This window comes from Pedobacter sp. N36a (genome assembly GCF_014472395.1).
In the GTDB taxonomy this organism is placed as follows: domain Bacteria; phylum Bacteroidota; class Bacteroidia; order Sphingobacteriales; family Sphingobacteriaceae; genus Pedobacter.
Window position 1 is genome coordinate 288358 of sequence record NZ_JACSZW010000002.1, and the last position, 57671, is coordinate 346028.

Here is a 57671-nt window from a genome sequence, read left to right on the forward strand (position 1 = left end):
CCTGCTTTCCGTCCTGATAAAGCGATGAATGCAGATGACACGACTTTGTTAAATAAGTATATAGACCAGCTGGCTGTTTTAACCGGTTCCGCACTGGAAGACTTAGATGCTTACCTGGCAGCTCTTAAATCAAGACACGATTATTTTGCAGCGCATGGCTGTTCGGTTTCTGATCATGGTTTAGAGCAAATCTATGCTGATGATTACACAGGAGAAGAAATCAACGCCATTTACTTGAAAATAAGAAAGCAATCTGCACTGACTCCAGTAGAAATTGGACAGTTTAAATCAGCATTGCTGTTTCAATTTGCATTATGGGACCATGAAAAAGGTTGGGTGCAACAATATCATTTGGGTGCTTTAAGAAACAATAATGATCGTTTATTGAGTCAGTTGGGGCCAGATACAGGCTTTGATTCTATAGGCGATTTTTCTCAGGGGAAAGCCCTGGCTAAATTCTTAAATAGTCTGGACAGTAAAAATTGTCTGGCAAAAACCATCTTGTACAATTTGAATCCTGCGGACAACGAATTGATGGCCACTATGATTGGTAATTACAACGACGGGACTGTTGCTGGAAAAGTGCAGTGGGGCTCTGGCTGGTGGTTTTTAGATCAAAAGGACGGCATGATCAAGCAATTAAATACCTTATCAAATATGGGCTTACTGAGCCGATTTGTAGGGATGTTAACCGACAGCAGAAGCTTCCTTTCTTATCCGCGTCATGAATATTTCAGAAGGATATTATGCAATCTGTTTGGGGATGATGTGGAAAATGGGGAATTGCCTGATGATCAGGAGTGGCTTGGGAAAATAATCCAGGACATCTGCTATAATAACGCAAAAGAATACTTTAATTTTTAATAAATATGGGAAAGGTTTTAAACTTTGGTGAACTGTTATTGAGAATCTCTCCGGATTTGGATGGGAACTGGCTCAAAGAAAACAACCTGTCCTTTTATGTAGGAGGTGCGGAGGCCAATGTGGCGGCTGCGCTAGCGCTTTGGGGCGTCCCTTCGTCCTACCTTTCGGCAGTGCCAGATAATTTTATGAGCAAACAGGTGGTAAACTACCTGAATAAGCTGAACATTGATACCAGTCCGATGCAATATACTGGCGAGCGCATCGGTTTATATTACTTACCTAATGGCAAGGATTTGAAAAATGCAGGAGTGATCTATGACCGCAACCATTCTTCTTTTTCTAGCCTGAAAACAGGGGTTATTGACTGGGATAAAGTGCTGCAGGATGTTTCCTGGCTGCATTTTAGTGCGATTTGTCCGGCATTAAATGAAGGTGTTGTTGCGGTTTGTGAAGAGGCCTTAATTGCTGCTTCCGAGCGTAATATCCAAATCTCGCTAGACTTGAATTTCAGAAGTAAACTTTGGCAATACGGTAAAAAACCGATAGAGGTGATGCCTGCATTGGCTAAATATTGTAACCTGATCATGGGCAATGTCTGGGCGGCAGAGCAGATGTTAGGGATTCCGGTTAGTCCTGGATTAGCAGAGGAAAACCGTAAAGAAGCTTACCTGGAGCAATCTAAAAAAAGCGCGCAGGCCATCCTGGCTGCTTTTCCAAAGTGTACTGCGGTAGCCCATACTTTCAGGTTTGATTTTAAGGAATTCGGAGTGAAGTATTATTGTGCATTACATACCGCAGATGAGCATTTGGTTTCTAAGGAATACCGTGCGGAAAGGATTATTGGAAAAATTGGTAGTGGAGATTGTTTTATGGCCGGCTTGATTTACGGGTTTTATAAAGCGCATTCTAAAGAGGAGACGCTTGGTTTTGCAACCAGAGCAGCTTTTTCGAAGCTATTTACCCATACCGATTTTACAAAAACCAAAATGCAGGATATTCCTAAGGTAGCCAAGATGTATGAAGTGGCCATTTAAGATTATAAATAATACAGTATAAGAACCGATACAAAAGATATAGAAATGAAAACGAAAGAAAACTCTTTAAAGGCCATTACAGATCAGGGAATCCTTCCTTTATTCTACTTTGAAGATGCGCAGGTGAGCCTGGAGATCATCAGGACTTTATATAAAGCAGGAATCAGGGTATTGGAGTATACCAACCGCGGACCTGCTGCATTGTCGAATTTTAAAATCCTCATAGAGGCCTTAAAAACAGAAATGCAAGACCTATACCTGGGTATAGGAACTATTAAAACCGTAGTAGAGGCAAAAGAGTTTATTGCAGCTGGGGCTCATTTTATCGTTTCTCCGATTGTGAGTGAAGAAGTTGGTCAATTGGTTCATGAGCAAGGTATGCTGTGGGTTCCTGGCTGTTTTACGCCGACAGAGATCAACACTGCACATCAGATGGGAGCTGGATTGATTAAACTATTTCCTGCAAACATCCTTGGTACATCTTATATGGCGGCTATCAGGGATCTCTTTCCAGGGCAATTGTTCATCCCTACTGGTGGTGTTGAAATTGAGCAGAGCAACATCAGCAACTGGTTTAAATCAGGCGTATGTGCCGTTGGAATGGGCAGCAAACTCATCAGTAAAGACATTTTAGAAAACAAGGACTATAACGAACTAGCGAATCTCACCAGAAAAACGATTGAACTGGTAAAATCGGGTAGATAATACCCGTACAATCGAACCACAACCAACCAAAAACCAAATATAATGAAAGAGACTAAAATGAGTAATTACAGATGGACAATCTGTGCATTACTGTTTTTCGCAACCACAGTCAATTACCTTGACCGACAAGTGTTAAGTCTCCTGCATCCCATGCTGGAGAAAGAATTTAACTGGACAAATAGTGATTATGCCAATATAACTGCCGCATTCCAATTCGTATATGCAATCTCGATGCTCTTTGCAGGGCGTTTTGTTGATAGACTAGGTACGAAGTGGGGCTATACCGTAGCCTTGATCATCTGGTCTATTGGTGCGATTATGCATGCCGTAGCCATTCCAATTGGGGAGGGCGCAACTTCAGTCCTTACCTGGATTGGATTGGGCGCAATGCCAGTCTCTGTAGTGGGATTTATCATTGCCAGAGCGGTTCTTGCTTTTGGAGAATCGGCCAATTTCCCGGCAGCCATCAAAGCTACAGCGGAGTATTTCCCTAAGAAAGAGCGTTCATTTGCGACGGGTATATTCAATTCTGGCGCCAATGTAGGCGCTATTCTAGCACCCTTAACCGTGCCTTGGATTGCTACAGTCTGGGGCTGGGAAGCTGCTTTCTTAATCATTGGTGCTGTAGGATTTGTGTGGCTGGCATTTTGGGGCATTTTCTATGAAAAACCTGAAAATCAGAAAAGAATGTGTACGAATGAGCTGGCCTATGTGAATAGCGACCAGAACGATGAAGCACCTGTAGAAGTTATTGACGAAGGAAAAAAAGTACCATGGACCAAATTATTGGGTTATAAACAAACCTGGGCCTTTGCTTTTGGTAAATTTATGACTGATGGGGTATGGTGGTTCTTTCTGTTTTGGCTGCCTTCTTACCTTAAGGTGCAGTATAATTTACAAGGAACAGATATCATGATGCCGCTGACTGTATTGTATAGTATGACTATGATTGGCAGCGTTGGTGGTGGATGGTTTCCAATGTATTTTATCAATAAAGGATATTCTCCTTATGATGGCAGGATGCGCGCCATGTTTGTGATTGCATTATTCCCGCTATTGGTATTGCTGGCACAGCCACTTGGGCATTATAGCTATTGGATTCCGGTGGTATTGATCGGTATTGGTGCATCTGCGCATCAGGCCTGGTCGGCTAATATTTTTACGACAGTTTCAGATATGTTTCCTAAGAAAAGTATTGCTTCGGTGATTGGAATTGGCGGTATGGCAGGTGGAATGGGTGGCGTAGTGATGTCTAAACTAGGGGGTGCATTGTTTGATCATTATAAATTGCTGGGACATACTCAAACCGGTTATACCATTATGTTTGCCATTTGTGCTGTGGCCTATTTGTTGGCCTGGATCGTGATGAAATCCTTGGTTCCCAAATATGCACCGATCACTGATTTATAATTTGGAATTACTTACCTAACCAACCATATTACTATGAATTTTAATGACCAGCTCCAAGCTATTTTTGTAGAGGAGCATCAAATTCCGGAGGAATTTAAATTGGCAGTAGAGGTTCACCAGCGCGAATATCTAAGCGATGGGGAACTACGTGCATGGGATGGAGAAATACATGAAGTTTTATCACCGATTTGCATCAAAACCCCTGAGGGATTGAAGCGTAAAGTGATCGGGACTTATCCTTTGTGTAGTGAAAAGGAAGCAGCAGAAGCGCTGGCAGCAGCTGTAAAGGCGTACAACAATGGAAGAGGCGAGTGGCCGACCATGAGTGTCGCCGACAGGATCAATTGTGTGGAGAAATTCACACACCGAATTATAGAAAAAAAAGCGATTGTAGTTAAACTCCTGATGTGGGAAATCGGTAAGTCTTATGCTGATTCTGTAAAGGAGTTTGACCGTACCGTAGAATATATTCATGCGACTATTGATGCTTTGAAAGACCTGGACAGACAATCGTCCAGATTTAGCATTGAGCAAGGGATTGTGGCGCAAATCAGACGTTCTCCCTTGGGCGTTGTCTTATGTATGGGGCCGTTTAATTACCCTTTGAACGAAACTTTTACCACTTTGATACCGGCGTTGATTATGGGGAATACCCTTTTGTTTAAACCGCCTAAGCATGGTACTTTATTGCATTATCCATTGTTGGAGGCATTCCGTGATTGTTTTCCGAAAGGAGTGGTGAATACCATTTATGGCAGAGGCAACAAGATCATTCCTGACCTGATGAAGTCTGGTCAGATTAATGTGTTGACTTTAATCGGTTCTAGTAAAGTGGCCAATGAATTGAAAAAGCTCCACCCAAAAGTAAACCGTTTGCGTGCTATTTTGGGCTTAGATGCGAAGAATGCTGCAATTATTACTGCTAAAGCAGATGTTGAGCTGGCAGTTCAGGAAACCGTATTAGGCTCTTTATCGTTTAACGGACAACGTTGTACGGCTTTGAAAATCATATTTGTACACCGTAGTCTGGCAGATGAGTTTTTAAAACAGCTGGCTCTGGCTGTTGGGCAGCTAAAGTTTGGAATGCCCTGGGAAAACGGAGTTTCTTTAACGCCATTGCCAGAACCTCATAAGCCGGCTTATCTGCAGGACTGTATTTCGGATGCGATTGCCAATGGTGCAAAAGTGATCAACGAAAATGGAGGTGCGGTAAACGAATCTTTTGTGTACCCAGCAATTTTGTATCCAGTGACGAAGGACATGAAATTGTATACAGAAGAGCAATTCGGACCAGTCATCCCAGTTGTTCCTTTTGATGATTTGGAAGAAACAATTGAGTACCTGATTGAATCTACTCATGGGCAGCAGGTGAGTATTTTCAGTAATGATAATGAAGAAATCGCTTCGCTGATTGATCCGTTGGTGAATCAGGTAAGTCGCGTAAACATCAATTGTCAGTGTCAGCGTGGACCAGATGTGTTTCCATTTACGGGGAGAAAGGATAGTGCTGAAGGTACCCTTTCTGTGGTGGATGCATTGAGGTCATTTTCTATCCGTTCCCTGGTGGCAACGAAATTAAATGAAAACAATAAACACCTGATTAATGAAATTGTAGACAGCAATAGTTCCAATTTTTTAAGTACAAAATACTTGTTTTAAGAAGTTTGTTTAGGAATAATAAGTGATGCGATTGCAATAAATATCGAATCATTGGAGCCGGAATCATGGAATTTATTCCAATTTGATTCCGGCTTCTTGATAGGCTTTTAAACTGTCATCATTAGGGTCAATATCCGTGATGATGATATCAATATCACTCATGCTGGTAATGTAATACGGTTCTGTAGTCCCCAGTTTTTCTACAGTGGCTAATGCTACGATCTCTTTTGAGGTTTCCACCATCGCTTTTTTTACTTGGCAATCCTCATAATTGATTCCGGTTACACCAGAGATCAGGTCTATGCTGCAGATTCCCAGAAAACAAAGGTCTGGACGAATGCCACGAATCGTTTGAATCACTTCGAAGCCAGTGGTAGAGAAGGAGTTTTTGTTTAACCTGCCACCTAAAAATATCACTTCTATGCAAGGGTGATCTTCCAGTATAGTCACTACAGGAAAACTGTTGGTGATGACCGTGATTTGTAAGTCCCTTGGTAAAAGTGTGGCAATTGCCAATACAGATGTGCCAGCGTCAAACAATACGACCTGTCCATTTTTAATTAGTTTTACTGCCTTTTCGGCGATAATGCCTTTGTGGCTTACATCATAATGCTCACGTTCGCGAAAATGGCGGGGAATAGGAGACCTGGAAATTGCACCTCCACGAACGGCTTTCAGTAATCCCTGGTCGGAAAGCTCTTTAATATCCCGTCTTACGGTGTCTTCAGAAACTCCTAATAAGGTACTCAGATCTCCCAATAACACTTTTTTCTCTTTACGAATGTGCTCTATGATCAACTGTAATCTTTCTTCCTTTATCATATTGTTGCAAATGTAAGTAAATATTTCGAGCAACATCTTGCAATATGTTGCTATATTTTGCTATATTTGTTGCAAGATATTACAATAATATATGAATGAAATCAAAAAAACAATAGGAATTGACATGGATGGTGTTCTTGCAGATATAGAAGAGCAATTCATGGACTGGTACGAAAAAGAATACGGTGTACGAGTGCCTAGATCAGAAAGGTTAGGTGTTTTGGAACCTGAAGGTTTCCCCGAAAAAGGGGCGATCAGAAGATATGTAAATACTCCTGGTTTTTTCAGAACTATCCCATTAATGGATGGTGCAGTAGCAGCAGTGAAGAAATTGATGGAAGATTACGAGGTATACATCGTATCTGCAGCAATGGAGTTTCCTCAATGTTTATCCGAAAAACAGGAGTGGTTAGCAGAACACTTCTCTTTCATCAGCTGGAGAAACATCATTTTCTGTGGAGATAAGAGTGTGGTCGTGACAGATTACCTTATAGATGACCATTGTAAAAACCTGGATTTTTGTAAAGGAAAAGCGATTATGTTTGACGCTTCACATAATGTAAATCAACATCATCATGTAAGGGTGAAAAGCTGGACAGAAATTCTCGCCTTTTTTGAGCAAGAGAAATTAGGACAAGCGCATTTGGTAAATGCCGAAACGGCTTAATTTATCGTTTTGATTCTTAGTCAAGCAAAGACTCTTATCTCTTTTATCTATATTTCAAATTCCTAAAGGAACCACCAATATATGATAGAAGAAATAAAACAAAAGTATCCTGAGGCCTATATGGCTATCGATGAAGCGACCAAAGCTGCTGGTTTTTCTATGGCCTCAGCAATAATGACCTGCTCATTGCTGCAAACGCTGGCTGCTTCGAAACCTGGCGGGCGCTTTCTGGAATTGGGAACTGGAACAGGTCTTTCTACTTCCTGGATATTGGAAGGGATGGATCAAGAGGCCAGTCTTGTATCCATTGACAATGATGTGCAGTTTTTGGACATTGCAAAACGTTTTCTTGGTCAGGATAACCGACTGGAGCTGCAATGTATTGAAGGGGAAGACTGGGTCCTTCAAAATAAAAACCAGAAGTTTGACTATATTTTTGCCGATACCTGGCATGGAAAGTACCTGTTGTTGGACGAGGTATTGGACATGCTGAAGCCAGGTGCATTTTACCTCATTGACGATATGCTTCCTCAGGAAAACTGGCCTGAAGGGCATGAAGAGAAGGCGATTCGCTTAATAGCAACTTTAGAGCAACGCGAAGATTTGATCCTCACTAAACAATGTTGGGCAACTGGAATTGTAATTGCTACAAAAAAAGCAGTATAGGTATTTCAAAATTGGACTACCTTTAGGGCTTGGAATTGCCGGAGCAAATGGAGGTTAGAAAAGAGTACATCTTAGCAGATTTTGATTTTTCAGAATTAACAGATTTATATATACTAAAACACGTCAATGATCGTGTAGATACGGGAGTAAAGGGGTTCTATGACCTTATTCCGCAACACCTAGATATTGATGTTGTTTTTTTTACAGCTCCTGGAAGCAGCATTCCATTTCCTGGTGTGGGAATCAGCCAAAGAGACCGTAAAACGGTCATTACCTGCGGATGTACAGATGCAAATCCTAAATTATGCAGTCACCAGGCTCAAGCCCTGCACAATATTTTGAACAGACCTTCTTTACGTCTTTTCTTCGATTATAAATTGCGGCAGGAGCGGATGCTGCTGCAGGCGAAAGATTATGGATTGGAAACCGAAGCCAATCTGACTGACTTTTTTGAACTGGAATATCAGCAGGGGCAGACACAGATTAAAGCTAAAATGAGGGAGTTGTATCCCTTAACTGGTCAGAGTAAACAAGACCTTAAGAAAAAGCTGCTTCCAAAAGAAGGATTACAATTACCGGTGTCTGGAGGTTTAAAAGCCAGACATAAAATGGGTCTCGTGTTTGGTCAGCATCGTTTCTATAGTCACCTGACGTTAGAGATTATTGAGGCGCAAACCACGCTTGATGGCAAGTTTAAAAATCCCATTCAAACCATGAATCCTTCTGATCTGCTCTGGAAAACAGAAGACAATGCTGCAATAAAATTCTATAGCGGTGTATTAAAGTTTCAGAACAATTACAATGCAGAGCGTACTGATTCAGATCTGGATGCACTTAGGGCTGTGGCAAAGAATCCCATGAAAATGGAGGTCTTTTTACATGATACCAAAGTTTCGGCTAATGTGACTGCAAATGCAATCATTCCCATAAAACTAAACACACTAAGTGTAGACATGACGCTCCATGTGAGTCAGAGGCATGAATTTTATGAAGTCTCAGGAAAACTCATGCTCGATGGGACAGCTTTTTCTTTGGATCAGATTCAGCTGAAATACAATTATTTTATACAAATGGACCAATGTCTGCATTTGATTGATAACCCTAACTATTTAAGGGTGATTGATTTCTTTAAGCAGCACCATGACCGGATGTTGATCCACCATTCTAAATTTGAAGCTTTTCAGGAGGAGATTCTTTCTAAGTTAGAAAACAAAATCAAGGTGACTTACGATTACCTGAAACCTGCTACAAAAAAACAAATTGAAGAAAAAGGTTTTGACCTGGAGAATGAGCAGCTCATTTACCTTTCTGAATCTGAAGATTTTGTCCTGCTGACTCCTGTAATGCGTTATGGAAGTCTGGAAATACCGGTGTTATCGAGGAAGCAAATCCAGTCGAGGGATAGGAATGGCAATTTATTTACGTTGAAAAGGGACACGGAAACGGAACTTCAGTTTATATCCAATATCATGAGGCAGCATCCTTATTTTGAGGATCAGATGGAAAGTAACGACTGCTTTTACCTGCATAAAACCAGGCTGTTGGAAAATCAGTGGTTTCTTCATGCCTTTGAAGAGTGGCGAAATAAAAACATCAGTATTCTAGGCTTCAATAAGTTAAAAGACAACAACCTAAATCCACATAAAGCCAATATTTCAATCAATGTGATGAGTGGAATCGACTGGTTTAAAACGGCAGTGAAGCTAAAATATGGTAATCAGGTTGTCTCTTTAAGGCATTTACATAAATCTATCCGCAATAAAAGTAAGTTCGTGAAGCTGGATGATGGCACAATGGGTATTCTTCCAGACGAATGGATAGAGAAGTTCAATAAGTATTTCAATGCTGGAGAAGTAGTTGAAGAACATATTCAAACGCCAAGAATAAGCTTTACAGCTATAGAAGAGCTTTATGAAGCTCAGGTACTGGACGAATCGGTGAAAGATCAGTTGGCCATGTACAAAAGCCAGCTTTCTGGTTCTGCAGCTGCGATCACCGCTGTTAAGGTTCCGGAAGGTTTAAACGCGACACTCAGACCATACCAAAAAGAAGGGTTGAACTGGCTAAGCTTCCTAGATGAATTTAACTTTGGTGCTTGTCTGGCAGATGATATGGGTCTTGGAAAGACGATTCAGATCATTGCTTTTATTCTGGCACAAAGAGAAAAGGGACATCACAATACCAATTTGATTGTGGTACCGGCTTCCTTGATCTTCAATTGGCAACAGGAAATTCAAAAGTTTGCGCCATCTATCAAAGTAATGACGACCTATGGTGCAGACCGGATTAAAGGCCATAAAGATTTCGATCAGTATGAGGTAGTACTTACTTCTTATGGTACTTTGCTCACTGACATCCGGTTTTTAAAAGACTATAGGTTCAATTACGTCTTTTTAGATGAATCGCAAACCATTAAGAATCCAGAATCCCAGCGTTATAAAACGGTTCGTTTATTGCAATCCAGGAATAGGGTAGTGTTGACTGGTACGCCTATTGAAAACAACACTTTTGATCTGTATGGGCAATTGTCCTTTGCTTGTCCGGGATTACTGGGCAGTAAACAGCACTTTAGAGAGATTTATTCTACGCCGATTGATCAGTTTAAAGACAAAAGAGCAGCCATACAATTGCAGCAGCGAATTAGTCCTTTCTTATTGCGAAGAACCAAAGAACAGGTAGCAAAAGAATTACCAGATAAGACCGAAATGGTGATTTATTGTGAGATGGAGGCTGATCAGCGTAAAGTATACGATGGTTATGAAAAGGAAATCCGGGATTACCTGACCAATCAAACAGACGAGGAAGTGGCCAGTAATACGATGAATGTTTTAAAAGGCATTACTAAATTAAGACAAATTTGTAATTCACCTGCACTACTGAGCGAAGATGAATTTTACGGCAGTTCTTCTGCTAAAATGGAGGTGTTGCTGGAGCAGATTGAAAACAAATCTTCAGCACATAAGATCCTTGTTTTCTCTCAATTTGTGGGTATGCTGGACCTGATTAGAAAAGAATTGAGAGATCGCGGGATTAGTTTTGCTTATTTGACCGGGCAGACAAAAGACCGGGAAGCAGTGGTCGATTCTTTTCAGAATAATCCAGAAATAAGGGTGTTTCTTATTAGCTTAAAAGCAGGAGGAGTGGGATTAAATCTTACCCAGGCAGATTATGTGTATTTGGTAGATCCATGGTGGAATCCCGCAGTTGAAAATCAAGCCATCGACCGTACTTATCGAATAGGGCAGCAAAAAAATGTAATTGCCATACGTTTGATTTGTCCGGATACTATTGAAGAGAAAATTATGAAATTACAGTCTTCGAAAAAGGACCTGGTTAAAGATCTCATCAAAACAGATCATTCTATCTATAAATCATTCTCTAAAAAAGACCTAGTGGGACTGTTCAGTTAAATCGGAATGCAAACGTTTGTGTGAAATTTGATGGGTTTTTCGGCTTTATGAATTCCGATTCCTGCCTATGAAAAGAAGAGCTTTTTTGAATCGAATTACCGGGGATAAGGAGAAAAAGGCAGATAACGAGGTTAAAATGATGGGTTTTGCCAACGGTAACGTCTCCTTATTCTATTAGACACTTATTCCTTTCAGACAAAAAAAGGTTAAGGTAGTTGGCTTGAGTTTTCTATCAAGAATATTATAGTGTTCCCCCTGTAACTTTCAGCTGTTATTGAATGTCTCATTCTGAAAAATATAAGTCCTATACTTATTACATCCCTATTCAATTATACTTCAGAATGAAACTAAAAATTGTTATTGCTTTTCTAAGCATTATGTCTTTAAAAGCTGTAGCTCAGCAAGCAGCTGTTAAAGCTGACAGTCGCTTTAACGGATTAGATACTGCTTTCCAGCATGTGCTTAAAACCTGGAATGCAGCAGGTTTTGCAGTGGCTGTAGTACAGAAAAATAAAGTGATTTATGCGAAAGGTTTTGGTTACCGTGATGCGGTAAATAAGTTGCCTGTTACTCCAAATACGATTTTTCCGATAGGTTCTTGTACAAAGGCTTTTACGACTACATTGATTGGGAAATTGGAAAAAGAAGGTAAAGTTAATATAGATCAGCCTGTAAAGAATTACCTGCCTGAGTTGACATTCTATAATGAGGAAATGACCAACCATATTAATCTTCGTGACATGATGAGTCACCGCACAGGTCTGGCCAGATTTGATATGTCCTGGTATATGTTCAATACTCCTTCAGTGGATGATCTTTTAAAGCGCATTCAATATATGGTACCCACTACAGGTTTAAGAGAAAAATGGCAGTACAATAATTTTATGTATATGGCTCAGGGTGCTGTAGTCAGCAAATTAACAGGTAAAACCTGGGCGGATCAAATTAATGAAAAGATTTTTAGACCATTGGGGATGACCCATTCAAATACCAGCTTGGCTGAACTGTTAAAAAGTAAGGAGGTTTCACTTGGCTATGGTGTAAAAGATGATCAATCCTTAGACTTATTGGATTATTATGATATTTCTGGGATGGCGCCTGCCGGAGCTATTAATAGTAATGTGAATGATATGGCGAAGTGGATGATGGCCTGGGTTAATAATGGGAAATACGAAAGTAAAGAGATTATTCCTGCAGATTTTCGCAAGCAGGCGATCAGTTCACAAGCGATTATGGATGGAGGATTACCGGAGAAGAATGCCCCAGACATATATTTTGCAAATTATGGCTTAGGCTGGTTTATGGATTCTTACAGGGGGCACTATCGTGTTGAACATGGAGGTAATATTGATGGTTTTTCGGCTATTTCCACCTTTTTTCCTGCAGATAGTTTAGGCATTGTGGTACTTAGCAATCAGAATGTTTCAAATGTGCCGGAAATAGTTAAAAATATCATCAGCGACCGCTTACTTCAGCTTAAATATGAGGACTGGAATGGTAAGCTTAAAAAATCGGCAGATAGAAGGGTGGCCATGGCCAAAGCTGAGCAAAAGGAAGAAACCATCCAGACTCAGCATCATCCCGCTACACACCCTCTAGCAGATTATACCGGGACCTATAATTATCCTGCCTATGGTACTATGAAAGTTTACATGAAAAACGATTCCCTCTATGCAAAAACCAGTGTCCGTACTGTTTGGTTGAAGCCTACTAATTACGACATTTTTGAGCTATTCATTATAGACCCTAAGAAAGGCCTGAATACTGAAAAGGGATCAGCTGGTGTTAACGTACAGTTCCATATGAATTCGTCCGGCAATATTGACGGTTTTGAAACTCAGCTTGAAGGCGTATTAAAGCCGTATTTTTTTGTCAGAACGGAGGAGCTACAGGGTCTAAAGTGGTAGAACAGTAAAAAAAAAGTAGAAATCTGGGATGACCTATAGCTTAACATTAAATTTACGTATATTTAATAGAAAGCAATCCTTGGGTTATGGGCCATCTTTTAAAAATATTTGGGACTTTATCTTTACTATTTACACTGAGTACTAGTTATAGCCAGGGTAAACAAGATATTTCCTTTGAATTTTATGGGGGAATGTTCCATACCACGCTGGATACCTCTGTGGTTGTTGCGGCTCCGGAACTTTCTACGGCTTCCATAAAACAGGCTTATAACTGTTTAAGCTCTGGGGATTATCAACCTATTGTAGATTCGCTTCTGGCTTATAAAAAAAAGCTGGAGCTTAATGATTGGTTGTACTATCAATTGATCAGAAGAACTGCAGAGCAATTAAGCCCTAAACTAGTGAATTATAGCCGTTATACTTTGTATAAATGGTTCTTGTTGGCGAAATCAGGTTACGATGCCCGCTTGGCATTGAGTAAGGGTAAGATCATTTTCTACGTATTTAATGATGAAGACATTTCCGATATCCCATTTTTTATGGTGGATAAAAAGAAATACATGTGCTTGAATTATCATGACTATCCTAAAGCTGACCTGAATCTTGATCCACCTGTTCCGGTAGAGATAAAGGTTCCTGAAGCTACAAAGTCCTTTTCCTACAAAGTGACTAAACTGCCTGATTTTAAGCCGGAAAACTACCTGGAAAAGAAATTGGAGTTCGTCTATAAACATAAAGCTTACCACTTCAATGTGAAGCTCAGTACGGATGTAGAGGCTATATTTGCCAATTATCCAGGAGTAGATTTTGAAACTTATTTTAACATTCCTTTAAGCAAAGAAACCTATGGTTCTTTAATTCCCTTGCTGAAGAAAAATACAAAGGGGATGAGTCAGAAAAAAGGAGTGGATTACCTGATGCGTTTTACCCGTTACGCCTTCCTTTATCAGGATGATGAGGAAAATTATGGTGCAGAGAAACGTCTTTCGCCGGAAGAGACTTTATTTGCCAGCCATAGTGATTGTGATGACCGTGTGGCCCTATTTTTCTATCTTGTAAAAGAGATCTACAACTTGCCTATGATTGCGATGCTTTATCCTACACACATCACCATGGGCGTTCAGTTTGATCAGCCGATTGGCGATGCAATTGTTTATAAAGGAAAGTTGTATTCCGTGTGTGAGCCTACGCCACAAAAGGAGGATCTGCCGATTGGTGCAATTTCGGCCAAACTAAAAAATATTCCTTATCAGATTGTTTACCAGTATGATCCAAGCCATTAAATGGCTATCTTGATAGTTGTATAATTTCTGGAAATTTATGAACAAGGTGCTTTTGTGTTTTTACAGCAGTTTGCTGTGCAGTATAATTATGTGTTATGGGCAAGTAAAATCATTGGATGATGGCAACTATATTCAGCATAGAGCTGGTTTAATTCATGCTGTTAAAGTTTTTCAGCAAGATAAAAAAGCTAGTGTTGCCTTTTTAGGTGGATCTATTACTCACAATCCAGGCTGGCGAGATAAAGTATCGGCAGATCTGCAAAGCCGTTTTCCAGAAACCCAGTTTCATTTTATCGCGGCTGGAATCCCATCTTTAGGGAGTTTGCCTCATGCTTTTCGCTTGAAGCAGGACGTACTTGACTCTGGAAAAGTAGATTTACTATTTATTGAGGCCGCCGTAAATGATGAAGTCAATGGGACAGACAGTCTTACTCAAATTCGCGCTTTGGAAGGTATAGTTAGAAACGCTAAATTACATCAACCAAAAATGGACATCGTTCTGATATCTTTTGCAGATCCTGATAAAACGAAATCTTATTCTGAAGGAAAAATACCAGTATCGGTACATAATCATGAACTCTTGGCCGCACACTACGGTTTACCATCTATCAATCTGGCAAAAGCAGTGAGCGATAGATTGGCAAATCAGGAATTTAGCTGGGAAAAAGATTTCAAAGATTTACATCCTTCGCCATTTGGTCAAGAACTTTATTTTAAAGCGATACAACGTTTGTTAAAGGATGAAATGACTTTAAAGAAAGGCAGGGTAAGAAAATTGCCTGGTCCTTTAATCGGTGGCAGTTTTGAAAACGGTCATTATGTAGGTGTAGAAAATGCAAAACTCTCCAATGGCTGGTCGGTAAAAAAGGACTGGAAACCAGAAGATGGAGGGAATACCCGCAAAGGTTTTGTGCATATTCCTATGTTGGTTTCCACTCAGGCCGGATCGGAATTGACGCTTGACTTTGAAGGAAATACAATAGGTATTGCTGTAGTTTCAGGTGCTGACGCTGGCATCCTTAAATATACAATTGATGGTAAACCAGAACAGGAAATTGATTTATATACTAAATGGAGTAAGTCTCTTCATTTGCCTTGGTATCTTTTGTTAGGCAGCAACTTAACCAAGGGGCCCCATCAACTTAAGCTAACAGTCAGCGTAAATAAAAATGAAAACAGCAAGGGAAATTCGGCCCGCATCGCCCACTTTCTCGTGAATTAGGCGTAATTTTTAAATTAACCACCTTTTATATAAGCCTAGGAGAGTTCCAAATTTTGGATTATTTTAGCAGCACACAAATGAACTATGAACAGACGATTTGCCATTAAACAGGTATTAATATTTGCAGGGGGAATGGCATTATTGCCTTCCTGTTTGAGAGAAGAAGGGAAAGCTTCCATCCAACTCAAAAACCTCGATATTTCTGCCGCACAAGAAGGTCAGCTTGCAGAGATTGCCGAGCTGATTATTCCTAAAACTGATACTTCCGGAGCTAAAGACCTAAAACTGCATTTGTACGTACTAAAGATGCTTGACGATTGCTTTGGCCCCGAAAGGCATCAGCAATTTATTTCTGGATTGAAAGCTTTTGAAGAACTGGATCGTAAAGCACTTGCTCAATTGGTGAGGGATGCCAATAGCGCTAAAGCCGGGCTTTCAGAGGAAACCATTGAGTTTTTCAAGTTTATGAAATGGAAAACCATTGATGGCTATCTCAATTCTAAATACGTGATGAGTAATCTCGTGATCTGGGAACTTGTTCCAGGTAGGTACAATGGTTTTTTTCGGGTGAAATCAGCATAATTAATAGCAAAGAAATGTCAAACTTAAACATAGATAGTATTAAAGAACATACCTATGATGCCATTGTAATTGGCTCTGGGATTAGCGGTGGCTGGGCAGCTAAAGAATTTACAGAGAAAGGCTTGAAGACCTTAGTTCTGGAAAGAGGAAAAGACGTTAAACATATTATAGACTATCCGACGACAAATAAATACCCTTACGAATTTGAACATCGTGGAGAACCTACTTTTGCAATTCGTGAAGCAAACCCTGTGGTTAGTAAATGTTACGCCTTTAGAGAAGATGCAATGGATTTCTTTGTGAAGGATCAAGAGCATCCATATGTGCAGGAGAAACCTTTTGATTGGATTCGTGGCTATCAGGTTGGCGGTAAATCTCTGCTTTGGGCCAGACAGACGCAACGATGGAGTGACTTGGATTTTGAAGGACCATTACGTGATGATTTTGCAGTAGATTGGCCAATAAGATATAAGGATCTGGATTCCTGGTACACTTATGTGGAGCAGTTTGCAGGAATTTCTGGTAATAGGGATGGCTTGGCCTCCTTGCCAGACGGTGATTTCCTACCTGCTTTTCCACTTAATGCTGTAGAGGATTATTTCAGAAATAAGATCCGGGATAAATATACAGGCCGTCATGTGATCAGTGCCCGCTGTGCACATTTATCTCAACCTAAGCAGATTCATTTTGATCAAGGCAGGGCGAAGTGTCAAAACCGTACTTTATGTCAGCGAGGTTGTCCATTTGGCGGCTATTTCAGTAGTAACTCTTCTACCTTGCCATGGGCAGAAAAAACAGGTAACTTGACTTTAAGACCGTTTTCTGTAGTAGAGTCTATTATTTATGATGAGAAATTAGGGAAAGCATCAGGTGTTCGGGTGATTGATACCAATACTAAGGAAGTTCGGGAATATTATGCAAAAGTGATTTTTGTAAATGCAGCGGCCATCAATACCAATTTGATTTTATTGAATTCTACTTCTTCACGTTTCCCGAATGGATTAGGAAATGACAGTGGAACTTTAGGTAAATATGTTGCTTTTCACAATTACAGTGCAAGGATCGGAGCGGAATACGATGGATTAAAAGAATTTACCACTGATGGCAGAAATCCCGCAGGTGGCGGATACATTCCGAGATTTAGAAATTTGCTGAAACAAGAAACGAACTTTAAACGGGGCTATGCCGCTGGGTTTTCTGCCTATAGAAATACGGCAAGAGATACTTCCGGTTTAGGTACAGCTCTAAAAGCACAATTACTAAGTAAAAATCTGGGTCCTTGGCAAGTTGGCTCTCACATGATGGGGGAAACGATTCCTAAAGAAAGTAACTATGTGAAATTACATGCAGATAAAAAAGATGTTTGGGGAGTTCCATTGCTTCAAATTTCGGTGGACTATGACGAGAATGATGCAAAAATGAAGAAGGATTATCTGGAGCAGCTGACTGAGATGTTTACGGAAGCTGGATTCAAAAATATTCAGGTAAATGATGGTGGACAAGCACCAGGTTTAGACATTCATGAAATGGGTGGCGCCAGAATGGGGCATGATCCTAAGACGTCTGTCCTCAATAAATGGAATCAGCTACATGATTGTAAGAATGTATTCGTTACTGATGGGGCTTGTATGACCTCTACGTCAACACAAAACCCATCATTAACTTATATGGCGCTTACTGCGCGTGCGGTTGATTACGCGGTTCTTTCGATGAAGAAGGGGGAGTTGTAAGCCCTTCTTCCATCTTTAGATATTCTTTTAACAGGGTGATTTGATTTTTTGCCCTGTTAAAATTATGCCCTTCATATTTAGCACCATAATAAATGTCGTTTTGTAGGTAATCTGCCAGGAATCGAATGGCCTGCATATAGATGATGAACTTTCCTGCATAACTGAAATATTGTTTTTCAGTATCAGTCAATACATCAGCCATTTCTTCCATATAGCCTTCATAAATGGCTTTAAAAAAGTCTTTTCTGATGCTGATTTTACTCAAGTCATTTTCTTCTTCACTTGCAGCACATAAATAGGTTCTCATCATATCACCAACATCGCTGATGAAATAACCGGGCATTACTGTATCCAGGTCAATGACACAGATGCCTTTATTGTGTGCATCGAATAGTACATTGTTGATTTTCGTATCATGGTGAATTACTCTTAAAGGGACTTCCTCATTCGCTACCAGGTCCAAATAGGTGTCTACGATACTTTTGTGTTCGTTGATAAATTCCACATATTCCTTTACCTGCTCCATTCGTTTTGGATTGGCATTTGCACAAGCTGTTTTAAACTGCTCGTACCTCAAATTAAGGTTATGAAAATCGGGGATAGTGATGTTTAATTCTTCTGCATTAAAGTCTGCTAATAGAGCTGAGAATTTTCCAAATTGCTTTGCGGCTTCATAAGCTTCTTCTCTTTTCGTCAGTGCGTTCAAAGAAATTGAGCCTTCTACAAATGGTGTCATACGAAAATATCCGTCAGGTGTCTTCAATAGTGATGCACCAGATATGGCATTTATTGGTGAAACAAATAGATATTTTGGATCTTTTTTATTTAAAAAGTCTTTTAGCAGACAAAGGTTTTTATCAATATTTGAAGGCTCTTTAAATACATCGGTATTTACCTTTTGAAGGATATAGCTTTGCTTAGGGGCAGTTACTTTCCATGTATGGTTTATTAGGCCATCGCCAAATAGGTTAACAGTCGTATTATCAGAATTCAGGCCATACAATGGTAAGATATTTTCGAACATGCGTCTTTTCAAGATTGGTTACAGATTCAAACGTAATTATTTATGTGATTAAACCATTGAGCAAACGTTTGCGCAAAATTACTTAATATTTGAAATTATTAATTCTGAGTCCACAACTACGTTAAAATAAGCTTGTTCCGTTCCTGTTTCGTTTTTAGGTCTGTTGATCAGATCGATTAAAATATCTGCTGCTTTCTTTCCTTGCTTGTAAGGGAACTGTTCAACAGAGGCAATCGGTGTATAATCCATATAATTAATGATAGGCAGATTTGCATAGCTAACAAAGTCAATTCCTTCCAGTTCCAAAGAACGGGTATGTCTCATGGCAAATAAGGCCACATAATCATTGAAGGTCACGATGGCAGTTGGTTTTCGTCTATGGTTGAGCATCGTATTCATCACCTCAATAGTACCGCTTTCAGAAAGATCACAGCTAACAATTAAGGACGGGTCGAATTTTAGGCGGTTAGAAATCATGGCTTTAATATAGCCTTCTTTTCTTTCATGGCTGGCTACCAGTGTAGTAGGTCCATTGATCATTCCAATAGTACGATGTCCTTTCTTTAGCAGGAAGTTGACCGCTTCATAGGTGCCGTTTTCCAGATTTGAGGCTACATAATGGATATCTTTAATAGGGGGGATCCGATCAAAGAACACTACTGGGATGTTCAGTTTTTTAAATATCTCAAAGTGCTCGTAGGTGCTGGTTGTTTTTGAAACAGAGACCAATAATCCATCTACACGTTGAGTTTTCATTTTTTCCACTAATAGCTTCTCACGATCTGCATCATCATGTGATTGCGCAAGTAATACCGTATAGTTTCTCTTATAGGCAATATCCTCAATGCCACTAATGGCAGTAGAAAAGAAAGATTCAGATAATTCCGGTAAAATCACCCCTATAATATGTGATTTTCCCTGTAGAAATTGTATCGCCTTCTGATTTGGCTCATAATTTAGCTCTGTAGCTAGCTTCTTGACCCTCATCTTTGTTGTTAAACCGATACTGGAATGATCATTTAAAGCCCTTGAAACGGTAGAAACCGAGATCTTAAGTATTTTGGCTATTTCTTTTATCGTGGTTGGTTTATCAGACATGATGTTCAAATATTGGTATAAACTTTCAATAACCTTCAATTATTTTGAAAAAACAATTCCTATAAAACTCAATTGTTTGACGCTTAGGTCTAAAATGTGCGCAAACGTTTGTTTGAAAATACACGCCTATATTTAGGTTTCAACGTGTGTTTTTTTTTGGTCAATCTCGTTTTTTGGAACGCAACAGTCGTATTTTAGCAAATAATGTAAGGTTTGTATCGTAAAATGATCATGAAATTGTTACAAATAGTGTAATGAGAGTTGTTTTTCATGAATTCTAGTTTTTAATATATATAATATTAAAATATCAAACGTTTGCGTGTATTTTATGAAGGGTAATTTGCATGGGTTTTGGATATAGTCTATACCTTGTAAACTAATAATCGTGTATGGCTACCATAAAACGATACGTTTGAACCGAACACATATAATGAACTGAATATTATGAATAGAAGACAATTTGTTAGAAATAGCGGTATTACTGCCGCAGCTATAACTGTTTTACCTGAGCAATCTATTTTTGCAAGCACCAAGGGTGAAAAGATTAAGGTAGCAATGATTGGAGTGGGAATGAGGGGCCAAAATCACCTTGATCTTTTATTGAAAAGAGATGATGTGGATTTAGTAGCGATCTGTGATGTAGACGACAGAATGTTAAATTCTGCTAAAGCACTGATTGCAAAATCAGGCAAACCAATGCCAAAGATTTTTACTGGTGATGAGCATGCCTGGAAGAAACTTTTGGAAACAAAGGGATTAAAAGCGATTGTAATTTCTACACCATGGGAATTACACAAGCCAATGATCATCAAATCTATGGAGGCTGGTCTTAAATATATAGCGACCGAAGTGATGTTAGGTATTACCCTTCAAGATCACTGGGATGTAGTCCAAGCTGCAGAAAAACATGATGCTCATGTCATGATGTTAGAAAACGTTTGTTACAGAAGAGATGTATTGGCTGCATTAAATATGGTACGTCAAGGTGTATTTGGTGAAATTATGCATTTGCAAGGCGGATACCAGCATGACCTTAGAGAGGTTAAATTTAACGATGGTAAAGGTCCTTATGGTGGCGGCGTAGAATTTAATGAGAAAGGTTTCTCTGAAGCAAAATGGAGAACCAATCACTCGGTACACCGTAATGGAGATTTATACCCAACTCATGGAATTGGCCCTGTGGCACAATGTATCAACATTAATAGAGGTAACAAATTCTTAAAATTGAACTCTTTTGCCACGAAAGCAAGAGGTCTACATAATTATATAGTGGAGAAAGGTGGCGAGAGTCATCCAAATGCGAAAGTAAATTTCCGTTTAGGAGACATTGTAACTACTACTATCGACTGTGCCAATGGCGAGACCATTATCTTACAGCATGATACGAACCTTCCTAGGCCATATTCACTGGGTTTTAGAGTTCAGGGAACTAAAGGTTTATGGATGGATGTAAACAAAAGTGTCTATGTAGAAGGAGTAAGCAAGCCTCATCAATGGGATCCTGCTGCAGCATGGTTAGATAAATATGACCATCCACTTTGGAAAAAATATGGTAATGATGCACAAGGAGCAGGGCACGGTGGAATGGACTTCTTTGTTATTCATGCTTTCATTGAAGCCGCAAAAAGAAACGAGCCAACACCAATGGACGTTTATGATGCAGCTGCCTGGAGTGCAATTACGCCATTAAGTGAGCAGTCTATAGAATTAGGAAATGAAACAATTGACTTCCCTGATTTTACTAGTGGCAGCTGGATGACTAGAAAACCAATTTTCGCCTTAAACGACGATTATTAATCTTATTGAACTTTGCGACTCATTTTCAAGTATTTTTAAGCTGAATTAATTTAGTGTCAAAATTCTCTGAAATTACCAGATCTTCAATCCTCATATTTTCATAAAAGGAGCAATTTGATTTTCCATCTTTGCTCCTTTTTTGTGATAAAAAAAATGAAGGAAAACGTTTTTCTTAACGTTAACTTAACATTGAAAGCGCATCTTTGTATATGTTTTTAACCATTCTTGCTTTAACCTTTTTATTGTTCGCTTTGATTGCAGCTTTCAAAATGGAGTCTTTTTTACAAGGATTTCTATTTATTATTGCTTTAGCCGTCGTTGCTGGAATATTATATTTATTTATTCTTTTTCCAGGTTTTTCAGGCTTAGCAGTAGCCTTAATGTTGGGCGCTTTTATCTTTAGGCAGACTAAAAAATAATTAGGTTATCTATCTATTCTGCAGTGATTTACCTTTGGTTTTTCCAGGGTTTTCTGACGTTTTTTTAGCTTTTGAGGCGTAAAAAAACACCGGGAATTTTACGCTTTTTAGTGTGATTATTTTACTAAAAAAATTAGTTACGTAAAGCTGCTTCCATTATTAATTTCAAAATTTTGTAATAATATGATAATATTATATTTAATATTTCTTAAATTTATTTCAATTAGGGGTTATTAAAAAATAATAATATTCATTATGAAAACATTAGGGGAGAAATTTAGAATTTTACGTCAAAAAAAAGGGGTCAACCAAAAAGCGATGGCCGATCTGTTGGACATCTCAATTCCAGCATACTCAAAGCTAGAAACCAGCATTACAGATCCTAACTTTAGCCGCATCAATCAGATTGCTGAAGTACACGGATTGAGCTTGAGAGAGTTTCTAGATGTAGGAGAAGAAGGCGTAAGTGAGCACATCCAGATTATCGAACAATTGAAAGAAAAGATCAGTCAATTAGAGAGTTCTGTGATTCGTTTGCAAAGTAAACTGATTGATTTATATGATAAAGAAGATCAGCGTAACAAAAACGCTTAATCTTTAGCGAATCTGTAAGTATCGGTGTCTTTGTTTTGTTGGTAAGCGATTGATTGTCATTAACTTATTTTGGTGATATTTGATTCTTTAAGATGTTTTAGGGACACTGATACTTTTGAAATTTATCTACAGTTTTACTACAGAATAGGGGCTTACATTTGACCATATTTATATGGTTTTATGAGCTTTTCTTTTCTGTTTAAATCAAGGTACAGTTTACTTTTTTCTTATGTAGCAACCTTCATTGCTGGGTCGTTCCTGATTCGTCTTGGATTGATGGCTGTTACATTGGAAAAAACTGACTTTTCTTTCCTTTCTATCCTGCGCATTTTTGCTGAAGGCTTCATTTACGACTTTGGTGTGGCCATGTTCCTGGTTTTGTTTTACGCCATTTATCTCTGTTTTCTTCCTCAGCGATTTTTAAAGTCCCGGTTCAATGTGTTTCTTAGCTATTCGGTTTTATTTTTAATCATATTGATTGCAATGTTTTCTTTTTTCGCAGAATTTACTTTCTGGCAGGAATTTGAAAGCCGTTTTAATTTTATTGCGGTTGATTACCTGGTTTATACTTATGAAGTCGTCCATAATATAAATGAATCTTATCCTTTACCTTTGCTGATTGGTGGGGTGATGTTGATTAGCTTGCTGGTGTTGCTTGGTATAGTGAAAATCGGTGCTTTTAGTCGTCATTTTCATTCAGACACCTCATTTAGGAAACGTGGAGCAATTTCTGGTGTGATCTTGCTGATTTGCATGATTTATAGTTTTTTTATTCCAAATTCATGGGCCGAGACAGGTTCTAATCGCTACCACAATGAATTGGCTAAAGCCGGAATTTACGCTATCTTTTCGGCCTTTAAAAACAATGAACTAAATTATAATCATTTTTATAAAATGCTGGATGAGCAGGAAGCTTTCTGCGTGATCAGGTCTGCTCTTCAGGAAAGTAACAGCCGGTATTTACAGGATGGTAATGGCATAAAAAGGGAGATTACAGGAAGGGTGGATACTGCTTATAAACCGAATGTAATTATGATTACTGTGGAGAGTTTAAGTGCAGATTTTATGGCTCACTTTGGAAATAAGGAAGGTTTAACACCTACATTGGACTCCTTGGCCTCCACAAATTTGTTGTTTACTAATATGTATGCGACGGGAACAAGGACGGTAAGGGGGATGGAAGCCCTTTCACTGGCTATTCCTCCAACGCCTGGTAGTAGTATTGTGAGGCGTCCTGACAATGACAGTCTAAGCACCATAGGAGATATCTTTAAAAAAGCAGGTTACCGTCGCAGTTTTTATTACGGCGGTGATGGCTATTTCGATAATATGAATCAATATTTTGGTAGTAATGGTTACGACATTACCGACCGTGGCAGAAAGGTGATGGCAGGTGATCATTATCTAACCAAACGAACCATCATTACCGATGATCAGGTGCGTTTTGAAAATGCCTGGGGAATTAGTGATGAAGATCTTTACAGCGCAGTAATCAGGGGATCCGATCATCAATTTGAAGAAGGAAAGCCATTTTATAGCTTCGTGATGACCACCTCTAACCATCGTCCATTCACTTATCCGGCAGGAGAAATTGACATTCCTTCGGGAACAGGCAGAAATGGAGCTGTGAGGTATACAGACTATGCCATTAGTAAATTTTTGCGTGAAGCCAGTAGCAAACCCTGGTTCAAAAACACGGTTGTGATTATTGTGGCGGACCATTGTGCCAGTAGTGCAGGTAAAAATGAAATCGACATCAGCAAATACCATATTCCCTGTATAGTATTGAATCTGCCAGCTGCTAAAAGAAGGGAAATTACTCCCTTGTGTTCTCAAATAGATCTTTATCCAACTTTATTCAATTTATTGGGCTGGAGTTATGAAAGTAATATATTTGGCAAGGATGTATTAGCCAAGTCTTATGTGCCCAGGACTTTTTTAGGCACTTATCAGAAACTCGCCTACCTTAAAAATGATAGTTTGGTCATACTGAGCCCTCAGCAAAAAGTGGAAACCTATTTATACAATCTGAAGAAAAATGAACAGCTTCCTCGAAAATTCTCTGGAGAAGTGGTAAGAGAAGCCATTGCAAATTACCAAACTGCCTATGATCTTTTCAAGAATGGAGGTCTTCACCAATAATAATTATTAAGTTAAAAGCCATCTAGCCGAGTTTATTTGATGAAATTACTATTAATTGAGGATGAGCAATCGCTCCGCGAAAGTATATTTACCTATTTTAGCGCAGAGGATAACATCTGTGAATTGGCCGTTGATTTCCAATCTGCAATGGAGAAAATTAGCCTTTACCCATATGATTGCATCCTGTGAGACCTTACTTTACCCGATGGTGAGGGGATGGAAATTCTGCGTGCACTAAAAAAAATGAATAAGAAAGATGAAGTGTTGATCATTTCCGCCAGGCACTCATTGGATGATTTCTAGATCAGATGAAAGTTTTCATGAAATGATGACACCATTAGCAGTGATCAATTCGAATCTGGATACATTACTGCAAACCGCAGGTTTTAGTGATCAGCAAGGAGAATTGATCGAAGATATTTACTTCGCAGTTGGCCGGCTATCCCGCTTGAATCACTCTTTACTGCTACTGGCTAAAATTGAAAACAATATAATCAAAAATGAAGAGCAAATTTCTCTTAGACCTTTCATCGAGCGAAAACTGAGACAGTTTCAGGAATTGCTGCAATCTGCAGAGATTGAAGTTAGCATAGACTTAAAGGATAAAGAGTTGCTAATGAGTAAGTATCTTGCTGATATTTTGCTGAACAATTTGATTAGTAATGCTATACGACATAACGTGAAGCCTGGAAGAATTGAGGTTTTACTGACAGTCAGCCAGTTAATCTTTAAAAATACCGGAATAGCCATGTCATTAGATGGAACTAGAACTTTTGAACGCTTCAATAAAACAACTAGTTCTGAAGGGATGGGTTTAGGCCTAGCGATATCCAGACAAATATGTCAGCAATATGGATTTACAATAACCTATACCTATGCAGATCATCTGCATGTTTTTTCCGTTGTTTTTTAGAATTTAATTGCAGCTCAGCAAGATCGATCCGATATTTTGGTCAGAAGGTGTAAAAACGCAATCGTTATCGTAAATATTTAAGACCATTCGCCGGTATACAAGGCTAAATTTCCTTAACATTGGTTGAAGTATTTAACCTATATAATCATAAACTATGAAGGGCAAAGATCTGTTTTCGTTAGAAAACAAGGTGATTGTAATTACCGGAGCCACCGGTGTATTAGGCGAGTCATTTGCACTGGCTGTTGCTGCTGCAGGGGCCAAAGTTGCAATTTTAGGCAGGAACGAAGAGAAGGCAAATGAACGCGTCAAAGCGATCACTATAATTGGTGGTGAGGCCATGGCTGTTATCACAGATGTGCTGGATGAAAAAGCATTGATTGCAGCAAGAACACAGATCTTAAATGCCTGGGGAACCATCGATGGGTTGGTAAATGCTGCTGGAGGTAATATTCCAGGCGCAACCATCGGTCCAGATCAGAATATATTTGACATTAATATCGCAGATACTCAGAAAGCTGTAGAACTTAACCTTTTTGGTACCATATTACCTACACACATATTCGGTCGGGTAATCGCCGAAAAAGGAAAAGGGTCAATTGTCAATATTTCTTCCCTGGCTGCACAGCGTCCGTTAACCAGAGTTTTGGGCTACACCTTAGGGAAAAATGCAATAGAAGGCTATACAAAATGGATGGCAGTAGAGTTGGCACAGCGTTACGGCGACAGGGTTAGAGTTAATGCGCTTGCACCAGGTGTATTTTTGACCGAGCAAAACCGTTCATTGCTGACCAATCCAGATGGATCTTACACAGATCGCGCACAACGCTTTGTAAATCATACTCCTTTTGGTAGATTAGGGAAACCCGAAGAATTGAATGGAACATTGATCTATTTATTGAGTGACGCTTCGTCTTTTGTAAATGGAGAAACAATATTAGTAGATGGTGGATTTAATGCCTATAGCGGCGTATAAAATTATGGATAAAAGGAATCATAAATTATTACAAACATGGCGCTGGTATGGGCCATCAGATCCGGTGAGCCTATCAGATGTAAAACAAGCAGGTGCCACAGGAATCGTTACCGCTTTACATCACATTCCTCATGGGGAAGTATGGCCGGTGGCAGATATTTTGGAAAGAAAGTCAATCATTGAAGCCTCTGGATTACACTGGGCAGTTGTAGAAAGTGTACCTGTTCATGAGTCGATCAAAACCAGACGTAATGATGCAGCTGTATACCTGGATAATTACAATCAAAGTTTAAAAAATCTAGCTTCTTGTGGGATTAATACTGTTTGTTATAATTTCATGCCGGTATTGGACTGGACACGCACACAATTAGATCTGACGATGACTGACGGATCAAAAGCGCTTTATTTCAACTGGACAGACTTAGCTGTTTTTGATCTTTTCATTTTAAAAAGAGAAGGAGCCGCTGCAGATTATCCTGAGAAAATTAGAGAAAGCGCTAAATTGAGGCATTCGGAAATGACTGCTGCAGAACTTGATTTGCTTAGGATCAATGTGTTAATGGGGATTCCTAATGAGAAAGAGATCGAGCTGGAAGTTTTGCGCAACAGTATAAATGAATATAAAGAGATCGGAACTTCTGGTCTGAAAGAAAACCTCATCTGGTTCCTAAACGGAATTTCTGATGTATGTGAGTCGGAAGGAATTAAAATGACCATTCATCCTGATGATCCTCCATATCCGATTTTGGGCCTTCCACGTATTGCCAGTACGAAGGAAGATTTACTTTATATTATTAATAGTGTCAATCTGGACTTTAATGGTATTTGTTTTTGTACAGGTTCATTGGGTGCTGGCTTAAATAACAATCTTACGGAGATCTTTGAAGCAGTAAAATCAAGGGTTAACTTTTTACACCTTAGAAATGTAACAAAGGATGAGGAAGGTAATTTCTACGAAGCAGATCATTTGGGTGGTGATGTAAATATGTATGAGGTGATGAAGGCTATTGTGGCGGAAAATGTCTCCAGAGCACTGCCAATTCCTTTCCGGCCTGACCATGGTCACCAGATGCTAGATGACCTTGCCAAGCATACAAATCCGGGTTATTCCGCAATAGGCCGGTTACGTGGACTGGCAGAATTACGCGGATTGGAGCTAGGAATTAGTGGGAACTACTAGTTTTTTGAGTAGAAGCCCTGAACATGATTTGAGTATCCATTTTTATGGTTTCGAAATCTACTTCCTGCTGCTTTCCTTCAATTAACGAGATTAGCTTTTCGGCAGCAAGTTGTCCGATTTCAAAGGCTGGCTGATGTATGGTACTCAAAGTAGGGTTCATTGCATCTGCCAGTTCTGTGTTGGTAAAACCAATCAATGCCAGATCTTTAGGTATGCTATAACCTAGCTTATTTAATAAAGAAAGGCAGCGGGTGGTAATCTGGTCTGTTGCAGTAAAAATAGCGTCTGGCGGTTCGGGTAAGGCCATATAATACCGAATTGCTTCTTCCAGATCTTTATTTAATTTATGGGTATCCGTATAATCACAAGAACGGAGGTAAGCAGGATTGAAGGTAATCTTTAGATCCGAAAGCGCTTGTTCATAACCGTTTAGTCGATCCGTGGAGATGCTTAATTTTGTGTTGGTAGTCAGGTGAGCAATGCGAGTAAAACCATTGTTTATCAGATGCGAAGTCGCATCATATGCCCCTTTAAAATTATCAGCCCCCACTTTATGAGTATTGATTTGGTCAGTTAGCCGGTCAAACAAGACCATAGGCAGTCCGGATTCCTGCAGGTTCTGTAGATAGCTGAAGTCGGTGGTTTCACAAGCGGGGGAGATCAGCAAGCCGTCAATACCGCCTGAATATAGCAGGTCTATGCAGGCGATTTCTTGTTTTTGTGATTCCTTACTTTGCATGATGATGATCTGGTAGGACTTTTCTGTGCTAATTTTATAGATACCATCTAACATCTGCGCCACAAAATTGTTGTCTAATGAACATACCACGACACCAATTGAACGGCTCTTTCCTTGCTTTAAGCCTTTAGCCATACGATTCGGTACATAATGATGCTCTGTTGCATAGGCAATCACCTTCTTTTTTGTCTCTTCACCAATTTCATAGCTGTCATTTAAAGCCTTTGAAATTGTAGAGGTAGACAAGTTGAGGGCCTTTGCAATATCCTTCAATGTGATACTGTTGTTCATACCAGTTTTATATTTAGGGGCTAAAATGCAATTATTAGGGGAGATAGAAGGAATCTTTTTTTATTTATCCAAGCTCAGGGGCATTATTTTGTAAGGTATTTGTGATCTCTTTTGTTTTCAGTGGATCTTTGATATCTTTAGGAAAAGAAGCTTCCCATTCCAAACAAATGAAAATAACACTCGGTTTAATTACAGTAGTCTTATTTTTGGGTTCCCAGAAAAATGATGATCTGAAAACTGAAGATTCGAATGCTAAAAATCAGCAGTTTGCTGAACAGCAAATTGTGGCCCAGAAAAAGGTAGTCATCGGTTATGTCGGCGGTTTCAGAGGGCTGTTGAATCCAGATAAGATCTCTCCGGAAAAGCTTACTCATATCAATTATGCTTTTGTCGATGTTCAGGGAAACCGGGCTTTTCTGACTAATGAAAAAACGGACACTGTAAATTTTAGAAAATTGTTATTGCTAAAAAAGAAAAACCCTGCGCTTAAAATTTTGATTTCAATTGGAGGATGGGCATGGAGTAAAAACTTTTCAGATGCGATGTTAATGGATACTTCCAGAGCTGCTTTTGCGACTAGTGCTGTAAATATCATTAGGAAATATAATTTGGATGGGGTAGATATTGATTGGGAATATCCAGGACGTCCAGGGGAGGTTGGCCATATTTATCGTCCGGAAGATGGACGTAATTTCACTCTAATGTTTGAAGCACTCAGGAAGGAATTGGATATTTTGGAAAAGGAAACTGCTCATAACAAATTACTGACAACCGCTGTTGGTGGCTTTTCAGACTTCCTGCTCCATACAGAAATGGATAAAGCTGCCCAATATCTGGATTATGTAAATTTGATGACGTATGATTATTATTCTGGTAAAACCGCAGGACACCACACCAATTTATATCCTTCTGCACTTTATTCATCTGAGCATTCTGCAGATAAGGCAATCAAAGCTTATGTCATGGCAGGTGTACCAATTTCGAAATTAGTTATGGGTATCGCATTTTATGGTAGAAATAGCAAAGTAGAGGTGGGAACGGCAACAGGATTGGGAGCTAATTACGTTAAGGGAGAATTTGGGAGTGGTTATACTCAGATAAAAGATAGTCTGCTTAACAAGAGAGGCTTTAAAGAATTTAAGGATGAAGCCGCAAAAGCCTCCTATTTGTATAATGCAAGTACCCAAACGCTCATCACTTATGACGATGAATGGTCAGTAAGAGAAAAGTGCAAATATGTTATGGACCATCATATGGGAGGGGTTATGTTTTGGGAATATGCCTCAGATCCAAAGGAATACCTGCTAAATGAGGTGGCGAAATCTTTCAAATAAATAAGAATTAAAAAGACATTTATTTCATTTGCTGATCAGGTGATCATGTAATTATCCCAATTATTAATAGTAAATTATATCTTTGGGAAATTATATAATTAATTATGGTTATAGGGAACATGTTTAGGGGAAACGCGCGATACTTTTTGTTAATACTGGTTTTATGTGTTTTTTCCTCCTGTTTTCAGATTATAGAAGAGATTAATATGGCCGCTGATGGTTCTGGTACTGTTAATTTAACCCTTAATTTAAGTGCGAGCAAAACTAAGGTGGCTTCTTTAATGCTGTTAGACAGTGTAAATGGCTATAAGGTTCCAAGCAAGCAGCAGATTCAGAAAGAAATGGAGGAGGCCGTTGCTTATCTGAGAAAATCTCATGGGATTAGCAATGTTAAAAAAACTATGGATTTTGAGAATTACATCGCTACGGTCAGCTTTGCTTTCAAAAACGTCTCAAACATCAATCATGTCAACCAAAACGTATTGAAGAAGTTAAAAATCAGAGCTATCAACAATTCTTCTTATAGCTTTAGTCCGGAAACCGGGATTTTTCAACGTAAATACTTGCCTGCAAAAGAAGCTTTGGTGGAATATAATAAACTGAAACCGGAGGTTAAAAATGTATTTAAAGAAGCGAGCTATACGAGTATTTATCGCTTTGAAAGACCAGTTGCTGTAAATACAAATCCTTTATCGAAAATATCAAAAACGAAGAAAGCGGTCATGCTAAACGCGGGTATCATGGGATTGATTAATGGGAAAACCAATATTTCTAATCAAATTACACTTGCAAAGTAACTATCTTTTATATCTACTATCTATTTAAAACACCTATACAAAACATGAATTATTATTTTAAATCTGCAATTGCTGGATCATTTTTATTGGGCACGCTTGCAGTAAATGCCCAGGATCTTTCCCGTAAAATCCCCGCAGATGCGTTAGCGGTTGCTACTATCAAAGGTGGAAATTTAACACAGTTGATGTCTGTAACTGAATTAAATCAAAGTTTTTTTGGGAAAAAGCTAATGGAAGAATTAGCTAAAGATCAACAAGCTGATTTTCGAGGAATAGCCGATTTCGGATTTAACCTTTCTTCCGATTTCTATTATTATAATCAAAGCAACGACAGTGTAAGTTATAATTGTTTCCTGCTCCCAGTTAAAGACGCAGCCAAAATTGACCTGTTATTTTCGAAACGAGGAAAGAAGTTTACACTTAAAGACCAAGTAAGATCTTACTTTAATATAGATTCTACAGAGATGGTTCATTGGAATGGCGAGATGTTATTTTCTGTAATTCCTACTGAAAAAACAGCTTATTTCAACCGTCCGGAAGTTAGAGAGCGATTTGGTTTATCAAAAATTGATGAAGTTAGCTTGTATCCAGCTACTGCTGATTCTACGGTGGTCATGGATGCTGCAACTGCAACCGCAGCTGTGGAGGAGCAAGAGGAAATCGTAACTCCGGAACCAGTCAAGAAAAAACATTCTATTCCGGCTAAGAATCGCTCAAAAAAGTCCAAGCTTAAAGGAAAAAAAACCGCGGCAAAAAACTATAAGAAGAAGCCAATACGAAAGAAAGTCGTAGCAGAGCAGGAAGAAACAGAGGAAATGGGCGCAGCAATCGATATGGTTGCCGTTGATTCTGCTTATACTGAAAATGATGGTGTAGAGGATAATTCTTTCTTTTATGATATCAAATTGAAAAAAGGGGTACTTGCGAAATGGACAGCAAAAATGAGCGATGATTTTTTTGCAGGTAAGAGTCAGGGTTCAATTTTAAGCAATGCAGATTTTACTAAAAGTGTAGACCATAATGCTGAAGTTACCATCTGGATTTCTGGAGTAGAGAAGCTGAGTAATGCTTATTTGCCTTTAGATTATTTTAAAGGAGTTAATTTTATGGGTGGTTATGGTACCGCCAATGCTAAATTATTCCTTGAAGATCAGTTGATCAAGATGAGTTCTGCGATGACATTTAATGATGATATGGGTAGCGTTTTGAGAAAAGTGCATCAAAGAAAGTTGAACAAGAAATTTTTGAAATATGTAAATGAAGATCAAATGATCGGGTATATGGCTTATGCTATGGATACTAAAGCCTATTTGCAAGAATATCCTAAATTGATTTCTAAAATTTACGGCTCAGTGTATGCTGATGAAATTGGGATGGCTACCGACTTATTTTCTTTATTGCTGGATGAAGAAGCAATAGGGAAAGTAATCAAAGGAGATGGTATTTTCATTTTCAATGGCTTGTCGCAAAAAGAGGTTTCTTATAAGTCTTATGACTATAATGAAGATAACTTTGAGACGACAGAGGTGATGAAAACAAAGAAAGAAACTTTGCCTGACTTCCTGATGATGATTTCTACAGAAGATACACGTTTGATAGACAAATTGATCGCTTATGGCGTGAAAAAAGAATTGGTAAAAAATAACAATAGCTACTACGAGATTTCTATTCCTAAAAGTCCGATGGCATTGTATTTTACGATCAAAGATGGGGTGATTTTTTTGAGCACGAACGGACAGGAGATGCAGCAGATTGTGAACAATACTTTTATCGCAAAACTGAATGCTAAGCATAAAAAGGCATTATTGGGTAATAATTACGCCGCCTATTTCAGTCCTAAAAAGCTAGCAGGTAAAATACCTGCCGAAGAATTGGGCAAATTAGCAAAAGTGGAGAAGACCAATAAAACACTAAATGCAATGGGTGATATTTATATCAGATCTTTTCCTATGAAAGGGAATACGTTTTCTGCAGAAGTTAGTATGGATCTTCCTGCCGGTCATAAAAATGCTTTGAAATACCTGTTCTCGATTAGTGAGGATCTTCAAAAATAACCGCATACGAATGAAATTGACATTAAAAATATCAGCAACAATACTTCTATTGTTGCTGATTTCTGTTTTTGGATATTTGCAATTTCGGGAATCCCGTTCTTATCAGCTGCAAGTGGCTAAAGACGCTAGTATGGTTTATAAGTTAAGTGTGGATGGTTTATTAAAAACCATGGCTGCAGATTTTGTTGGAAATCCAAGTTACTATTTGAAAGGTAATGAAAAAGTAAACGTCAGACCTGACTTTTCTTTACCGGCTAATATATTTGCTTATTCACTGAAAAAAATGGCCCCGAGCACTCTTTTTTCTAGGGTAGCCTTATCTGATACGACTGGATTATCCGCTTATTTAAAGCGGACTTTAAAGATTAAAGATTTTACTGTTAGCGCTTCAAAAGATCAAATGATTAGTTCAAATGCAGCAGGTAGAACTGTAGGTACTTCTTCAGATCGTAAATTAACGGTTTTATATAATGGAGAAGTCTTGGCCATTGCGTTTTCTTTTGAAAGAGAAGCAGTATTAGAAGAGTTGAATAACATTCTTGATCAGAAAGATAGGATGGTAGACACAGCTACAATAATGCTTGCTTTGAAAAAAGCAAAGGGTCATCTGAGCTGGACGGCCACAGGATATGGGGGCGAGATTAACTTCAAAGATGGGCGAGCGGAAATTAAAGGTAGCTTCCCCATAGAAGGATTGGTTGTCCCTGATCAGCCATCCTGCAGCGTTCAATTTGCCGAGAGTGCCCTCGTCAAAGTTTGGGTAAATGCAAGTCTCCAAACAGCTCAGTTACCGAAATCGCTGACTATAAATGAAATTACTCTTTCAGCTGATACATTGTTGAAATCATACCTGGGGTTTTCAGCATTCGAAATGGGGCCTGCTGTTACACAAAGGGATTCGATTATAACTTATGAATATAATGATGATTTTGAAAAAGTGGCAACCGTTCAACTGAAAACGGTAACCGTGCCCTATTTAAAGTTAAGCATGGCAGCTAGGACTAGGGATTTACAAGGTTACCTTGAAGAAAGTCAAATCATCGGTACCTTTGATAGGCAGGTTCAAGCTAATTCAGTGAAAACGGAGGATCTATTGAATAAGGATTTATTTCCTCTATATCAGGTATTCAGTAAACAACAAGAGAATACTTGGCAGTTGAGTACGCTAAAAAATGATCCAATAAAAGTTGTGTCAGGGAGGAATGCAGCGTTTTTTTCTGCAACAGTTGATTTTAGTGGCATTAAAACGCAGAACCTGTTCCCACTATTAAATGATTGGATTAAGCATTATACCCATTTAAAAATTACGGCGTCCAAGCTGGACGATAAGACGGCCAGATTAACTGGAAAGCTAGAGTTTCAAGACCAAAACATCAATGCTTTTACACAGTTGTTTCGCTAAAATTTTCCTCATTATTTAAGGGGATTATTCAATTGTCTAAAAAACAGGCTTTTAATCTATATTAAATCCTGTTTTTTAGTATTTGACAAATTAATGATGCGATTATCAAGACATCTATTTACATTTGCTTAACAGTGTTAAATTATTTACACTATTTTATTTTCTAAAACATGGGCAGTAAAGAACGCATACAACGATTAAAAGAGGATACAAGACTCAATATATTGGATGCTGCGCTAGAAATCGTGAAAGAAGATGGCTGGCAATCGCTCAGCATGAGAAAGATTGCTGATAAAATTGAGTATACCGCACCTATTATTTATGAGTATTTCACTAATAAAGAGGGGATTTTACTGGAATTAACCAGAAAAGGATATGTGATTCTATTGCAGGAATTGAAAGCAGCGAAGGCGCAACACGAATTACCACAGGACCAATTAGAAGGCATGTGGATGGCCTATTGGGACTTTGCTTTTAAATACAAAGAGTTGTATCAATTGATGTATGGTGTAGACATGAGCTGCTGCGAGGTAATGAAAGCCTTTCCAGAAGCAGAAGCTACTACAAATATCATTTGTGACACCATAAAAGAACTCATGGTTGCTGATCCAGTAGATGATGATTTAGTTTGTAGGAAATACTTCACTTTTTGGTCTGTAGTTCATGGATTAATTTCTATTAACTTTGTACGTAAAGGAACAGATAATATGACAAATCAACACATCCTTAGAGATGCACTCAAGGGAATTATAAAATATGTTAACGATTAAAGTCTCGGTTCAAAAATTAATATTCAAATGGTACGAGGCTGTTAGAGGCCTTCCTATTAAAAGGATTTAAATAATAGACATCCTATTTAAAAAACCTTTAGATAAAAAAACGGATTTAATTTAATCCGTTTTTTTATCTAAAGGTACTTAACACTGTTAAATTACTTAAACCTGTTATTTGCCTTTCAAAAAGGGCATTGTGGGACAATTGAATAAAATTATTAATGGATTAACGCTGTTAAATCACTTAAGTCTGTTAGTTGAAATCTAAATTAAATATATCATGCAAAATAACCCTCCATCTATTAGCAATCCCGGATCCAGCGATTGGTCCCCAATTAATAAACCTTTTAACAACATTATGAAATCTATACTTTTACTCTCAACAGCGGCATTTTTATTCGGATGTGCCGCTGAGCCAGCAACGGAAATTGCTGCTCCAGCACCTTCATTACCAGTGGTTTCTATCAGCCAATCTGCGGAAACCACTTACTCGGAGTACCCAGCATCCTTACAAGGTGTGGTAGATCTTGAAATTCGTCCTCAGGTAGGAGGAGCATTGGAGCAGATTTATGTAAATGAAGGCGCTCTGGTTCATGCTGGACAACCTTTATTTAAAATCAATGCACTTCCATTTTTAGAACAGTTAAACAATGCTAAAGCAAATCAACGTGCAGCAGCAGCAGCAGTATTAAATACGCAGTTAGAAATTGATAAGCTGATACCTTTGGTACAAAATAAAGTAGTTTCTGATTTTCAATTGAGAACCGCTAAAACTGCCCATCAAATTGCACTGGCAAACGTTGCACAGGCAAAAGCCAGTGTTGGAACTGCACAAATTAATATGGGATACACTTTGATTAAAGCTCCAGTTAGTGGTTACATTGGTCGTTTGCCTAAAAAGCAAGGAAGTTTAGTTTCGCCAACAGACCCACTGCCTTTAACTAATTTGTCGGATGTGCATGAAATACGTGTTTATTTTTCTTTAGGTGAAGCTGATTTTATGAACTTTAAAGCGAAATTTCCATCGGCCGCTGCCAATGGAAACCTTAAAAATCTAGCTCCGGTATCGTTGATTTTATCGGATAACACAGTTTATGCTCAGCAAGGTAAAATCGATATGGTTGACGGGCAGTTTGATAAAAACACAGGCTCTATTACGCTGAGGGCTAGCTTTCCTAATGCATCTGGACTATTGAGATCTGGGAATACCGGAAAAGTAAGGTTGAGTCTGGAACACAACGATGCCATGTTAGTTCCACAATCTGCGACGGTAGAAGTGCAGGATAAAGTGTTCGTTTATACAGTTGATCAGCACAACAAAGTGGCCAAACAACCGATTAAAGTGGTTGGAACCAGTGGCACGAATTACCTCATTAAAGAAGGATTGAAATCAGGCGACCGTATTGTTTCTAAAGGATTTGAAATCCTGAAAGATGGAGACGCGATTGTTCCTGAAGCATCTAATGAAAAAACACCAAAAATTGCCGCTAACTAACAATAGTCATGTTTAAGATATTCATACAAAGACCGGTCCTAGCCACAGTAATCTCGATTCTATTAGTGATTTTCGGGCTACTTGGACTTTCAAAATTACCACTACAACAGTTCCCTGATATTGCACCGCCCGCGGTTCAGGTAACCGCCCTATATCCGGGGGCAAATGCGGAGACTGTATTGAGAGCTGTCGCACCATCATTGGAAGAGTCGATCAATGGAGTAGAAGGCATGAGTTACCTGAGTTCTACCGCTAGTAATGATGGATCATTAGTGATTACTGTTTACTTTAAATTGGGAACAAATCCAGATCAGGCCGCAGTAAATGTGCAGAACAGGGTGGCTCAAGCAACTAGTCAGCTTCCTACAGAGGTTGTTCAGGCGGGTGTTTCTACCGCTAAGCAACAGAACAGTTTGATCATGGTTCTCGATATGTATACTGACAATGAAACTGAGTACGATCAGACCTTCTTGGCCAATTATGCTCAGATCAACCTGATTCCAGAAATCAAAAGGATTCCTGGTGTAGGTTCTGCCAGTATTTTCGGTGGAAATAAAGATTACTCGATGCGTATTTGGTTGAATCCTTCACAAATGGCGAGTTACAACCTGATGCCGAATGAAGTGATGGCTGCCATCCAGAATAAAAACGTAGAAGCTGCTCCGGGGAAATTTGGAGAAAGCAGCAAAAATGCATTTGAATACGTTATTAAGTATAAAGGAAAGCTGAATCAGCCAAAAGATTATGAGAATATGGTGATCCGTTCTAATGCGGACGGTTCTATTTTGAGGCTGAAAGATGTAGCAAGGGTTGAGTTTGGCGCTTATACCTACGGAAGTTTAACCCGTATTAATGGTAAACCCGGAATTGATGTTGGTATTTTACAATTGGCAGGTTCTAATGCCAATGAAATTCAGATCAAAATTCAGGATTTCATGAAAAAAGCAGAGAGGGATTTTCCAAAAGGAGTGAAATATGATGTGTTGTATAGTACCAAAGTATCTTTAGACCAGTCCATTGATCAGGTAAAACACACGTTGATTGAAGCCTTCATCTTGGTATTCATTGTAGTGTTTATCTTCCTTCAGGATTTCCGTTCGACATTGATTCCTGCTATTGCAGTTCCGGTGGCGATTATTGGGACGTTTTTCTTCATGCAGTTATTCGGTTTCTCGATCAATTTACTGACTTTATTTGCATTAGTATTGGCCATTGGTATTGTTGTGGATGACGCGATTGTAGTTGTAGAGGCAGTTCATGCGAAGATGGAACAACAGCATTTGCCTCCAAAAGAAGCAACAGCCTCAGCGATGCAGGAAATTACAGGTGCCATCATTTCAATTACCTTGGTGATGTCGGCCGTATTTTTACCTGTAGGTTTCATGGAAGGCTCAACAGGCGTGTTTTACAGACAGTTTGCTTTTACCCTGGCTATTGCCATTGTCATTTCAGCAGTAAATGCCCTGACATTAAGTCCAGCTTTATGTGCTTTGTTCTTAAAAGATAACCACTCCAATAAAATAGAAGGAACTAAGCGTACATTTTCAGAACGTTTCTTTTTAGGATTCAACACAGGTTTTAATAGCTTGACTAGTAAATACATTAGGAGTCTTAGGTTCCTTATTCGCTTTAAGTGGATTGGCTTAGTTGGACTTTTGCTGATTACGCTTTCTACCGTATGGATGGTAAAGAAAACGCCAACAGGATTTATTCCTTCTGAAGATCAGGGATTTATTGCTATCGCGTTATCGATGCCAGCAGGCGCTTCTTTAGAGCGTACTACAGAAGCACTTAAATCTGCAGAGAAAATCTTAATGCCATTAGAATCCAACCGCTTGCTGAATGTGCTTTCTGGTTTTAACATTATGACCCAAAGTACCAGCCCTTCGGCAGGTGTAGCCTTCGTATTGTTAAAACCAACAGAAGAACGCGGTAAATTGAAAGACATCAATGATATCATGAATGACATTAGAACCAAATTAGCCAGCGTGAAAGGTGCCAGCTTTTTTGTTTTCACTTTTCCAACGGTTCCAGGTTTCAGTAACGTAGATGGATTAGACTTGGTGTTACAGGATAAAACTGGAGGTAAACTGGATAAATTCAGCGGTATCGGCTATAACTTCATCGGACAATTGATGAAACGTAAGGAGATTGCAGTGGCATTTACCACCTTTAAGGCGGATTATCCCCAGTTAGAATTGAAAATAGATGAGGAGAAAGCGGAACAACTTGGCATCAATGTAAAAGATATCCTGCAAACGATGCAGGCTTATTTTGGTAGTGCACAGGCTTCAGATTTCAATCGCTTTGGTAAATATTATCGTGTAATGGTACAGGCAGATATTGCAGATCGCGCGGATGCTTCAGCAATGGACGCTGTATATGTTAAAAATAAGCAAGGGGAGATGGTACCGATTAATACAGTGGCCACCTTATCCAGGGTATATGGTGCGGAAACAGCATCCCGATATAATTTGTTTAATTCAATTGGTGTAAATGCCATTGCTAAACCTGGTTATAGTTCTGGAGATGCTATTAAAGCAGTGGAAGAAGTGGCGAAAAAACACCTTCCTTCAGGGTATTCATTTGAGTTCTCAGGATTGACAAAAGAAGAAATTTCTTCGGGTGGACAGTCTACTGTCATTTTCATGTTATGTTTGATCTTTGTTTACTTCTTATTAGCTGCTCAATATGAGAGTTATATCCTGCCGTTAGCAGTGGTGCTTTCTATACCAGCAGGCGTATTCGGCGTATTTGTAGCCATTGGGGTTACTGGAATTGAAAACAACATTTACGTGCAGGTAGCCTTGGTCATGCTGATTGGTTTGCTGGCGAAGAATGCGATTCTGATTGTAGAATACGCTGTTCAACGTAGAAAAGCTGGAAAAACATTGGTCTCTGCAGCTTTAGAGGCAGCTAAGTTACGTTTGCGTCCGATCATTATGACTTCGTTGGCATTTATTGTAGGATTGATTCCGATGATGAGTGCTACTGGTCCATCTGCTATGGGTAATCACTCGATCAGTATCGGCGCTGCCGGAGGAATGGTATCTGGAGTAGTACTGGGCTTATTCATCATTCCAGTATTGTTTGTCATCTTCCAGTATTTACAAGAAAAAGTAAGTGGCAAACCTCAATTGGCAGAAGAAATAAAAAATGGTGTAAGTATTAAGCCTGATGCAACAATTATTTATTCTTAAGCCATCTTTAACATCACCAGTTCAGTGGTCGATTAAAACGCTAACTGTAAAAGACAAATCAAAATGAAGACACCAATATATAAACTAACAGCACTGATGCTCCTGGTATTTTTGGGAGGCTGTAAAGTTTCAAAAGACATCATTCTATCCCCTGCAAGCATTCCTGAATCTTTCAGGAATGCGCCTGTAGGCGTTGAAAATAGTATTGCCAAATTAGCTATAAAACAGTTTTTTACAGATGTCACCTTAGGTAGGCTTCTTGATACTGCTTTGTTGAGAAATTATGATTTGCAAATTGCTATGAAAAATATGGATGCTGCTCAATTGTTGTTTAGACAATCGAAATTGGGGAATTTACCCCAATTAAACTTAAACATCACCGCAAATAGCAGCAGACCTTCAGATAACAGTTTAAACGGTCTGAGTGCAGGTCAGTTTCTGAATACCAAACATATCGAAGATTACAATGCAAATCTGGTGCTCAGCTGGGAAGCGGATATCTGGGGAAAGATTGGAAGTCAAAAAAAAGCAGCATTGGCGACTTATTTACAGAGTGCTGAAGCAAGAAAGGCGGTTCAAATGCGTTTGATTGCCAATGTCGCTCAAGGGTATTATCGATTATTGATGCTGGATACACAGATGTCTGTAGCTAAAAGGAATTTAGCCTTAAATGACAGCACGTTAACGATCATTAAAATGCAGTTTGATGCCGGACAAGTGAGTTCTTTGGCCATTCAACAGGCAGAAGCGCAGCAATTGGTCGCTGCGCAATTGATTCCTTCTTTGCAACAGGATATCAGTATTCAGGAAAATGCATTGAGCATTCTGGCAGGTCAGCTTCCTGCGGCAGTTATCCGTCAAGGAAGTCTAGATGAGGTTGTTTTTCCTGCACAATTGTCGGCAGGAATTCCTTCCGCCATATTGGCGCAAAGACCGGATGTACGATCTGCTGAGCTTGCGATGGACCTTGCAAATGCACAGGTTGGTGTAGCGAAAGCAAGTATGTATCCTAATTTGAACATAACGGCAACTGCCGGATTAAATGCTTTTAAGGCAAGTAACTGGTTCAATCTACCTGCTTCATTGTTCGGAATGGTTGTTGGTGGAGTAACTCAACCACTGTTTCAGCGTAAACAGTTGAAAACTCAATTTGAAGTAGCAAAGATAGAAAGGGAAGAAGCCGTATTACAATTCCGACAATCAGTATTGATTGCAGTAGGAGAAGTTTCTGATGAACTTTCTAATATCGAACAGCTTAAACAGCAGCATGCGATTGCCCAGCGGAGGGTAAACACACTAAAAGATGCGGTTAAAAACGCAGGTTTGCTATTTAATAATGGAATGGCAACTTATCTCGAGGTCATTACTGCTCAAAGTAATGCTTTGCAAAGTGAATTGGCACTGGCTAGCATAAAAACTGCCGAACTACATGCTACAGTGGCACTTTATCGTGCATTGGGAGGTGGGTTTTAAGTAATGAAATTGATGAGTATGTAATTTTTATAGCTTCTCATGATAAAAATAATGTTTTAATTATTTAACATTGGCCCTTATTCTTTTTTTTTATAAAGGCTATGTTTTCTAACAGACCCACAGGGTTTACCGAACAGGAATTGCTGGAAGAAGTTGCAGGGGGCAATGAATCCGCGTTTAAACTGCTATATGAAAAGTATGCAGGGAAGGTGTTTACCATGGGCATGAAATATCTTAAATCCCCATTTTTGGCCCAGGATGCTGTCCAGGAGGTTTTTGTGAAGGTTTGGAAGAACCGGCAGCAATTGACTAACCTGAACAGCTTTCCTGCATGGCTAACCATTATCACTAGGAATCAATTGATAAATGACCTTCAGCGTCAAATTCCTATGGAGTCCCTCACCGGGATTCATCCGGATGTAATAGATCATCAACAGCTGAATTCAGGAAATGAAGTCGATTTTCGTGAACTAGAAAAAGTAATTAAACTCGGTATTGACACTTTTTCTCCTCGACAACAACAAATTTATAAGTTGAGCAGGGAAGAGGGACTGAGCCATAAACAAATTGCTGCTCAACTCAATATTTCTTACGATATGGTGAGAGAGCACATGAGCAATGCTCTTAAAAATCTCCGTAAGTTTCTTGAGAATCATTATATCCATTTGCTATTCCTATGGCTGTTTTCGCGGTATAATTAAAAAAATAAAATAACACCCCCACAATATTTCATTTTCACTGTCTATATTATTGTAATGACACCAGAAACATTTAAATCACTTCTAGCAGGTTATCGTTTGGGCACTTTAAGTCCCGAGGAGCAACAGCAGATACAGGTTTTGCTGCATGATCCGGCCTATCGTGAACAACTGGAAAATTTATTTACAGAAGACCTGTCTAGTCCAGATTTTCCGGTGAATGCCGGAAAAGAAACGTTGGACATGGTGTTTGAACAAGTTAAACTACAGACTCAGGAAGCTAAAGTAATCACTTTCAGGCCGGTGCGATGGGTAGCGGCAGCAGTTGCAGTCCTGGCCATAGGAATTGGAGGTTATTACTTGGGCTCTATGCCTAAACCGCATGGCAATGTGATCAGCAGTGTAGGCGAAAAAGGCGAAAATATTCTTCCTGGTCGAAATAAAGCAGTACTGACTTTGTCTGATGGTTCCAAAATTTCATTGGATGATATGGCTAATGGCGAGATCGCCAAAGAGTCAGGTGTAAAGATTACAAAAACTGCTGATGGTAGAATATTATATAGTGTTCGTGAAGGTTTATCACATGTAAAACCAGCTTTTAATACCATTTCAACACCTAATGGCGGACAATATCAGATTGCTCTTCCCGATGGCACTATGGTTTGGCTGAATGCCGCTTCTTCTTTGAAATATCCTTCTTCCTTTACTGGAAAAGACAGATTCGTCACCCTGACCGGGGAAGCATATTTTGAAGTGGCCAAGGATAAAAAGAAACCTTTTAGAGTGAAAACACTACAGCAAGAGGTGGAAGTTTTAGGTACTCACTTCAACATTAATGCTTATGGTGATGAAGAAGTGGTAAAAACAACTTTAATTGAAGGCAGTGTGAAAGTAAAATTACCTTCGGATAAATCGGCTGTGCTAAAACCCGGGGAGCAATCTTCGGTATTGAATGACATTAAGATAAATCAGGTCGATGCAAATTCGGCAATAGACTGGAAACAAGGATTGTTCTGGTTTAATGATGAAAGTATATATAGTATTATGCGACAGTTTTCTAGATGGTATAATATAGAGGTAGAATATAGAGGGAATGTGAGCAATATCCGTTTCGGCGGGCAAGTTTCCCGGATGAAGAATTTATCGCAGGTGCTCAGGATTATGGAACTCACGAAATCCATTCAGTTTAAAGTGGAGGGTAATAAGATCATAGTCATGCCTTATGCGATGTCAACTCAAAACCAGACAAATTAAACAATTAATGACAACAACAGAATTAACAACCGACCGCTGTTTATCTAACGACCTTGCTAGTAAATTTAAGCATTTATGGCATCTAGTGGGTAATACACCTATGTTAGAACTGCATTATCAGTATAAAGGTAAGGCGGCTAAGATTTACGTGAAATGTGAACATTATAACCTAACTGGTAGCATAAAGGACAGAATGGCGCTAAATATCATGTATGAAGCGTATAATTCTTGTGCAATTAAACCAGGCGATACAATTATTGAGGCCACCAGTGGCAATACAGGAATTGCATTTGCAGCCATTGGGCGTGCTTTAGGTCATCCGGTAAAAATCATTATGCCTAACTGGTTGAGTAAGGAACGCATCGATATCATTAAGAGTATGGGTGCAGAAGTTATTTTAGTAAGTAAAGAAGAAGGCGGGTTTCTAGGGAGTATCAAGATGTGTGAAGAGCTGGCTAAAAATGGCAATATATTCCTACCAAGGCAATTTGAGAACCGTTACAACGAAGAAGCACATGAGAAAACAACAGGAATGGAAATCTGGGAGCAATTAAAATCTAATGGATTAATACCAGATGCTTTTATTGCAGGAGTAGGAACGGGAGGTACTGTTATGGGTGTTGGAAAATGCCTGAAAATAAAACAACCGGCGATTAAAATTCATCCTTTGGAGCCAGCCGAAAGTCCAACGTTAACCACGGGATACAAAGTTGGAAGCCATAGGATTCAGGGTATTTCCGATGAATTTATTCCTGAAATTGTACGCTTAAATGAGTTAGATGAAGTGATCCAGGCAAATGATGGGGATTCCATTATTATGGCGCAAAAGTTGGCTAAAGAATTGGGACTTGCCGTAGGAATTTCTTCTGGAGCCAATGTAATAGGTGCAATTAAACTGAAAGAGAAGATGGGGGATGATGCAGTGGTGGTGACTTTACTTTGTGATAGCAACAAGAAGTACTTGAGTACAGACCTAGTGAAAGAAGAACCTATTAAAGCTTCTTTTATTTCTACTGATGTAGAATTTACTGGTTATCATCCAATATGTCGCCTTTAAATACCTTTAAGTTAAATCGTATACCTATAACATAAGTTCGTACACACATAAAAAAAACAATATGAAAAACCTATTCTTATTTGCAGTTGCTTTGCTTTTCAGTATGACAGCGAGCAGCCAGATTTTAAAACCAGTAAAATGGAGTTATGCCGCAAAAAGAACTTCTAAGACGGAAGCTATCTTATATATAAAGGCAACAATTGATGAAGGGTGGCACCTATATTCTCAAAATATCCCAGATGGTGGGCCAGTAAAAACTTCTTTTACTTTTACGCCGGCAAATACTTATAAGCTAAACGGAAAAACGACAGAACCAAAACCGATCGTTAAATTTGAGAAGGCTTTTGATATGAATGTTGGGTATTTCGAAAACTCAGCAATTTTTCAACAAAAAATTAAGTTAGCTGGAGCAAATGCAATAGTTAAAGGAACTTTGGAATTTATGGTTTGTGATGATTCACAATGCCTTCCTCCAGAAACAGTTCAATTCTCCATTCCAGTAAAGTAAGCTAAATATGACTATTAAATTTGATCAGACGAGCGTTAAAATGCTTGTCTTAGGATTCTTATTGCTTTTTTGTTCGGTCACTGCGGCATTTTCGCAGGAAACAGATAGTACAATAGATGATCTGGAATTCACTGAAATTAAAGATGGTACAGTAGTTAAAGATAGTATTACAGCAACCATTGTTGCTGTACCCCAAAAGGATGGTGCAGCTGTAGATGTTAAGTTGGTATCTCCGGAAAAAGAAGAACAAGGACTAACGGGGATATTTATCGCGGGTTTTATAGGTGGATTAGCCGCTTTGCTAATGCCTTGTATTTTCCCTATGCTGCCGTTGACAGTTAGTTTTTTTACCAAGGGGAGCCAGACTAAAGCAAAGGCGGTAAGCCGTGCTTTATTTTATGGCCTGTCTATCATCGTAATTTATGTGGTGCTGGGCTTGTTGGTAACGGTCATATTTGGTGCCGATGCCCTGAACAGTTTGTCAACCAATGGTATCTTTAATTTCTTGTTTTTTATTTTACTATTGATTTTTGCTGTTTCCTTCTTAGGCGCATTTGAAATTACCCTGCCATCCTCGTGGGTAAATAAAATGGATGCGAACTCGGATAAAGGTGGTTTGGCAGGTTTGTTCTTTATGGCTGGGACACTAGCATTGGTTTCCTTTTCTTGTACAGGGCCAATTATTGGAACTTTATTGGTCCAGGCGGCTACAAGTGGTGCTTTATTAGGACCAGCGATTGGCATGTTTGGTTTTTCTTTCGCTTTGGCAATTCCTTTTGCCTTATTTGCTTTGTTTCCATCTTGGTTGAGCGCTTTACCTAAATCGGGTGGCTGGCTAAACAGTGTGAAGGTTGTGTTAGGCTTTCTTGAATTGGCTTTAGCCATGAAATTCCTTAGCAACGTAGACCTTGCCTACCACTGGAACTGGTTTGATCGTGAGGTATTCCTCGTTCTGTGGATCGTGATATTCGGACTAATGGGATTATATCTGCTAGGCAAACTTAAATTTTCTCATGACAGTCCGGTTAATTTCATTTCCGTTCCGCGATTGATGATCTCTGTAGTGGTACTTTCCTTTACAGTATATATGATTCCTGGATTATGGGGTGCGCCATTAAAGTCAATATCCGCATTCCTGCCTCCGCAGGCAACTCAGGACTTCGACCTGTACACACCAACATTAACAGGTGGTACTGCAGCAGTGGTAAAACATGAAGAAGGACCTCATAAGTATGCTGATATATTTCATGCGCCTTTAAACCTGAATGTTTTCTTCGATTATGAAGAGGGTATGGCTTACGCTAAAAAGGTCAATAAGCCAGTGATGATTGATTTTACAGGACACGCTTGTGTGAACTGCAGAAAAATGGAAGCAAATGTATGGCCAGACAAAGGCGTTTATAGTAAGCTAAGCAATGATTTCGTAATCATTCAGCTCTATGTGGATGACAAAACGGAATTGGCCGCAAACGAGAAGTTTACTTCAACATTTAGCGGTAAAGCCGTAAATACTATAGGAAACAAATGGAGTGACTTTCAGGCCGCAAAATTCAATTCCAACTCACAACCTTATTATGTGCTGTTAGGACATGACGAAAAGTTGCTGGTGCAGCCTACAGGTGCAAATTATAATGCAGAGGAATACCTTAAATTCCTCAATAGTGGCTTAAGTAATTTCAATAAATAATTGAAATTTTAGGTTAATAGTTAATAGTCTAAATGATGGCCTGTGGATGCAGGTCATCATTTTAGTAAAAGAACATTTGGTTCGGCTGGTAAAAAAACTGTTAATCTACGTCTCCTATGGCAGATGATCTTATAAAAAAGATATTTTAGAAAAATATAAACCAATTACTAAGAATGAAACAATTAAGTTTGATTACGCTGGTGCTATTAGGTGCCGGAGTTCAGGGTTTTTCTCAACAGAAAAATCCTAAAAAAGGACCGGTAGTACCTCCAGGGAATCCTAATCCGGTAAACCGACCAGTAACTACCGGGCCTAAGCCTTATGCAGACGTGATCACGGCAAAAGCTAAAACAGACAAAGGCCTGTTTAAAGTACATACGATAGAAGATCGTTATTTCTTCGAAATCCCTGATTCTTTACTGGATAGAGATATTTTAGTAGTGAATAGAATCAGTAAGGCAGCAGCGGGAAACCGTTCTCAGATGATGGGTTATGGTGGTGATCAGATTGGCGACAATGTGATTTCCTTTCAGAAAGGCCCTGCTAACAAATTGTTTCTAAAGAGTATTTCTTATACCGAGCGGTCTCAGGATACAACAGCACAAGGCTTATATAAGTCGGTGATGAACTCAAACTTACAGCCATTAGTAGCATCTTTTGATATTAAAGCCTTAGCAAAGGATTCTGTATCTGGGGCTAAAGGAGTAGTGATAGATGTAACCGAATACATGAATGGTGACAATGAGATTTTCTTCTTTGATCCAAGTGTGAAAAAAGCCCTAAACTTAACCGGGGTAATGCCGGATAGAAGTTACATCAAAGAAATCAAAGCGTATCCAATGAATATTGAGATTCGTACTTTGAAAACCTATATGAAAACTGGTGCATCCTTTCCAGGAATGTCTGGCCCACCAAGCGCTACTCCAGCAACCTATGAGCTTAATAGTTCGATGGTACTACTGCCTGAAAGCCAAATGAAAGCCAGATACTTTGACCCTCGTGTAGGTTATTTTGCAACTGGGTATGTAGATTTTGATGCCAATCCTCAAGGTGTAAAAAACCTTTCTTTGATCACCAGATGGAGATTAGAGCCAAAAACAGAAGATATCGAGAAATATCAAAAAGGTGAATTGGTAGAGCCTAAAAAGCAGATCATTTTCTATATCGATCCGGCTACGCCAAAAAAATGGGTGCCTTACCTAATGCAAGGTGTGAACGACTGGCAGGCCGCTTTTGAAAAAGCAGGCTTTAAAAATGCGATTGTAGCTAAAGAAGCACCTTCAGATCCATCATGGAGCATCGAAGACGCCAGACATAACGTAATTGTTTACAAGCCTTCTGATATACCTAATGCCAGCGGACCACATGTCCATGACCCACGTACCGGAGAAATTCTGGAAACGCATGTAAACTGGTACCATAACGTGATGTTGATCCTGAGAAACTGGTACCTGATTCAAGCAGGAGCAGTAGATCCTCAGGCTCGTAAAATGAAGTTTGATGACAAATTGATGGGAGAGTTGATCCGTTTCGTTTCTTCTCATGAGATCGGCCATACACTTGGTTTACGTCATAACTTCGGTTCTTCTGCAACAGTACCTGTAGAGAACCTGAGAAACAAACAATGGGTAGAGAAAAACGGTCATACACCATCTATTATGGATTATGCGCGTTTCAACTATGTAGCGCAACCGGAAGATAACATCAGTTCTAAAGGAATTTTCCCAAGAATCGGTGATTATGACCTTTGGGCAATTGAATGGGGGTATAAATGGAAACCTGAATTTAAAGGTCCACAGGAAGAGCTTTCTGCTTCTAACAAAGAAATCATCAACAGACTGACGAACAACAAACGTTTAGTTTTCGGTACGGAATCTGATGCTAATGATCCACGTAACCAGAATGAAGATTTAGGTGATAATGCTATGCTGGCTTCTGCTTATGGCATTAAAAACTTAAAACGTATTCTGCCTAACCTGTTAACATGGACTAAAGAACCCAATGAAGACTACCAGAACGCAAGAATGTTTTATGCAGAGGTGATTTCACAGTTTGGTCGTTATATGGGGCATGTCACCAAAAATGTTGGCGGTATCTATACCACACCGAAAAAAGTAGAACAGGCTGGTGCAGTGTATGTTGCGGTGCCATATGCTACTCAAAAAGAAGCGATGACTTTCTTAAATACCCAGTTATTTAACAGTCCAACCTGGTTAATCAACAAAGAATTAATAGAACGCACAGGCTATAATGCCGTTGATGTTTTTCAGGGAGTTCAGAAAAGTACCTTGAGCAGGTTAATCAGTGCAGCTACTATTGGCAAACTGATCAACGCGGAGGTAATGAGTGGTGCCAAAGCCTATACCGCAGACAATCTTTTTGCCGACCTTAAAAGCGGTATCTGGTCTGAGTTATACAGTCATAAACCAATTGATGTATACAGAAGAAACCTTCAGAAAGCTTATGTAGATAATTTAAGCAAACTGATGGTAGTTCCTTCAGCGAATCCGTCAGGAGGAGGCTTCCCAGGTATGAGAACAATGGATCCTACCAGTTCAGACGTATCTAGTATTGCCCGTGCGCATATGGCTGCTTTGGCTAAAGATATCCGCGCTGCGATTCCTACGGCGACAGGATTGAGCAAATATCATTTACAAGACCTTTTGGTGCGTGTAAATAATGTCTTGAATCCAAAGTCTTAATTAGCGGAGTATACCATTTAACAGGCGATCCTGGATGCTGCTTTAATTGCAGGTCCGGGATCGCCTCTTTTATTTTACTTACTTTCCAAAGCAGGCTTTAAATTTGTACTGATTGCGATCCTGTTCCAGGCTAGAAAACCTTCTAAAGCAAACATTGCCTGATAAGCTTTGGGGGTGACTTCTTGAATATTAATGCGATCTTTCATGTATATATGTTTTAATTTCTAGTTCAAAATTGCACAATAGAACGCTTAAAAAACTTAATCTGGTTTAAGAAATTGGTGGCACCTTCTTCGCCCTGATCTTGATTAAGAATTCGGGGATAATGCCAAGAAAGGAAGTCAGCATGTATTGTGGGATGCGTTGTACAAATCTGGGAAAGGCTTGCTGAAGTGTCGGTAATGTGCTTCTCTGGATAAATTGTGGTTGTACCTTGCCAGGTATTGACTGGCCGCACAAGCACGTTGGAACAAGAGCCGGAAATAGCGCTCCATTTCCGGAACTTCTTGAAAAAGCACCTCTTCAATAGCACTTTCTAAGGCCAATACGGTACTGTCCTCTACCGCTTGTAAGTAAAAGTCAGAAGTTTTTTTATGCGCCAGACTGGTATAATCACCGATCCACCAATTTTCAATCGCAAACTGCGTGGTCTGTTCCACACCTTTATCGTCAAAAAAGTACATCCTCAAACAACCTTTGGCCACAAAATAGTTGCCTTTGCAGGTTTCTCCAGGCTTCAAAATTATAGTCTTATTCTTTAACTACGGCGCCTTAACAGGTTGAATAATAGCCTTTTATTCCGTTTCGTTTAAGGGTGTGTATTGTTGGAAGTGTTTAAGCAGTGCAGCGTACATAAAGGTTGGGCTAAGGAAGCAAAGAAAGGAATCCTGGGAAGGATGTTAAATCAAAACAGCAGATAATTATTGTTCATCTGCTGTTTTGTATTTTTCTGTATGTTAGATCCTTAAAGGATTGGTGGGCACTTCTGTTTGCGAAGATCCACCGATGTCGTTGGTGGCAAACATTGCCGCAACATGTGTATTCAAATATCTGGAGGTATAGTATGGATCGCTTACATTGATAAACAACACGGTTCCACCTTCAATAGAATCAATCACCTGATTGGCGAGTCCTGGTGGTACGGCAGGGCATCCCTGACTACGTCCTAATCTTCCAAGTGCATTGATGGTACCCTGGCTTACATAATCAGCTCCATGAACCACAATAGAACGTTTACGGGCATTCGAGTTGAAACCTTCATCCATTCCATCCAATCGCAGCGATTTGCCATGCTGTCCCCTGTAAACTTCTGCAGTTAAATAGAAGCCGATACTACTTTGAAAGGAATCATTTGTATTAGAAAATCGGGTGGCCTTATCATTGCCACTGCGTTGCCCATGGGCTACCCAGGTATTGAGCAATAGCTTTTTCTTGTCCAGATCAATGATCCACAAGCGCTTTTTAGTACTGTTCTGATCAAAGTCTGCAATCGTTAAAATGTCTTTGTGTGCCGCAAGCTGTCCTGATTTTTTAAGGTTATAAAAACCTGTGACTGCTTTTTCAAATACGGATTCTATTAATCCGCTTTCAGCAAGATGTGCTGATTGATACAACTCAGTGACATGTCTGTTGTAAATACTGTCTGGAGTTAATTTTACAACTGCTGCCGTTGAGGCTAATGGGGTACTTACCGACTCCCGGTTCACCAAGGTAAGGGCTAAAGATAGGGTAATCAATCCCGCTCCACCAAAAAGGTATTTCATCATAGAATTGGGTTTTATTATTTAAGTCTGATTTTACCTATAAGCTTTTATTTTTTTACAAATGTACTGATTATTTGGTGTTTAGCGGTTTATTTTTGATGTTTTGTTTTAAAATGACGGTCTGTCTACAAGTTCCGTCCCGCATTTATTAATCATTGACCTTTAATACGGGAAAAGGTTTAAATCAGGCTTTTGTCTGCTGGTCTCTATTTTTCGTGTAAGCTCAGGGCTATTTGGTGTAATAGATTAGGTTCATTTCTAAATGTACAGGAAATTGTAGAAAGAAAAGATAAAAAAAGCTTGTTATGGATATAAAATTAAATATCAACCCTGTGCTGCTGTTGAGGATTCCAGCCTTTTCCATGGCCGATGAATTGGTTGAAGTGTGGGAGGAGTTAAAGGAGGCTATCTATCATTCTTCCAGTGATTTTTATGAGAAAATAAAGGACCTTCCTGCTGCTGGTGTTGCCGGTCTGGATACCCGTACACAGTATACCATCTGGAAATATTTCAATCGCTCCAAATACCGCGGTACGCCATTTGGCAATTTTGCGGGCTTTGCTGTTGCGACTTTAGGAGAAGGAAAGGAAAACCTGATTTTCTCAAAAGAACAGCATTTGCATCGTTTTAAGGACTGGTCTAAGTATAAGGCGGTCGAATTACAGGAAACAGAATTGTTGGCCATAGATCGCCTGTATTTCTCAAATTCCAGCCATTATACCGCTACTGATCATATTCGTTTCATTTCCTTGGGAGATCAGGTATTTGAACTGTCGGAAATTGTGTACAGTGAATTTATCCATGAATTGCTGGGTTTCTGTGCTGAGAAGGCAACCTATTCCTCCATACTGGAGTATGCAGCCACAAAAGCCATAGCCGAAGAGGTGTTGTTAGGGATGCTAAAAGCAATGGTTGATTCCCAGCTGCTGTTCACGGATTTAAATGCAAACATTATTGGTCCCGACTATTTTGAGCGTCGTTATCAGCAGTTGGAGCTTCCGCCCGAACAGTATGAACAAGGTGATTACCTGATAGCGGAAAGACAAATGATTTCCGGCGACTTGTCCAGGGCTGCATTTAGACATCTTCCTGCTTGTATTAATACTTTACGAACTTTGAATTTATCAATAGTAAATGAAGTACTTAAGTTATTTGCAAAGGACTTTCAAAAACGGTACGAAGGGCAGGAAATACCCTTGATGACGATCCTTGATCCAGAACTCGGAATTGGTTATGGGCAGTTTACCTCAGCTGCAAATTCACAGGATTTAGCCCAGGAGTTGAGTAGTCATACTAGAAAGAAAGTTCCGGCTTTACTGCCTTGGACGGGCTTGAGTAATGAACTGCTGAAAGCCATGCTCAAAGAGAAAAAGAAAGTGTTGCAATTAAAGGATTTGATAGCCCTAAAGCATGAAGACGCGAATTTAAAACCAGCAAATAGTTTTAGTGTGCTGGCGAGGTTTGCCGGAGATTTGGTGGTATTGGATAGTATTGGTGGCTGCACAGCAAATGCCCTGTCGGGTCGTTTTACGAAGGCTAGTGAAACATTTACCAAGCACTGTAAGGCGGTTGCTGCCGGGGAATCGGCTGCAAACCCAGAGGTGATCTTCTTTGATATCGCCTATATGGCAGAAGGAAGAGTAGACAACATCAACCGCAGACAGCAGATTTACGAGCATGAGCTGCCTATTTTAAACTATTCCTGCGCGGAACAGCTGATTGGACTTCAGGATATCCTGGTGACGGTTCAGGGAGAAGAGGTCATACTTTTCTCTAAAAAGTATGGAAAAAGACTGATTCCGAGGTTGGCCTCTGCTTATAACTACAGCAGATCAGACCTATCTGTATACCGATTTTTGTGTGACCTGCAGCACCAGGGAATCCAATCCCAGCTCTTGTTTGACGTTCAGGAGCTACTGCCAGGATTGGATTATTACCCTAGAATTCAATATGAGAACCTCGTCTTATCGACGGCAAAATGGCGGGTGAAAGGAGCGGAGTTAAAAGGGAAAGACACCTTGGCGGTGTTGGATAAAATGGGGCTATGCCGATATTTTTCAGTTGGCAATGGAGATCAGACTTTATGCTTTGATAAAGCTAAAGCTGAGGATCTTTTATTCTTAAAGCAGTACGTAAATCATTATGACGACTTCGTTCTAACAGAAGTTGTATGTTCAGATTGTCAGGTGTTTAAAGATAGTTATAAGAAGCCTTACTTTACTCAGATTCTGCTGGCCGTCAGCCATCAGGAACAACTGTATCCTGGATATAAATTAAGAGAAAATAGCCAGGATCCGGCCACTGAATCCATCATCATGCCAGGTAAAGACTGGTTGTCTTATGAGCTTTATTGTCATCCCGACAGGGCTGATTTCTTCTTGGCTGCCCGTATTGCTAAGTTCATAGAAAGACATGACCCCGCTTTCAAAACCTGGTTTTTTATCAGGTACAATGATCCGGCGCCACACCTCAGATTAAGGTTCCAACTGCAGGATCAGCAGACTGGCTATTTTTACATGATGAAGTTAATGGAACTGCTCGCCGTAGATCTGCAGGAAGGTCTGATCAAGGACATTCAATTGAAAACTTATTACCGGGAAACGGCGCGTTACGGTGTGCAGCAAATGGCATTAACAGAACAGCATTTCGGGAAAGATAGTCAGTATGCGCTGGAGGCAATTGAAAATCATCTCGACAATTTCGTCATTTACGCCAACTGCATCGCCTTGATGAAGGCTACGCTTGATTCATTGTCTCTGGAAAAGAAAGAGGTGTTGTCATTTATCCGTAGCGTACAAAGGTCCTTTGAGCAGGAGCATTACCTGACTGCTGAGGACTTTAAAATGGTAAACCGGGAATGGACTGATTTTAAGGGGCAGGTGCATTTAAATCTTCCTGAGCTAGCCATCACATTGGAAGCCCTGCAGCAGTCCTTTCTGCGTACGCTGATGGCCACTGCTGCAGCACAAAGACCTGCCTTGTTCTGCAGCTTATTTCATATGCACATCAACCGACTGTTTGCTGTGCAGCAGCGGGCACATGAATTGATCATCTACAGTTTTCTTTATAAACAGCTGCAAATGGAACAGCAAAGGCCGGTTGTTATCCTTAATTAACAGGGCTCAGGCAGATTTCTAAGGATACCTTAAATTGCTGTTCCTGTTGTAAAGTATGGAGTACCGCCTGGTCTCCATACGCTGCTTTTAAGCGTTTTTTTACGTTATCCAGGCCAATATGATGGCTTGGCTGCATTTGATTTTTACTGATAAGGTTAGTCGTTTCGATCTTCAATACAGCGTTTTTATACTTCAGCTGAAGCTGGGCTGGATGGGCTTGCTGCAATAAATCACCATGCTTGAACATGTTTTCTACCAAGGTCATCACCAGCAGCGGAACGATTTCTAATTCCGCAACTTCTTCATCATACTCCATTTGGATATAGAGCTCCTGATGCGATTTAATCTTGTGCAGTTTGATCAGGTTTTCCACCTGTTCCAGCTCTCCGATCAGCGGAGAGTTGGTATTGCTCACTTCCTCAATGGAGTACCGCATCATTTCTGATAAGGCCAGTATGGCTTCTGCGGCCTCCGGCGTTGTTTTTCGCGTGCTTGTATAGATGAAATTTAAAGTATTAAAGAGGAAGTGCGGATTGATTTGAGCTTTCAGGTGTGCATGCTGAGATTTAATCAGATCGGCATAGATCCGTTGATTCTCAATAATCACCAAAAGCCTTTCTTTTTCCTTTTCTTCCGCACGTTTTCTTTCTTCAAAATAGCCCAGGATATAATAATAGGCACTGGAGAATAGAATGAAATAGATGACCCGGTAGGACATCCCAATGTAACCATCCAGGCTAAATTGTGGTGGACTCAGGAAAGTGATGTACCCATTTCGGTGAAAGAAATTCGCCAGATTAGCCGTAATGCAGATGTACACGACCACCTCAATTAAAATGAGCAAAGGTAGCCTCCAGAGTGCCTGAACGGTCTTCATCTTCGCACCGGGCATGACGAAATGTGCATGGAAATAAAACAGCAGAATATTAAAAATATAAAAGAAAACATAATTTCCGACAGGGGAGAATTGTTTTCTTATGAGGCCCATGATCACTACCTCGTAAAAAATAAAGATAGACCAGCCAATGAAGTGAATCTTGTATTTACGTATAAAGTTAATGAACTCGGAAAGGATAATTTTCATTTTGTGTAATAAAAAAAGAAGTTAACGGAATACTTTTCAACCGGCCCTGGATGCTGCCTAATTTTCATAAAAAAACTAACATTATGAAAAAAGAAATCATCTCCTTCGACCTTAAAAAAAGTATATTATTTGTATTCAAATCTAAAAAGAGCAGATCAGGATTCACACCTACTATCACCGCTACTGATCCAACTAATGGAACTGCAACTTCGCATACCAGTTCTGTAATTACCTTCCCTGCTGGCTAAATCTGCACTTTACGATGAAATCTATTCGGAGATACTTCGGTTAGATTTCATCGTTTTCTCTGCCAGGAACATCAGGAATTGCTTTTTATAAGTGGTTCCTAAAGGAATCTCCATCTTATTACTCAATACAATCGTATTCCCTTCTACTTTCTGAATGTAATTTACCGCCACAATAAAAGAGCGCTGTACGCGCACAAAATTATTGATGTCCTGCAGTTTACATTCCAATTCCTTCATTGTTAAATAGGCAATATGTGTTTCTGTAGGCGTATGAATCTTTACATAATTGTTTAAACCCTCAATGGTGATGATGTCTTTAATATTGATTTTCGTGTATTTTTGTATCTGATCGGTTTTGATAAAGAAGAAATCATCCAGAGCCGGAGTATTTTTACTCATGTTTTCCAAACTGAGCAGCCTTTTAATCATGAGTGCAAATTTGCTCATGGAAATGGGTTTCAGTAAATACTCATTGGCCTGTACTCCAAAAGCTTCATACGCATATTTGGAATGACCCGTAGTGATGATGAGGTATTTTGTTTTCGCCCTGATGGCAACAGAAAGATCTAACCCGGAGATACCAGGCATATCCATGTCCATAAAGACAATATCAATATGATCTTCCTCGGAAATTTCCATTAATGCCTGTAATGGATCTGTAAAATACTTTAGCAGCTGTAGATTCGGCATCGCGTCAATATAGTCTGCCAGGAGTTCTACAGCATGCTTCTCGTCGTCAATAATGACGCAGTTTAATTTCTTATCCATTGATCTCCTCCTATAATTCAAATACTTTTAATAAATCTAATCAAAAAATATATACGCAACGTAAAAACCACATTTGGCGTAATACTTTTTTTTCTTTCATGAAATTTATTAAGGATCTGTAAAGATAAATCAAATTTAGGGATAAAACTATATTTTGGACCGGGAGAGGCGGGATTAACGCAGTCGGGAGCCCTTAAAATAGTCTGCCAGGCCTTTATTTATAGGTAAATTCATTGACCACATAAATCCGGGCATTCACCACGTGGCAAGTAGCTTTCGCGTAAAAGAATTGTCTGATTAAACTTCCTTGTTTACTTTTAGAACATCCCCCCTATAAAACAAAATTCCTGGTGCATGGAGGTGCATCAGGGATTTTAATAGAAAGACATCACACGCGCTCAAATCATTCTATAAGGGGGTCATTCCCCTTATTAATAACCCCCTCTCAAATCATCTCTTATCTGTTTCAATGATCTACTGCTTTTGTTATATTTGAGCTTAAAATCAATGAATATGCAAAGTGAATTGTTTCAAATCGAAGCGGAAATGCCATGGGAAGATCTTGGTAACGGAATACAAAGACAAGTTTTTGGCTATAACGATCAGGTGATGCTGGTGAAAGCTAAATTCGAGCCAGGGGCAATTGGAACATTACATGAGCACCACCATACGCAGGTCACTTATGTAGACAGCGGCATCTTCGAAATAACCATCGGTACAGAAAAGAAAATCATTAAAAAAGGAGATGGATTTTATGTCTCGCCGCATACCTTACATGGTTGTGTTTGTATCGCGGCAGGCACATTGATCGATGCTTTTAGCCCAGCGCGGGAGGATTTCCTGGAGTAGGAGCGTCTACAGCCTTCATATATTTGTACAAATAAGCACAGGCCAGTAACAGGCAGGTCAAGATAAACCATAGCGTGTTATAGCCATGGTGCTCGGCGATGTAAAATCCTGCTGAAGGGCCAACAACCTGTGCAACCGACCAAACCAGCATATATCCTGCGGCATATTGGCCCCTGTTAAATTCATTTGCCCTGCTCATCACAAAGGTATTTACAAATGGCAGGGCAAACATTTCACCAAAGGTGAAAAGCACAATACACAACACCCCGAGTATA

Annotated in this window: 48 protein-coding genes (2 of these 48 only partly in view); 38 read left to right on the forward strand and 10 right to left on the reverse strand. The window is 39.4% G+C overall.

Features of this window, described 5'->3' with window-relative positions; genetic code table 11:
* The 5 genes in view from uxaC to H9X96_RS05010 are tightly spaced (at most 45 nt apart) and all read left to right on the forward strand, a layout consistent with a single transcriptional unit that may run on beyond the window.
* Positions 1 to 864, forward strand: the 3' portion of a protein-coding gene (gene uxaC, locus H9X96_RS04990) for a glucuronate isomerase (protein ID WP_187665225.1). The gene continues 537 nt to the left of window position 1, outside the view; 864 of the gene's 1401 nt are visible here — the last part of the coding sequence; its start codon lies beyond the left edge, outside the window; its stop codon occupies positions 862 to 864.
* A 5-nt stretch (positions 865 to 869) separates the two neighbouring features.
* Positions 870 to 1898, forward strand: coding sequence for a PfkB family carbohydrate kinase (locus tag H9X96_RS04995; protein ID WP_187665226.1), 1029 nt, complete (start codon positions 870 to 872; stop codon positions 1896 to 1898).
* A 45-nt stretch (positions 1899 to 1943) separates the two neighbouring features.
* The gene (locus H9X96_RS05000) at positions 1944 to 2603 is read left to right on the forward strand and encodes a bifunctional 4-hydroxy-2-oxoglutarate aldolase/2-dehydro-3-deoxy-phosphogluconate aldolase (protein WP_187665227.1); all 660 of its coding nucleotides are present in this window, start codon (positions 1944 to 1946) and stop codon (positions 2601 to 2603) included.
* Between the two features lie 42 nt (positions 2604 to 2645).
* On the forward strand, positions 2646 to 4013 hold the full coding sequence (locus tag H9X96_RS05005) for an MFS transporter (protein ID WP_187665228.1): 1368 nt from the start codon (positions 2646 to 2648) through the stop codon (positions 4011 to 4013).
* Between the two features lie 33 nt (positions 4014 to 4046).
* Complete coding sequence (locus H9X96_RS05010; RefSeq protein WP_187665229.1) at positions 4047 to 5672, forward strand: NADP-dependent glyceraldehyde-3-phosphate dehydrogenase; 1626 nt, start codon at positions 4047 to 4049, stop codon at positions 5670 to 5672.
* Between the two features lie 72 nt (positions 5673 to 5744).
* Here H9X96_RS05010 and H9X96_RS05015 read toward each other — a convergent pair whose 3' ends face one another.
* On the reverse strand, positions 5745 to 6494 hold the full coding sequence (locus tag H9X96_RS05015) for a DeoR/GlpR family DNA-binding transcription regulator (protein ID WP_187665230.1): 750 nt from the start codon (positions 6492 to 6494) through the stop codon (positions 5745 to 5747).
* A 91-nt stretch (positions 6495 to 6585) separates the two neighbouring features.
* Between H9X96_RS05015 and H9X96_RS05020 the strand changes: the two genes are divergently transcribed.
* The 8 genes from H9X96_RS05020 to H9X96_RS05055 all read left to right on the forward strand — a co-directional run bounded on the left by H9X96_RS05020 (position 6586) and on the right by H9X96_RS05055 (position 17961).
* Positions 6586 to 7161 carry a 5'(3')-deoxyribonucleotidase gene (locus H9X96_RS05020; RefSeq protein ID WP_187665231.1) on the forward strand — a complete coding sequence of 192 codons (576 nt, stop codon included), beginning with the start codon at positions 6586 to 6588 and terminating at the stop codon, positions 7159 to 7161.
* A gap of 81 nt (positions 7162 to 7242) precedes the next feature.
* The gene (locus H9X96_RS05025; protein ID WP_187665232.1) at positions 7243 to 7827 is read left to right on the forward strand and encodes an O-methyltransferase; all 585 of its coding nucleotides are present in this window, start codon (positions 7243 to 7245) and stop codon (positions 7825 to 7827) included.
* 47 nt (positions 7828 to 7874) lie between these two features.
* Positions 7875 to 11237, forward strand: a complete 3363-nt coding sequence (locus H9X96_RS05030) for a DEAD/DEAH box helicase (protein ID WP_187665233.1) — start codon at positions 7875 to 7877, stop codon at positions 11235 to 11237.
* Positions 11238 to 11578: 341 nt separating this feature from the next.
* A complete protein-coding gene (locus tag H9X96_RS05035; RefSeq protein ID WP_187665234.1) occupies positions 11579 to 13144 on the forward strand; it encodes a serine hydrolase in 1566 nt (521 codons plus the stop codon).
* An 86-nt stretch (positions 13145 to 13230) separates the two neighbouring features.
* On the forward strand, positions 13231 to 14427 hold the full coding sequence (locus H9X96_RS05040) for a hypothetical protein (RefSeq protein WP_187665235.1): 1197 nt from the start codon (positions 13231 to 13233) through the stop codon (positions 14425 to 14427).
* An 88-nt stretch (positions 14428 to 14515) separates the two neighbouring features.
* Positions 14516 to 15649 carry an SGNH/GDSL hydrolase family protein gene (locus tag H9X96_RS05045; RefSeq protein WP_187665236.1) on the forward strand — a complete coding sequence of 378 codons (1134 nt, stop codon included), beginning with the start codon at positions 14516 to 14518 and terminating at the stop codon, positions 15647 to 15649.
* Between the two features lie 84 nt (positions 15650 to 15733).
* Positions 15734 to 16231 (forward strand): gluconate 2-dehydrogenase subunit 3 family protein, encoded by a 498-nt coding sequence (locus tag H9X96_RS05050; protein WP_187665237.1) that lies wholly within the window; start codon positions 15734 to 15736, stop codon positions 16229 to 16231.
* A 14-nt stretch (positions 16232 to 16245) separates the two neighbouring features.
* Positions 16246 to 17961 (forward strand): GMC oxidoreductase, encoded by a 1716-nt coding sequence (locus tag H9X96_RS05055; RefSeq protein ID WP_187665238.1) that lies wholly within the window; start codon positions 16246 to 16248, stop codon positions 17959 to 17961.
* On the opposite strand, the gene H9X96_RS05060 is transcribed toward H9X96_RS05055, so the two are convergent.
* Both H9X96_RS05060 and H9X96_RS05065 read right to left on the reverse strand, forming a co-directional pair.
* Positions 17906 to 18985, reverse strand: a complete 1080-nt coding sequence (locus H9X96_RS05060) for a phosphotransferase enzyme family protein (protein ID WP_187665239.1) — start codon at positions 18983 to 18985, stop codon at positions 17906 to 17908. The genes H9X96_RS05055 and H9X96_RS05060 overlap by 56 nt on opposite strands.
* A gap of 78 nt (positions 18986 to 19063) precedes the next feature.
* The gene (locus H9X96_RS05065) at positions 19064 to 20083 is read right to left on the reverse strand and encodes a LacI family DNA-binding transcriptional regulator (RefSeq protein WP_187665240.1); all 1020 of its coding nucleotides are present in this window, start codon (positions 20081 to 20083) and stop codon (positions 19064 to 19066) included.
* 444 nt (positions 20084 to 20527) lie between these two features.
* Between H9X96_RS05065 and H9X96_RS05070 the strand changes: the two genes are divergently transcribed.
* The 8 genes from H9X96_RS05070 to uxuA all read left to right on the forward strand — a co-directional run bounded on the left by H9X96_RS05070 (position 20528) and on the right by uxuA (position 28104).
* On the forward strand, positions 20528 to 21880 hold the full coding sequence (locus H9X96_RS05070) for a Gfo/Idh/MocA family protein (protein ID WP_187665241.1): 1353 nt from the start codon (positions 20528 to 20530) through the stop codon (positions 21878 to 21880).
* 209 nt (positions 21881 to 22089) lie between these two features.
* Positions 22090 to 22299 carry a hypothetical protein gene (locus H9X96_RS05075; protein ID WP_187665242.1) on the forward strand — a complete coding sequence of 70 codons (210 nt, stop codon included), beginning with the start codon at positions 22090 to 22092 and terminating at the stop codon, positions 22297 to 22299.
* A gap of 255 nt (positions 22300 to 22554) precedes the next feature.
* The gene (locus tag H9X96_RS05080) at positions 22555 to 22893 is read left to right on the forward strand and encodes a helix-turn-helix domain-containing protein (protein ID WP_062548871.1); all 339 of its coding nucleotides are present in this window, start codon (positions 22555 to 22557) and stop codon (positions 22891 to 22893) included.
* Positions 22894 to 23073: 180 nt separating this feature from the next.
* Positions 23074 to 25035, forward strand: a complete 1962-nt coding sequence (locus tag H9X96_RS05085; protein WP_187665243.1) for an LTA synthase family protein — start codon at positions 23074 to 23076, stop codon at positions 25033 to 25035.
* 39 nt (positions 25036 to 25074) lie between these two features.
* Entirely contained in the window at positions 25075 to 25224 is a 150-nt protein-coding gene (locus H9X96_RS22850) for a hypothetical protein (protein ID WP_255431001.1), read from the forward strand.
* Between the two features lie 136 nt (positions 25225 to 25360).
* The gene (locus tag H9X96_RS05095) at positions 25361 to 25948 is read left to right on the forward strand and encodes a HAMP domain-containing sensor histidine kinase (RefSeq protein WP_187665244.1); all 588 of its coding nucleotides are present in this window, start codon (positions 25361 to 25363) and stop codon (positions 25946 to 25948) included.
* A 154-nt stretch (positions 25949 to 26102) separates the two neighbouring features.
* On the forward strand, positions 26103 to 26924 hold the full coding sequence (locus H9X96_RS05100) for an SDR family oxidoreductase (protein WP_187665245.1): 822 nt from the start codon (positions 26103 to 26105) through the stop codon (positions 26922 to 26924).
* 4 nt (positions 26925 to 26928) lie between these two features.
* Complete coding sequence (gene uxuA / locus H9X96_RS05105; protein WP_187665246.1) at positions 26929 to 28104, forward strand: mannonate dehydratase; 1176 nt, start codon at positions 26929 to 26931, stop codon at positions 28102 to 28104.
* On the opposite strand, the gene H9X96_RS05110 is transcribed toward uxuA, so the two are convergent.
* Complete coding sequence (locus H9X96_RS05110; protein ID WP_187665247.1) at positions 28088 to 29134, reverse strand: LacI family DNA-binding transcriptional regulator; 1047 nt, start codon at positions 29132 to 29134, stop codon at positions 28088 to 28090. The genes uxuA and H9X96_RS05110 overlap by 17 nt on opposite strands.
* Before the next feature lie 167 nt (positions 29135 to 29301).
* Between H9X96_RS05110 and H9X96_RS05115 the strand changes: the two genes are divergently transcribed.
* The 14 genes from H9X96_RS05115 to H9X96_RS05180 all read left to right on the forward strand — a co-directional run bounded on the left by H9X96_RS05115 (position 29302) and on the right by H9X96_RS05180 (position 49568).
* Positions 29302 to 30468 carry a glycoside hydrolase family 18 protein gene (locus H9X96_RS05115; RefSeq protein ID WP_187665248.1) on the forward strand — a complete coding sequence of 389 codons (1167 nt, stop codon included), beginning with the start codon at positions 29302 to 29304 and terminating at the stop codon, positions 30466 to 30468.
* 206 nt (positions 30469 to 30674) lie between these two features.
* On the forward strand, positions 30675 to 31265 hold the full coding sequence (locus tag H9X96_RS05120) for a hypothetical protein (protein WP_255431002.1): 591 nt from the start codon (positions 30675 to 30677) through the stop codon (positions 31263 to 31265).
* Positions 31266 to 31309: 44 nt separating this feature from the next.
* Entirely contained in the window at positions 31310 to 33319 is a 2010-nt protein-coding gene (locus tag H9X96_RS05125) for a hypothetical protein (RefSeq protein WP_187665249.1), read from the forward strand.
* A 10-nt stretch (positions 33320 to 33329) separates the two neighbouring features.
* Positions 33330 to 34721 carry a hypothetical protein gene (locus H9X96_RS05130; protein ID WP_187665250.1) on the forward strand — a complete coding sequence of 464 codons (1392 nt, stop codon included), beginning with the start codon at positions 33330 to 33332 and terminating at the stop codon, positions 34719 to 34721.
* 170 nt (positions 34722 to 34891) lie between these two features.
* Positions 34892 to 35491, forward strand: a complete 600-nt coding sequence (locus tag H9X96_RS05135; RefSeq protein WP_187665251.1) for a TetR/AcrR family transcriptional regulator — start codon at positions 34892 to 34894, stop codon at positions 35489 to 35491.
* A gap of 361 nt (positions 35492 to 35852) precedes the next feature.
* Positions 35853 to 36989 (forward strand): efflux RND transporter periplasmic adaptor subunit, encoded by a 1137-nt coding sequence (locus H9X96_RS05140; RefSeq protein WP_187665252.1) that lies wholly within the window; start codon positions 35853 to 35855, stop codon positions 36987 to 36989.
* 8 nt (positions 36990 to 36997) lie between these two features.
* Complete coding sequence (locus H9X96_RS05145; RefSeq protein ID WP_187665253.1) at positions 36998 to 40189, forward strand: efflux RND transporter permease subunit; 3192 nt, start codon at positions 36998 to 37000, stop codon at positions 40187 to 40189.
* Positions 40190 to 40252: 63 nt separating this feature from the next.
* Positions 40253 to 41662, forward strand: coding sequence for a TolC family protein (locus tag H9X96_RS05150; RefSeq protein WP_187665254.1), 1410 nt, complete (start codon positions 40253 to 40255; stop codon positions 41660 to 41662).
* A gap of 101 nt (positions 41663 to 41763) precedes the next feature.
* Positions 41764 to 42363 carry an RNA polymerase sigma factor gene (locus tag H9X96_RS05155; RefSeq protein WP_187665255.1) on the forward strand — a complete coding sequence of 200 codons (600 nt, stop codon included), beginning with the start codon at positions 41764 to 41766 and terminating at the stop codon, positions 42361 to 42363.
* Positions 42364 to 42417: 54 nt separating this feature from the next.
* Entirely contained in the window at positions 42418 to 43614 is a 1197-nt protein-coding gene (locus tag H9X96_RS05160) for a FecR family protein (RefSeq protein ID WP_187665256.1), read from the forward strand.
* Positions 43615 to 43621: 7 nt separating this feature from the next.
* The gene (locus H9X96_RS05165) at positions 43622 to 44671 is read left to right on the forward strand and encodes a PLP-dependent cysteine synthase family protein (RefSeq protein ID WP_187665257.1); all 1050 of its coding nucleotides are present in this window, start codon (positions 43622 to 43624) and stop codon (positions 44669 to 44671) included.
* A 61-nt stretch (positions 44672 to 44732) separates the two neighbouring features.
* A complete protein-coding gene (locus H9X96_RS05170; RefSeq protein WP_187665258.1) occupies positions 44733 to 45179 on the forward strand; it encodes a protein-disulfide reductase DsbD N-terminal domain-containing protein in 447 nt (148 codons plus the stop codon).
* Between the two features lie 7 nt (positions 45180 to 45186).
* Positions 45187 to 46866, forward strand: a complete 1680-nt coding sequence (locus H9X96_RS05175; protein WP_187665259.1) for a protein-disulfide reductase DsbD — start codon at positions 45187 to 45189, stop codon at positions 46864 to 46866.
* Between the two features lie 173 nt (positions 46867 to 47039).
* Positions 47040 to 49568 (forward strand): zinc-dependent metalloprotease, encoded by a 2529-nt coding sequence (locus H9X96_RS05180; protein ID WP_187665260.1) that lies wholly within the window; start codon positions 47040 to 47042, stop codon positions 49566 to 49568.
* Positions 49569 to 49642: 74 nt separating this feature from the next.
* Here H9X96_RS05180 and H9X96_RS22855 read toward each other — a convergent pair whose 3' ends face one another.
* The 3 genes from H9X96_RS22855 to H9X96_RS05190 form a co-directional block, all read right to left on the reverse strand.
* Complete coding sequence (locus H9X96_RS22855; protein WP_255431003.1) at positions 49643 to 49774, reverse strand: hypothetical protein; 132 nt, start codon at positions 49772 to 49774, stop codon at positions 49643 to 49645.
* 135 nt (positions 49775 to 49909) lie between these two features.
* Positions 49910 to 50308, reverse strand: a complete 399-nt coding sequence (locus H9X96_RS05185; protein ID WP_255431004.1) for a Crp/Fnr family transcriptional regulator — start codon at positions 50306 to 50308, stop codon at positions 49910 to 49912.
* Positions 50309 to 50524: 216 nt separating this feature from the next.
* Positions 50525 to 51334 carry a murein L,D-transpeptidase catalytic domain family protein gene (locus H9X96_RS05190; protein WP_187665261.1) on the reverse strand — a complete coding sequence of 270 codons (810 nt, stop codon included), beginning with the start codon at positions 51332 to 51334 and terminating at the stop codon, positions 50525 to 50527.
* 302 nt (positions 51335 to 51636) lie between these two features.
* Between H9X96_RS05190 and H9X96_RS05195 the strand changes: the two genes are divergently transcribed.
* Entirely contained in the window at positions 51637 to 54447 is a 2811-nt protein-coding gene (locus tag H9X96_RS05195) for a lantibiotic dehydratase (RefSeq protein ID WP_187665262.1), read from the forward strand.
* Here H9X96_RS05195 and H9X96_RS05200 read toward each other — a convergent pair.
* Positions 54440 to 55531 (reverse strand): sensor histidine kinase, encoded by a 1092-nt coding sequence (locus H9X96_RS05200; protein WP_187665263.1) that lies wholly within the window; start codon positions 55529 to 55531, stop codon positions 54440 to 54442. The two genes, H9X96_RS05195 and H9X96_RS05200, sit on opposite strands and share 8 nt — an antisense overlap.
* An 83-nt stretch (positions 55532 to 55614) precedes the next feature.
* Here H9X96_RS05200 and H9X96_RS05205 point away from each other — a divergent pair, with 83 nt between their 5' ends.
* Positions 55615 to 55779: a hypothetical protein gene (locus tag H9X96_RS05205; RefSeq protein WP_187665264.1), complete on the forward strand. Its 165-nt coding sequence runs from the start codon at positions 55615 to 55617 to the stop codon at positions 55777 to 55779.
* A 21-nt stretch (positions 55780 to 55800) separates the two neighbouring features.
* Here the strand turns inward: H9X96_RS05205 and H9X96_RS05210 are convergent, their stop codons facing one another.
* On the reverse strand, positions 55801 to 56547 hold the full coding sequence (locus H9X96_RS05210) for a LytTR family DNA-binding domain-containing protein (protein WP_187665265.1): 747 nt from the start codon (positions 56545 to 56547) through the stop codon (positions 55801 to 55803).
* Between the two features lie 507 nt (positions 56548 to 57054).
* Here H9X96_RS05210 and H9X96_RS05215 point away from each other — a divergent pair.
* Positions 57055 to 57396, forward strand: coding sequence for a cupin domain-containing protein (locus tag H9X96_RS05215; protein WP_370576712.1), 342 nt, complete (start codon positions 57055 to 57057; stop codon positions 57394 to 57396).
* On the opposite strand, the gene H9X96_RS05220 is transcribed toward H9X96_RS05215, so the two are convergent.
* Positions 57365 to 57671, reverse strand: the 3' portion of a protein-coding gene (locus H9X96_RS05220) for an MFS transporter (protein WP_187665266.1). The gene runs 935 nt beyond the window's last position; the window shows 307 of its 1242 coding nt (coding positions 936-1242); the start codon falls outside the window, past its right edge; the stop codon is at positions 57365 to 57367. The two genes, H9X96_RS05215 and H9X96_RS05220, sit on opposite strands and share 32 nt — an antisense overlap.

Excerpts from the sequence above, each read along its gene's own strand:
- H9X96_RS04995 (WP_187665226.1), top strand. The coding sequence starts at position 870 with ATGGGAAAGGTTTTAAACTTTGGTGAACTGTTATTGAGAATCTCTCCG.
- H9X96_RS05000 (WP_187665227.1), top strand. The coding sequence starts at position 1,944 with ATGAAAACGAAAGAAAACTCTTTAAAGGCCATTACAGATCAGGGAATC.
- H9X96_RS05005 (WP_187665228.1), top strand. The coding sequence starts at position 2,646 with ATGAAAGAGACTAAAATGAGTAATTACAGATGGACAATCTGTGCATTA.
- H9X96_RS05010 (WP_187665229.1), top strand. The coding sequence starts at position 4,047 with ATGAATTTTAATGACCAGCTCCAAGCTATTTTTGTAGAGGAGCATCAA.
- H9X96_RS05015 (WP_187665230.1), bottom strand. The coding sequence starts at position 6,494 with ATGATAAAGGAAGAAAGATTACAGTTGATCATAGAGCACATTCGTAAA.
- H9X96_RS05020 (WP_187665231.1), top strand. The coding sequence starts at position 6,586 with ATGAATGAAATCAAAAAAACAATAGGAATTGACATGGATGGTGTTCTT.
- H9X96_RS05025 (WP_187665232.1), top strand. The coding sequence starts at position 7,243 with ATGATAGAAGAAATAAAACAAAAGTATCCTGAGGCCTATATGGCTATC.
- H9X96_RS05030 (WP_187665233.1), top strand. The coding sequence starts at position 7,875 with ATGGAGGTTAGAAAAGAGTACATCTTAGCAGATTTTGATTTTTCAGAA.
- H9X96_RS05035 (WP_187665234.1), top strand. The coding sequence starts at position 11,579 with ATGAAACTAAAAATTGTTATTGCTTTTCTAAGCATTATGTCTTTAAAA.
- H9X96_RS05040 (WP_187665235.1), top strand. The coding sequence starts at position 13,231 with ATGGGCCATCTTTTAAAAATATTTGGGACTTTATCTTTACTATTTACA.
- H9X96_RS05045 (WP_187665236.1), top strand. The coding sequence starts at position 14,516 with ATGTGTTATGGGCAAGTAAAATCATTGGATGATGGCAACTATATTCAG.
- H9X96_RS05050 (WP_187665237.1), top strand. The coding sequence starts at position 15,734 with ATGAACAGACGATTTGCCATTAAACAGGTATTAATATTTGCAGGGGGA.
- H9X96_RS05055 (WP_187665238.1), top strand. The coding sequence starts at position 16,246 with ATGTCAAACTTAAACATAGATAGTATTAAAGAACATACCTATGATGCC.
- H9X96_RS05060 (WP_187665239.1), bottom strand. The coding sequence starts at position 18,985 with ATGTTCGAAAATATCTTACCATTGTATGGCCTGAATTCTGATAATACG.
- H9X96_RS05065 (WP_187665240.1), bottom strand. The coding sequence starts at position 20,083 with ATGTCTGATAAACCAACCACGATAAAAGAAATAGCCAAAATACTTAAG.
- H9X96_RS05070 (WP_187665241.1), top strand. The coding sequence starts at position 20,528 with ATGAATAGAAGACAATTTGTTAGAAATAGCGGTATTACTGCCGCAGCT.
- H9X96_RS05075 (WP_187665242.1), top strand. The coding sequence starts at position 22,090 with ATGTTTTTAACCATTCTTGCTTTAACCTTTTTATTGTTCGCTTTGATT.
- H9X96_RS05080 (WP_062548871.1), top strand. The coding sequence starts at position 22,555 with ATGAAAACATTAGGGGAGAAATTTAGAATTTTACGTCAAAAAAAAGGG.
- H9X96_RS05085 (WP_187665243.1), top strand. The coding sequence starts at position 23,074 with ATGAGCTTTTCTTTTCTGTTTAAATCAAGGTACAGTTTACTTTTTTCT.
- H9X96_RS22850 (WP_255431001.1), top strand. The coding sequence starts at position 25,075 with ATGAAATTACTATTAATTGAGGATGAGCAATCGCTCCGCGAAAGTATA.
- H9X96_RS05095 (WP_187665244.1), top strand. The coding sequence starts at position 25,361 with ATGATGACACCATTAGCAGTGATCAATTCGAATCTGGATACATTACTG.
- H9X96_RS05100 (WP_187665245.1), top strand. The coding sequence starts at position 26,103 with ATGAAGGGCAAAGATCTGTTTTCGTTAGAAAACAAGGTGATTGTAATT.
- uxuA (WP_187665246.1), top strand. The coding sequence starts at position 26,929 with ATGGATAAAAGGAATCATAAATTATTACAAACATGGCGCTGGTATGGG.
- H9X96_RS05110 (WP_187665247.1), bottom strand. The coding sequence starts at position 29,134 with ATGAACAACAGTATCACATTGAAGGATATTGCAAAGGCCCTCAACTTG.
- H9X96_RS05115 (WP_187665248.1), top strand. The coding sequence starts at position 29,302 with ATGAAAATAACACTCGGTTTAATTACAGTAGTCTTATTTTTGGGTTCC.
- H9X96_RS05120 (WP_255431002.1), top strand. The coding sequence starts at position 30,675 with ATGGCCGCTGATGGTTCTGGTACTGTTAATTTAACCCTTAATTTAAGT.
- H9X96_RS05125 (WP_187665249.1), top strand. The coding sequence starts at position 31,310 with ATGAATTATTATTTTAAATCTGCAATTGCTGGATCATTTTTATTGGGC.
- H9X96_RS05130 (WP_187665250.1), top strand. The coding sequence starts at position 33,330 with ATGAAATTGACATTAAAAATATCAGCAACAATACTTCTATTGTTGCTG.
- H9X96_RS05135 (WP_187665251.1), top strand. The coding sequence starts at position 34,892 with ATGGGCAGTAAAGAACGCATACAACGATTAAAAGAGGATACAAGACTC.
- H9X96_RS05140 (WP_187665252.1), top strand. The coding sequence starts at position 35,853 with ATGAAATCTATACTTTTACTCTCAACAGCGGCATTTTTATTCGGATGT.
- H9X96_RS05145 (WP_187665253.1), top strand. The coding sequence starts at position 36,998 with ATGTTTAAGATATTCATACAAAGACCGGTCCTAGCCACAGTAATCTCG.
- H9X96_RS05150 (WP_187665254.1), top strand. The coding sequence starts at position 40,253 with ATGAAGACACCAATATATAAACTAACAGCACTGATGCTCCTGGTATTT.
- H9X96_RS05155 (WP_187665255.1), top strand. The coding sequence starts at position 41,764 with ATGTTTTCTAACAGACCCACAGGGTTTACCGAACAGGAATTGCTGGAA.
- H9X96_RS05160 (WP_187665256.1), top strand. The coding sequence starts at position 42,418 with ATGACACCAGAAACATTTAAATCACTTCTAGCAGGTTATCGTTTGGGC.
- H9X96_RS05165 (WP_187665257.1), top strand. The coding sequence starts at position 43,622 with ATGACAACAACAGAATTAACAACCGACCGCTGTTTATCTAACGACCTT.
- H9X96_RS05170 (WP_187665258.1), top strand. The coding sequence starts at position 44,733 with ATGAAAAACCTATTCTTATTTGCAGTTGCTTTGCTTTTCAGTATGACA.
- H9X96_RS05175 (WP_187665259.1), top strand. The coding sequence starts at position 45,187 with ATGACTATTAAATTTGATCAGACGAGCGTTAAAATGCTTGTCTTAGGA.
- H9X96_RS05180 (WP_187665260.1), top strand. The coding sequence starts at position 47,040 with ATGAAACAATTAAGTTTGATTACGCTGGTGCTATTAGGTGCCGGAGTT.
- H9X96_RS22855 (WP_255431003.1), bottom strand. The coding sequence starts at position 49,774 with ATGAAAGATCGCATTAATATTCAAGAAGTCACCCCCAAAGCTTATCAG.
- H9X96_RS05190 (WP_187665261.1), bottom strand. The coding sequence starts at position 51,334 with ATGATGAAATACCTTTTTGGTGGAGCGGGATTGATTACCCTATCTTTA.
- H9X96_RS05195 (WP_187665262.1), top strand. The coding sequence starts at position 51,637 with ATGGATATAAAATTAAATATCAACCCTGTGCTGCTGTTGAGGATTCCA.
- H9X96_RS05200 (WP_187665263.1), bottom strand. The coding sequence starts at position 55,531 with ATGAAAATTATCCTTTCCGAGTTCATTAACTTTATACGTAAATACAAG.
- H9X96_RS05205 (WP_187665264.1), top strand. The coding sequence starts at position 55,615 with ATGAAAAAAGAAATCATCTCCTTCGACCTTAAAAAAAGTATATTATTT.
- H9X96_RS05210 (WP_187665265.1), bottom strand. The coding sequence starts at position 56,547 with ATGGATAAGAAATTAAACTGCGTCATTATTGACGACGAGAAGCATGCT.
- H9X96_RS05215 (WP_370576712.1), top strand. The coding sequence starts at position 57,055 with ATGAATATGCAAAGTGAATTGTTTCAAATCGAAGCGGAAATGCCATGG.